This is a genomic window from Kocuria nitroreducens (assembly GCF_042879195.1).
In the GTDB taxonomy this organism is placed as follows: domain Bacteria; phylum Actinomycetota; class Actinomycetes; order Actinomycetales; family Micrococcaceae; genus Kocuria; species Kocuria nitroreducens.
Genome location: NZ_JBHZTC010000011.1, coordinates 1 through 56,402 on the forward strand (window position 1 = coordinate 1; position 56,402 = coordinate 56,402).

The window sequence follows — 56,402 nt, forward strand, 5'->3', positions numbered from 1 at the left end:
GTCCTCCCCGGAGAACGGTCAGGCCCAGCCTCCTCCGCCGCCTGATCGTACTGGCCCTGCTCGGGGACGATGCCCCCGGATCGATCACTCATGAGTCTGTCCTCATCGTTGTTCTGGTGGTTGGCGTGCGGGCTGGACGTTGGTCTCGCGCAACGGGGTGGGCGGCTCCTCGGTGCGGAGCCTGCGGTGGAGTTCCCGGCCCTGGAGCCGGGAGGCGGCGTGCATCCCGCCGGCGGTTCGCACGCCGGCGGCGAAGGGTTCGCGGTGCGGCCGGTCGGCACGGTGTCCGGGGCCGGCCGCCCCGCCATGCAGCGGTGGCCTCAGACGGTCCTGTGGGGCTCCCACGCGGTCGAGCATCACGGAGGCGCACCACACCGCGCCCATGCCGCCCCGTGGACGAGGGCGGTGCAACTGGTGTAGGTCATGATCTACATCACAGCCTATCGGCCCCCATAGTGTCCAAGTCCGAAAACGCGTCCCTCCGATAGGGCGTTCTTATCAACAGGGTGCGCAGGGAGCTGAGCCGTCGGGGTCGGCCGCTGCCACGGCCAGGAAGGCCTGAGCGGCCGGGCTGATCGGGCCGCGGCGGTGCATCAGGTCCACGGTCAGCGCCTCGGGCACGTCCAGGTCCCGCACCGTCAGGCCTGAGGCCTCGGCCGCGGCCCGGAACCCCTCGGCCACCACCGCGATCCCCGCCCCGGCCAGCACCAGCGGCAGCAGGGCCTCGCGGCTCTCGATCTCCACCACCACCCTGCTGCCCTCGGCGGCGGCCAGCACCAGATCGGCCGCCCGGCGCACGCCTGTCCCGGGCTGACCCACGATCAGCCGTGCCCCGGCCAGCTCCTCCGGCCGCAGCGGGTTCGACCCGGCCGGCATGGCAGCGGGGTCACGGGCGACGCAGAGGTAGTGCTGGACCTCCACCGGTTGGACGGTCAGCTCGGCCGGAGGTGCCGCGTTCGCAGGGCGGGCCATCAGGCCCAGCTCCGCCTCGCCGACCCGCAGAGCGGACACGACGTCGTCGCGGTGGGCCGCCGCCTTGACCACGATCTGTACGCCGGGGTAGCGCTGCAGGAAGCGGCCCACGAGTGGGGCCAGCGGACTGGCCGCTTGTGAAGGGGTGGAGCTGATGACCAGTCGACCGCTGTGCAAGCCCTCGACGGCGTCCACCATCGACCGGGCCAGCTCCACCCCGTGCATCACTTCCCGTGCGGCGGGAATGAGTGCCTCGCCTGCCGCGGTGAGCATCAGGGAGCGCCCGGTCCGATGGAACAGGGTCGCCCCCAGATCCTGCTCCAGGCCCCGGAGGGCCTGGGAGATCGAGGGCTGAGCCACGAACAGAGCCTCCGCCGCCCGGTGCACCCCGCCTTTGTCCACCACGGCCAGGAAGTAGCGCAGCTGGCGCAGGTTCATCCCGTCCCCTCCCGCAGCAGACGACTCTCGGCACAGGGCTTCGAGGCGCCGGCTGATGTGGACCAGCCGGCCCGACCGGTGGAAGGACGACGGCATCCTTGGCGCCCCGATCGATCGCCTGCCCGTATCGAAAGGATAGACAACGGGCCGCGCACGCGGCACGAGCCACTTCTGCATGGTGCATCTGTCCCCCTCGCACAGGCGCAGCCCCGGCACGGTGGTGATCCGTGCCGAGGCCGCGCCGGGTTCGTGCTGGGGTGGGTCAGCTGTTCTCGTAGCCGCTGATGGCCTCGACCTTCGCCGCCGAGGCGCTGGTGGGGTCGAAGGCGTAGCCGATCCACTCCTTGGCCAGGCGCCGGGCCAGCTCCAGGCCGATCACCCGCTGGCCCATGCACAGCACCTGGGCGTTGTTGGAGAGGACCGAGCGCTCCACCGAGTAGGAGTCGTGGGCGGTCACCGCCCGGATGCCCGGGACCTTGTTCGCCGAGATCGCCACCCCCAGTCCCGTGCCGCAGATCAGCAGCGCCCGGTCGGCCTCCCCGGCGGCGACCTTCCGGGCCGCCTCGACCGCCACGTGCGGGTAGGCGATGTTCTCGGTGGGGTCGACCCCGACGTCGACCACGCTCTCGACGCGCTCGTCGGCCTCCAGGTCCTGGCGCAGGGCCTCCTTGTAGTCGAATCCGGCGTCGTCGCCGCCGATCACGATCCGCAGCTTCTGCTCGCTCATGGGGTGCTCCTTCGTCTCGTCGTGCTCTGTGCTGTCGAACTGTCGAACTGTCGTCATGTCGTCATGTCGTGCTGTCCCGTGTCGTGGTGGGTCGTTCAGCGGGGACGGGTGCTGTGGTCGGCGGCGATCTCCAGCAGCCGCAGGTAGCCCTCCAGCTGCCAGGCGGTGCGGCCGACGAACAGGCCGGCGACGTGGGCGATGCCCAGCAGCTCGGCGGCGTTGTCCAGGTTGACCGATCCACCGTAGAGCAGGCCCTGCACCTGGTGCCCGTAGGCGGCTCCGAGAGCCGTGAACGGTTCCTCCAGTTCCGCGACGGTGGCCGGGCGCCCGTGCTCCCCGATCGCCCAGATCGGCTCGTAGGCGATCAGCACCCGCCCCAGCTGCTCCTCCTCGAGGCCTTCCAGGGCCCGGTGGGCCTGGTCCAGGACGAATCGGGTGGACCCGCCGGCGTCCTTGACCGCCCCCGGTTCCCCGATGCACAGCAGCGGGATCAGCCCGTGGGCCAGGGTCGCGGCGACCTTGGCGCGAACGGTCTCGTCGGTCTCGGCGAAGTGCTCCCGGCGTTCCGAGTGGCCGATCTCCACGATCCGGGCTCCGGCGTCGGCGACCTGGGGCACCGAGACCTCCCCGGTCCAGGCGCCGGCCGGCTCCCAGTGGGCGTTCTGCGCCCCGACCAGCACCCGGGGCTCCTCCGACAGGGCCTGGGCCACCGCGGCGATCGCGGTGGCCGGGGGTATCACGAAGGGCTGCACCTGGTCGAGCTGCCGCCCGGACAGGGCCTCGGCCAGGCCCTGGGCCCAGTCGGTGGCCTCGGCCAGCGTCTTGTTCATCTTCCAGCTCGTGCCGATCCACACCGTCATGGCCGCGGCTCCTGCGGCCCGTCCTGGTGCGGAGCCTGGGCGAAGTGCTCGCCCAGGGCGTCCATCAGGACCGAGAAGGACAGTGCCCCGGGGTCCGGGGTGCCCAGGCTCTTGTCCCCGAGCACCTTCGAGCGCCCGCGGCGGGCGGTGATCTCCGCGGTGGCCTCGGCGGCGTCCCGGGCCACCGCGGCGGCCTTCTGCACCGCCTGAGCCAGGTCGGAGGAGGCCTCGAACTCCTGGACCAGCGCCGCCCGGAACGGCAACGCCGCGTCGACCATGGTCTTGTCCCCCGGCTGGGCCCCGCCGAGGCGCACGACCGCATCGATCCCGGCCACCAGGGCGGCCACCGCCTCGTCGGCCCCGGCCCCGCCGGCGTCGTCGAAGACCGACCCGGCCGCGGTCAGTCCCGCCCCCCACAGCGCCCCGGAGGTGCCGCCGGCCTCCTCGGCCCAGGCGTCCCCGGCCCGGAGCAGGACCGTGCGTGCCCCGGCCCCGGCCGCGGCGGCAGCGCGGGCGGCCGCCACCGCGCCGCGGGTCCCGTAGGCCATGCCCTGGCCGTGGTCCCCGTCCCCGGCGATGGCGTCCAGCCTCCCGAACTGCTCCTCGTGCTCGGCCGCCGTGGAGCGCAGCACCTCCAGTGCCGCCACGATCCGCCCTGCCACCTCCTGCGAGGCGGGCGCGGCCTGCGGCACGTCCTCCTGCCCCGGGGCGTGCACCCCGGTCCGGGCCGGACGGTCGGCCGTGTCCGGCGCGCCGCGGCGGAAGGCCGGTGTGTCGGCCGGGGCCAGCCAGAGACGCTCCAGCTCCTCGTCCAGGAACACCACGGTCAGCGACAGCCCCGCCATGTCCAGGCTGGTGACGTGCTCGCCGACCTCCGGGGCCACCACGGTCAGCCCCTTCTCGGCCAGCCGGTCGGACACCCGGCCGTAGAGCACGAACAGCTCCTCGTACTTGACCGTGCCCAGCCCGTTGACCAGCACCGCCACCCGGCCCTGGTAGCCGCCCTGTTCCCGCGCCGGCTCCTCCTCCAGCACGCCCTCGACCAGCAGGTCGGCGATCTCGGCGGCCGTGCCCATCGGCACTTCCCGCACCCCCGGCTCCCCGTGGATGCCGAGCCCGATCGCCATCTCGCCGGGCGGCACATGGAACAGCGCCTCCCCGGCCCCCGGCAGGGTGCAGCCCTCGAAGGCCACGCCGAAGGACCGCGTCGCGTCGTTGGCCTTCCACGCCACCCGCTCGGCCTCGTCCAGGTCGGCCCCGGCCTCGATCGCCGCCCCGGCGATCTTGAACACCACCAGGTCCCCGGCGATGCCCCGCCTCTCCCGGTGGGCCTCGGCCGGGCCGGAGGCGATGTCGTCGGAGACCCGCACGATGCGCACGTCCACGCCCTCGGCGCGCAGCTTCTCTGCGGCCTGCCCGAAGTGCAGCACGTCCCCGGCGTAGTTGCCGAAGCCCAGGATCACGCCTCCGCCGTTCTCGGCCGAGCGCGCCACGGAGTACACCTGTGAAGCCGAGGGTGAGGAGAAGACGTTGCCGCACGGCGCGCCGTGGCCCATCCCCGGGCCCACCCACCCGGCGAAGGCCGGGTAGTGGCCCGAGCCACCGCCGATCACCAGTGCGGGCTGGCCCGCCGGAGTCTCCGATGCACGGACCACCCCGCCGTGGGCCAGGACCACGTGCTCGGGATGGGCGGCCACGTATCCCCGCAGCGCCTCGGAGGCGAACTCCGTGGGATCGTTCACAAGAAAAGTCATCGTTCCAGCCTCGGTCCTGTTCTGTGCCGAGTGCGGGCCGGCGGTGCTGTGAGGCGCGTCGTCGGCCCGCACTCGAGGTGTGTGATGTCGCCACGGGATGGCGGTGGAGGGGAGGGCACCGGCCTTTCGCCGATCCACCCTCCTCGGGCGTCAGGACACGAGGAACCACAGCCCGCAGATGAGCAGGAACGCCGTCCAGCCGAGAATGGTGCACAGCACGGTCCAGGTCCGCAGGCCGTCGGCCACGGACAGGCCCAGGAAGCGGGAGTAGATCCAGAACCCGGAGTCGTTGATGTGCGACAGGGCGACGGACCCGCAGGCGATGGCCAGGACGATCAGCACGATCTGCAGGGAGGAGTAGTCGCCCTCGGTCACCGTGGCCTGCAGGAGGCCGGCGGCGGCCAGGGTGGCGACGGTGCCCGAGCCCTGGGCGACCTTGAAGACGGTCGCCAGCAGGAACGCCAGCAGCAGGACCGGCACCCCCAGGCCGATGAGGCTGTTGGAGACACTCTCACCGATGCCGCTCTCCGTGAGCACCCGGGCGAAGACGCCGCCGGCCCCGGTCACGAACACCACGATCGCTGCGGGGGCGAGGGCGGAGTCCATGACACCGCCCAGCTCCTGACGTCCCCATCCGTGACGCACCCCCAGGAAGTACATGGCCAGGAGCACAGCGACCAGCAGAGCGAACGACGGCTGACCGATCAGGGCGATGGTGTTGGCCACCGGGGTCTCCGGCTCCAGGACGATGGCTCCGACAGTGCCGACGGAGATCATCAGGATCGGCACGAGGATCATGGTGACGACGGCGACCGCGCCGGGCTTGGTGACGGTTCCGGTCTTCACGCCCACCGCTCCACCCGACCCGTCCGGCTCGTCGACGACGTCGGCCGCACCGGCCTGATCGAAGTTCCGCTGCACCATCGGGGCGATGGGGAAGTCCCGCCGGGAGGTGATGACCTTGCTCACGAAATAGGCCAGCACTCCGATCGGTACGGAGATGAGCAGGCCGACGATCGTGACCAGCCCGATGTCGGCACCGAGCAACGTGCTGCTGCCGGTGACGCCGGGGTGCGGCGGAACGAAGTTGTGGATGAACACCATCAGACCCGCGACGGGCACGCCGACGTAGACCGGGGACCGGTGTCCGGCCGCCTTGGCGAAGCTGAACAGGATCGGCACCAGGATGATGAACGCCACGTCGAAGAAGATCGGGACCGCGATGACGGCCGAGGCCAGCAACAGGGCCGGGCCCACCCGTTCCTTGCCCATCTTCGCGGTGAACCGCTCGGCCAGGATCTCCGCGCCCCCGGATTTTTCGACGATGGCCCCGAGCATCGCGCCGAGACCGACCAGCAGGGCGACGTTGCCGAGGGTTCCGCCCATGCCCGCCACGACGAGGGGCATGACTTCCTGGGACGGGATGCCGGTTGCCAGGGCCGTGACCACGGCCACCAGCAGCAGGGCGATGAAGGCCGGCATCTTGAGCTTCATCACGAGGAACAGGAGCAGGGCGATCGCGATGACCGCGACGCTGACCAGGTAGAACGTGCTCATGGGAACTTCTCTTTCCGTGCGCCGTCGAGCGACAAGGCTCTGGGTCAAGGGGTGAGCGGCCGGTTAGGGTGGTGGCCGGGCAGCGTGGCTGTCCCGCGAAGGCCGCTTCTCACCGGCGGGTCAGCCCTGCCCCCGATCGTGGGGAGGCCTCCGTCCGCCGGTGTGGGCGATCAGCGCTTGATGGCGTCGATCTTGAGCATCTTGGTGATGGTGTCGTCCAGGACGGCGTCGTCGAAGACGCGCTTCCAGTCGTCCTTGATGATCAGCTCGCGGCCGTACCCCATCGCGATGTGGCAGGCTTCCGAGAACGGGTTGTCGCCACGCAGGGCGTTGGCCAGCGCCACCTGGATGTGCCCGTAGAACAGTGCCTCGGCGGCGGGGCGGGGAACTCCGACGGTGTCGACGGTCTCTTCGAGCGCTTCCTTGAGCAGTCCGCCGATCATGCAGGCGATGGTCTCCACCAGGGTGGGTTCCAGCACCGCCAGCTGCTTGACGGTCACCCAGTGCACGTCGATGACGGGTGCGTACATGGTCCGGATGACGACCTCGGCCCGGGCCTTGACGTCCTCGTTGTCGGACTCGACGGCGGCCACGGCGTGCTGGGGCGCCGCGATGCCGCCGAAGGTGTCGGCGTACTCCTCCTTGGTGGTGCGCTCCAGGAAGATCGACGGGTGCGCCGGGTGCGCGCACACGTACTCGATGCCCTCGCGCTGATGCAGCAGGCCGGCGTAGGCGGCGGCAGGGTCCAGCGTCATCACGACGGCCCCTTCCCTCATCAGGGGCACCACCTGCTCGCTCACCGCGCCCAGCACGGTGTCGGGCACCGCCAGCACCACGACGTCGGCGCCCGTGACGGCGTCCTCGGTGGGAGTCACCTCCAGCCCGAGCGCACGCACCCGCTCCTGACCCACCGGAGAAGCCTCGGCGTAGAGCACCTGCGCGGACGTTGTCCTGAAGTTGTTGGAGACGCGCTGGCCCATCTTGCCGCCGGCGCCGATCACTGCGATGGTCAGATCGTTGATGTTCATGCTGTTCTGCTCCTCAGATAGTCCAGGCTGTGCTGCGTCCATTGCTGCTCGAGACGGATCGTCTCCGAGAGGTCGTTCGTCCAGGGAAGCCAGTGCTCGACCACCTGGTTGATGCCCCGTTCCTCGGGGCGGATCTGCTCGACCATGTCGTCGTAGTCGAGGAGGCCTTCGCCCAGGGGTGCCCCGGCGTAGGTGAATCCCACCCAGCCGTCCCGGCGGCTGAAGGCGAAGTCCTTGACGTGGAGGTTCTTGACGTAGGGCGCCGTGCGGGCGATGACGTCGCGGGGCGACTCCAGAGCCGCCACGCAGTTGCCCGGATCGAGGACGATCCCGAGCGAGGGGTGCCCGACGGACTCGATCAGCTCGACGAGGGAGGCTGTGGGCACCTGCTCGTAGGTCTCCAGTGCCAGGGTCACGCCTCGTCGCTCGAACTCCGGCAGCACCGCCGTCAAGAGCTCTGGCGCTTCCGAGAGCGACGGATCGCCGGGGTCTCGCTGCACCATGGAACGCACCAGACGTGATCCCAGCCGCTCGGCGACGTCGAGATAGCGCAGCAGATGGTCCGGTCGAATGCCACGGGTGCCGACTTCCAGGGTCAGGTCCAGGTCGGCAGCAACCCGCCGGGTACGAGCGAGCGCATCCGGGCTCATGCCGTCGAGCGGTGGGTAGTCGCAGATCTGGTAGAGGTCAGCACCCACGGAACGGGTGTCCTCCAGCATCTGCTCCAGGCCCATGGGCTGCGGATTGCGCGTCGACCAGCGCCAGAAGTAGGCGTAGGTGCTCAGGCCGATCACAGGGCCACTCCTTGCGGGTTCCCGGCGGGGGAGGGTTGCCCGGAGAAGAGTGCCGCGCTGGAAGCTCTGGGGCGTGCGATCGGTGAGGTGCTCGACGAGCGAGCGCCCGTTCGGATGTGGACCACGTCGTCCATGTCGACTCTTCCTGGTGTTCCGGGTGTTCCTGGCGAGCGATGAGGTGTGCCCCGAGGGGCGCACGCGGCTCCCGGTCTGACGGCCGCGGAGGGTTGTTGAGCATCATACGTTGCCCAGATCACACCTATCAACCGGTTGACCAATTTTGACGACTAAACTGAGGTCCATGCCGGCCTACCCCACGGATCCCACCGATGAGCTGAGTGGGAAGCTCTCCATGATCCCCGCCAACACGCCCGCGGGCGCGGTGGCCTCACAGCTCCTGGCCTACTTCACGAGTGGCGACCTGGCGCCCGGGACGCGTCTGCCCCCGGAGCGGCAGCTGGCCCAGTTGCTGGGCACCGGCCGGTCAGCGGTCCGTGAAGCCCTGGCCGCCCTGGAGATTCTCGGCGTCGTGCACGTCCGTCCCGGTTCGGGCACCTATCTGCGAGCAAGTGCGTCGGAGCTGCTTCCGCAAACACTCAGCTGGGGGTTGATGCTGGGGGAGCAGAGAGTCGAGGACCTCCTGCAGATCAGAGCAGCCCTGGAGGTGCTGGCGGCTGAGATCGCCGCCACACGCGCAGCGCCGGACAACCTGGCGGCTCTTCGGGGGCACCTCGCGCAGATGGAGGAGCACCAGGACGACTACGCCGACTTCGTCGAAGCGGACATGCTCTTCCACCAGGAGATGGCAGCAGCATCCGGGAACCAGACGCTCAGTGGCGTGCTGCAGAGTGTGCGAGCACTCCTCCGGATCTGGGTGGACCGCAGCATCAGCGCAGAAGGAGAAGCACGCGACGCCGTAGCAGAGCACAAGCGGGTGCTCGAGGCCTTGACTGCCCATGACCCTGCCGCGGCTCACGCTGCCATGACGTCGCACATGCATACCGCCAACCAGCGCATCGTGGACCAGGAGGAGCTCCCGGGCCCCCGCAGCGGTCAGTTCCCCTTCTCCGACGTGTCCGCCACATAGACAGGGGCTCCACCGGCCGGCTCCGGACGTGACGCCGATCGCCGGAGGCGCTCGGCCAGAGCCGCCCGAGCCGTCCCGGGGGTCAGGTGGTCGCGGGCCCTCGGCACCCCGGCGGCGCGCTCCGTGGTCCCGTGCGCATCCAGCGCGTCGTCTCGCTGACCCCTCTGGTGATCGGCCTCCTGCCGTGTCGTGCTCCGGGACCCCGGCATCTCGGCCGGGGTCTCGACTAGCGTGGGTGGTCACGGGCACCGTCCGCACGAGGAGGAGCGCGATGTCGAGCAAGCTGACCGTCGTCACCGGCGGCGGCCGGGGTATCGGGGCCGCGATCAGCCGCCGTCTCGCCGCGGAGGGCCACGACGTGGTCATCACCTACCGGCAGGATCAGGACGCCGCCGAGAGGATCGCCGACGACGTGCGGCGCAGAGGCCGGCGCGCCCTGACCGCGGCGGTCGAGACGACCGACCCGCGCTCGGTCGCCGGGCTCTTCGACCGGGTCGCCTCGTTCGGGGTGCTGACGGGGCTGGTGAACAACGCCGGGGCGGCCGCGGCAGTGGGTCCGCTGGACACCAACGACCTCGAGTCGATCCGCCGGGATCTGGACGTGAACCTCTTCGGGGTCATCGCCTGCACCCAGCTCGCCATCGGCCGGCTCAGGAGCCACGGTGGCGGGGCCGTCGTCAACATCTCCTCCGTCGCCGCGTCACTGGGCGGGCCCGGCACGTACGTGCACTACGCGGCGGCAAAGGCCGGCGTGGAGGCCTTCACCGTGGGCCTGGCCAAAGAACTGGCCGCCGAGAACATCCGCGTCAACGCGGTCGCCCCGGGAACGGTGTGGACGGACTTCCACGCTGATCCGGACCGGCCGGCCAAGGTCGCCGCGACGATCCCGATGGGCCGGGCCGGGCGGCCCGAGGAGATCTCCGGCGCGGTGGCCTGGCTGCTCTCCGACGACGCCTCCTACACCACCGGGACCACGATCAAGGTCGCCGGAGGGCTGTGACGCCCCCGTGACCGGTGCGGCCGCACAGCCGAGTCCTCCCCGGCGGGGCCCCGGACGGAACGCGTGTCCGTGCGGACACGGCAGCCGTCGATCCTGCTGCCCCCTGAGGACAGGGTCCTGAGCCGGACCGGGCCACCGTCGGTAGGCCCGCTCCCTGACCGCCGACGACCACTGACTCCGGCTGAGATCTTCCACCTAGGCTGGGGCGGGTGACAGCACTGACCGTCGCCGCGTGGGCGGAGCGCCACCAGGTGGCCGTGTACCTGGCCGCCATCGCGGCCGCGGTCCTCGTGGGCTGGACGGTGCCCGGTGCCCCCGCGCTCGTCCCGGCCATCACCCCGGTCCTGGGGCTGCTGCTGTTCGCCACGTTCCTGGCCGTCCCGTTCTCCTCGCTGGGCCGGGCCTTCGCCGACCTCCGGTTCCTGGCGGCGCTGCTGGTCGTCAACTTCGTGGTCGTCCCGGTCGTGGTCCTCGGCCTGTCCCGGACGGTCGCCGGGCACGAGGCCCTGCTGCTGGGGGTGCTGCTCGTGCTGCTGGCCCCCTGTGTGGACTACGTCATCGTCTTCACCGGACTCGCCGGGGGAGCCGCCGACCGGCTGCTGGCGGCCGCCCCGCTCCTGATGCTCGCGCAGATCCTGCTCCTGCCGGTCTACCTGCTGCTCCTCGCCGGACCGGCGGCGGTCGCCCTGGTGGAGCCCGGCCCCTTCGCGGAGGCGTTCGTGCTCCTGATCCTGCTGCCCCTGGCCGCGGCGGCGGTCGTGCAGCGGGCGGCGTCCCGCTCCGCCGCGGCCCAGCGGCTGGAGTCCGCGGCGACCGCGGCCATGGTGCCGCTGATGGCACTCACCCTGTTCTCCGTGATCGCCTCGCAGGTGCGCGGGGTGGGGGAGCAGCTGGCCGACCTCGCGGCGGTCGTGCCGCTCTACGCCGGCTTCCTGGCGCTCATGGTCCCGATCGGGGTCCTGGCCGCCCGCCTCGCCCACCTGGACGTGCCCGTCTCCCGCGCCCTGGTGTTCGGCGGGGTCACCCGCAACTCCCTCGTGGTGCTCCCGCTGGCACTGGCGCTGCCGGAGCGGCTCGCGCTCACGCCCTTCGTCGTCGTCACCCAGACCCTGGTCGAGCTGGTGGGGATGGTGGTCCTGGTGAGGCTGGTCCCCGCGCTGGTGCGGGACCGCGATCCACGACTCGGTGGGGACGTCGCCCCGCCCGATCGAAGGGCACCCCGCCCCTGACGCAGCGCCTCCCTTCCGCCGCACGGGCCTTCCGCTTGTGGGCTCCGCGTCATGGGGGCGTCGCCGTGCTCGCGGGATCCGCCACCGCCGGGATCCTGGGGCCGGCCACCCTGCTCGTCCCCCACGGCATCCTCAGCCGCGGGATCCCGCCCGTGCCCGTTCTTCGGGGCGCCCCTCGTGCGACGCGCCCTGGGTTCATAGACTGGCCCTCCGCTCTGCGGACCGGGCAGTTCAGTCGTCGGCTCGGTCGTCGAGCAGTTCAGCAGTCGCACAGTCCAGATGTCGAACGCAGAAGGGACCACCCCATGACCGACCAGAACGACGGCACCGCCAAGGTGCGCGAGCTCATCAAGGACACCCGCATCGCCATGCTCACCCACGCGGACGAGCACGGGAACCTGATCTCCAAGCCGATGGCCACGCAGGACGTGGACTTCGACGGCACCGTCTACTTCATCGCCGAGCGCACCTCGGACCAGGTCCAGGACCTGCAGCAGCGGCCCGCCGTGAACGTCGCCTACGCCGGGGACGGCGCCTGGGTCTCGGTGACCGGGACGGCGCTCGTGCTCAACGACGAGGCGAAGCTCAAGGAGCTGTGGGACAGCTTCACCGGCTCCTGGCTCGAGGGCGGGCCCGAGAACCCGAACAACGTCCTCATCGAGATCACCGGCCGCTCCGCCGAGTACTGGGACACCCCCGGCGGCGGCAAGGTCACGCAGGTGGCCAACCTCGTGAAGGCCAAGGTCACCGGCGACACGATCAAGGGCGACAAGGGCGTCGTCGAGCTCTGACGCCTGTCCGGGGCCGTCCGGTCCGCCCGGAGCGGGCGGCACCGGACCCGGGCGTGTCCCGGGGTGCGTTGGTAGAATCCGGGCATGAACACTGCACTGGTCCGCCCCCGCAACGGCAAGCTCATCGCCGGCGTCTGCGCGGCCCTGTCGGCCCGCTTCGGACTGCCGAAGTTCCTTCTGCGCCTGGGCTTCGTCATCTTCGGTCTGGCGGGCGTGGGGGAGCTGGTCTACATCGCCCTGTGGATCATCATCCCGAAGGAAGCCTGAGCCCCGCCCCGACGCCTCCCGCCCCGACGCCTCCGGCGCCGCGCAGGAGCCGGTGATCGGCCGCAGCGCCGTGAGCGCCTCGCGCAGCCGGCGCGACCCCCGTTCGCCCAGGTGCGTGCTCCACTCTGCCTCGATCCGGGTCCGTCTGCCCGAGAGATCGGCACGAACTCCGCACCCCGGTCCGCGATCCGCACCAGCCGGGCCCGGGAGTCGCGGGGATCGACCGCGCGTTCCACGCAGCCCGCGCTCCTGTCCGTGCTCCGGCACCCGGGCGGCCTCAACCGCACTATCCGCGAGTCCGCCCGTGACCGCGCTCGCAACCCCGTGGACCGCCCGGTGGCGGCAATCCGCTTGAGGGTGGTGCTCCTGGCGGCCCGACGTGGGCGTGACGAGCCTCGAGGCGCTCATGGACGTCCTGGTGCAGGGCCAGGACGTCGCCGTCCCGCTGGGCTTCGGACTCGAGATGCCGCCGGAGGCCACCGCCGCGGCCGCGGAGTGAGGTGCAGCAGGGACACCGGGTGGCCCCGTTCTGCGGTGGCCACCGCCGGAGCGCCTGCCTCCTTGCGCTAAACGGCCGGTCGTTCGTCACGGGGATCGCGTCCCGCGGTGGAGGCACGAACAACCAGTTCGGGTTCTGTGATCAGCTGTTGCGGCTCGAATCCCGGGCCTGCGGAAGCCTCGGTCAGCAACAGCTCCATCGCCGCCCGGCCGAGCGCGGCGGCGTTCTGCCGTACGGAGCTCAGCGGCACGGCTGCCGAGGCGGCGAAGTCGATGTCGTCGTAACCGATGAGGGCGATGTCCCCCGGAACCCGAGAGGAGCCGCGGAACAGCAACCCCTGCATCATGCCCAGCGCCAGCAGGTCGTTCGCGGCGAAGATCGCATCAGGACGTTCCTCCGCGGGCAGCCGAAGGATGGCGTCGGCGGCCTCGCGTCCGGCGGCGGTGGTCATGGCGCCGGTCTCGAGCACGTCCGGCACGGGACGACCGGCATCTCGCAGCGCCGCTCGAGCCCCGTCGAGGCGGTCGCGGACCTGACGCAGGCTGAGTGGTCCCCCTGCGAACATGATCCTCCGCCGGCCGAGGGACACGAGGTGCGCCGCGGCCAGGCGCCCGCCTTCGACGTCGTCGACGGACACCGACGAGAAGTCCTCCCGGTAGGTCTGCCGGTCGACGAGCACCGTCGGGATGCCGCGGCTCCTGAGTCTGCTCAGTCGCGCCGACACGTCTCCCACAGGCGAGATGAGCACACCGCGCACGCGCTGCTCTTCGAAGAGATCCAGGTAGTCCGCCTCCCGCTGGGCGTCCTCCCCGCTGTTGCCGACCAGCACGCTGATGTTCTTCGAGGCGGCGTGATCCTCCGCGCCCCGGGCCAGTTCGGTGAAGAACGGATTGGAGGCGTTGAGCACGATCAAGCCCACACTGCGGCTCAGGCCGGCCCGCAACTGGCTGGCTGCCGCGTTGCGGACGAAGCCCAGCTTCTCGATCGCGGTCTGCACACGCTCCCGCGTGGCCGGCGTCACGCGATCCGGGTGGTTGAGGACGTTGGAGACCGTCCCGACCGAGACGCCGGCCAGCTGGGCGACATCCTTGACGCCGACGTTCATCACCATGTCCTCCCTGCCCTCCACCTGTAGCCGGCCTCGGCCGCACTGCCCTTTTTGAAACGGGTCAACACAGAGCGCCATCCTATCGACCAGTGATTGACACCACATTACACCGTGTCTGTGATCTAGTTCACACATCTATTGAAACGATTTATAGAATGGCTCCCCGGCCTCGTCAGCAAAGGTGTGACAACCATGGAAGCAACAGCCCACGGCCAGGACGGTCCCGTCCTGGTCCTGCGCGGGGCGCTGAAGACGTTCGGTCCCGTCGTGGCTCTCGAGGACGGCAGCGTCGAACTCCGGTCCGGCGAGATCCACGCCCTGTGCGGTGAGAACGGTGCCGGGAAGTCCACGCTGGTGAAGATCCTGGCCGGCGTGCACGCCCCGGACGCCGGTGAGTTCACGGTCGGCGGGGAGTCCGTCTCGTTCCGGAGCGTCAGCGACAGCAAGGCTGCCGGTATCTCCGTCATCTACCAGGAGCCCACCCTGTTCCCCGATCTGTCGGTCGCGGAGAACATCTACATCGGCCGCCAGCCCAAGAACCGGCTCGGCCTTGTCGACTACGCCCGCATGCGCCGGGACGCGGCCGGGCTCTTCGACCGTCTCGGCGTGCGTCTGGATCCGGCTCGCACCGCCGAGGGCCTGTCCATCGCCGACCAGCAGATCATCGAGATCGCCAAGGCGATCTCCCTGGACGCGCAGGTCCTGGTGATGGACGAGCCCACGGCGGCCCTGTCCGGCAACGAGGTCGACCGCCTGTTCTCGGTCGCGCGCGCCCTGCGGGAGGCCGGTGCGGCGATCCTGTTCATCTCCCACCGCTTCGACGAGATCTTCGCGCTCTCCGACCGCATCACCGTCATGCGGGACGGCCGCTACATCGCCACCCACCGGACCGAGCGCACCAGCATCGAGGAAATCGTCCGGGACATGGTGGGCCGTGACATCGACGCCCTCTATCCCAAGCTCGACGCCGAGATCGGCGAGCCCGTGCTCACGGTCCAGGGGCTCGTCCGCCGCGGGGTGTTCACGGACATCGACTTCGAGGTCCGTGCCGGGGAGATCGTCGCCCTCGCCGGCCTGGTCGGTTCCGGGCGCACCGAGGTCGCCCGGGCCGTGTTCGGCATCGACGACTACGACGAGGGCGACGTGCATGTCGACGGCCGCCCCCTGAAGGCCGGCGACCCGAAGGCGGCCATCACCGCGGGCATCGGTTTCGTGCCGGAGGACCGGCGCAAGCAGGGCCTCGTCATGGATCTGTCGGTCGGCCGCAACGCGACCCTGACCTTGCGGGAGAAGTTCACGCGGATGGGGCTGATCAACGGTCGGGCGGAGTCCGCCGCGGCCCGGGAGTGGACCCAGAAGCTGCACGTGAAGACGGCTTCCCTGCACCAGCCGGTCGGCACCCTCTCCGGAGGCAACCAGCAGAAGGTGGTGCTGGCGAAGTGGCTGGCCACCGGACCGAAGCTGCTGATCATCGACGAGCCCACCAGGGGCATCGACGTCGGGACCAAGAGCGAGGTCCACCGCCTGATCTCGGAGCTCGCCACGGAGGGCATGGCCATCCTCATGATCTCTTCCGAGCTTCCCGAGGTCCTGGGCATGGCCGACCGCGTGCTGGTCATGCACGAGGGACGCATCGCGGCCGCCCTGGCCCGGTCCGAGGCCACTCCCGAAACCGTCATGCACGCCGCCACCGGAGCCACGGAGGACCACTCGTGAGCACACTCATGGACCAGCGACCGGATACGCCTCCCGCGCCGCGCGTCACCCACGGCGAGGGGGGCCGGTTCTCCCGGTTCCTGAGGCACCGGGAGCTGCCGGTCATCGTGGCACTCGTCGCCCTGGTGGCCTACACGAGCATCAACAACCCGGCGTTCCTGTCGCCGCAGGGCACGAAGGACCTGATGCTCAACGCCACCATCATGATCATCCTCGCCGCCGGGCAGGCCATGGTGATCATCACCCGCAACGTCGACCTCTCGGTCGGTTCCATGCTCGGCCTGGTGGCCTTCGGCACCGGAGCCCTGTTCTCGGCCATGCCCGAGGCGCCGATCGTGCTCGTGTTCCTGGCCGGGATCCTCTTCGGTGCGGTGCTCGGGGCCGTGAACGGCGCTCTGGTCACCCTGGCCAAGGTCCCCGCCCTGGTGATCACCCTCGGCACGCTGTACGTGTTCCGCGGTCTCAACAACGCCTGGGCCGGCGGCACCCAGTACTTCGCCGGGGACCGCCCCGCCGAGTTCGGCGCCCTGTCCGTCGACACCGTCCTGGGGATTCCCATCATCACCGTGCTCGCTCTCCTCGTGATCGTCGCCGTCGCGATCTTCATGGGCGGCACCCGGCCCGGACGGGATTTCTACGCCATCGGCTCGGACCCGGGCGCCGCCAAGCTGTTCGGGATCCCGGTCGAGCGACGGGTCTTCACGGTGTTCATCGCCAACGGCGCGCTGGCCGGCCTCGCCGGGGTCCTCTACGCCAGCCGGTTCAACGCCGTCGGGGCGACCACGGGGACCGGCCTGGAACTGGACGTGATCGCGGCGGCCGTGGTGGGCGGCGTGGCCATCTTCGGCGGCAGCGGCACCATTCTCGGCGCCGCCATCGGCGCCATGCTGCTCAACACCATCACGTCATCTCTGACCGCCCTGCAGGTGGACAAGTTCTGGCAGCAGGCCATCGTCGGCGTCCTCATCCTGACCGCCATCCTCATCGACCGCCTGGCCGGCCTGCGCCGGGCGAAGCACCTGCGTGAGAAGGAAGGACGACATGTCTGACACCGCCACCACCCCCACCGCCGAGCGCACCCCGCGGGCCACCGAGGAAGCATCCGGCGCCGGGCCGCGCTGGTGGACCGGGCGGGACGCCGTCATGATCTACCTGCTCGTGGCCTTCCTGCTCTTCGCCGGTCTCAGCATCCCGCGGTTCGCCTCACCGGTGACCCTCGGGTTCCTGCTGCTCGACGTCGTGCCCGTTCTGCTGATCGCCATGACGATGACTCTGATCATCGTGACCGGGGAGATCGACCTCTCGGTCGCCTCCATCGCAGGGATGACCAGTGCCGTGCTGGGTGTGCTGTGGGCCGGGGGCATGGGCATCGGGGCGGCCATCGCCCTGGCGATGCTGTGCGGGCTGGCCGCGGGGGCCCTCAACGGAGTGCTCATCGCCTATCTGGGGCTGCCCTCGCTGGCCGTGACCATCGGCACCCTCGCCCTCTACCGCGGTCTGGCCCTGGTCATCATCGGTGACAACGCCGTGGCGGACTTCCCGGTGGAGGTCACCTCGCTGGCCACCGCCCGGCTGGGGGCCACCGGCATCCCGCTCATCATGATCCCCGTCGTCGCCCTGGTCGTGGTGGTGGGTCTGGTGCTCCACAAGACTCCGTTCGGCCGCGGCCTCTACGCCATGGGTTACAGCACGGATGCCGCCCGGTTCGTCGGCATCAACGTCGAGCGCTCCAAGCTGCTGCTCTACCTGGCCAGTGGCCTGGTCTCCGCGGCCGCCGGGGTGTTCTGGACCTTCCGCTACACCAGCGCCCGCTCCGACAACGCCTCCGGACTGGAACTCATGGTCATCGCGGCCGTCCTGCTCGGCGGGGTCTCCATCTTCGGCGGCAAGGGAACCGTGCCCGGCGTCGTGGCCGGCGTGCTGCTGATCGGGTCCCTGAACTACGCCCTGCGCCTGGACCGGGTCTCGGAGGTCGTCCTCATCACCGTGACCGGGCTGCTCCTCATCGCCTCGGTCGTCGCCCCGAGCGTCGGCGCGGCCATCGGCCGGTGGCGGCACTCCCGCGGACTGCAGAAGCAACTGGCCCGGCCGACCGCCTCCTGACCACCGTATTCACCCACTCATCCCGCCGGATCCTGCCCCGGCACAGAAAGGACACCACCATGTTCACCACACGAGTTCGAGCCCGACGCACCACCGGCCTGATGGCCCTCGCGACCGCAGGAGCCCTGAGCCTTTCCGCCTGCGGCGGATCCGAGGGCGGCGGCGAAGGCGGCGGGGAGGCCGTCTCCGACGCCGCGATCACCTTCATCCCCAAGCAGCTGAACAACCCCTACACCGATGTCGTGCTCAATGGGGGCGAGGAAGCCGCCGCGGAGGCGGGCTTCGCCGAGGCCAACATCGTCGGTCCGCTGGACGCCAGCGCCTCCAGCCAGGTCACCTTCATCAACGCCGAGAGCCAGGCCGGCACCGACGCCATCGCCATCGCAGCCAACGACCCCGACGCCGTCTGCGGCGCCCTGGGCCAGGCCAGCGAGGCCGGTGCCAAGATCGTGGCCTTCGACTCCGACACCAACCCGGACTGCCGGGACCTGTTCGTCAACCAGGTCAACGCCAAGGATGCCGCACTCGTCCAGCTCGAGATGATCTCCGAGCAGATCGGCGGCGAGGGCAAGATCGCCATCCTCTCCGCGACCGCCAACGCCACCAACCAGAACGAGTGGATCCGGTACATGGAGGAGGAACTCGCCTCCAACCCCGAGTACGAGAACATCGAACTCGTCGCCAAGGTCTACGGCGACGACGAGGACAACAAGTCCTTCCAGGAGGCGCAGGGACTCCTCCAGGCCCACCCGGACCTCGACGGCATCATCTCCCCCACCACGGTCGGCATCGCCGCGACGGCCCGCTACCTCTCCACCTCGGAGCACAAGGGCGATGTGGCCCTGACCGGCCTCGGCCTGCCGAACGAGATGCGGTCCTTCGTCAAGGACGGCACCGTCACCGAGTTCGCCCTGTGGGACCCCGCCCAGCTCGGCGCCGTGACCGCCCAGGCCGCCAAGGCCCTCGTCGAGGGCACCATCACCGGTGAGGCCGGGGAGACCTTCACGGCCGGTGAGCTCGGTGAGCGCACGGTCGAGGAGGGCGGCGTCGTGGTCGTCGGCCCGCCCACCAGGTTCAACGCGGAGAACATCGACGACTACGACTTCTAGGCCCGGGCGCTCCGGGGCAGGGACCCCTTCCCTGCCCCGGAGCCCTGATCCACCAGCCCCTCGACGCCGACCGGCGGCATCCGCCGGACCAGGAGGTCACGATGTCCGTACCCGCCAACCGCTCGGTCACCACCGCCAAGGCCGAGCTCGACGCCCCCGGCTCCGGGCTGGCGCCCCTCGGCGTGCGCCGCAGGACCCGGATCGGCCTGGTCTCGGGCGGACTCGGCGCCTACTGGCCCCAGTTCCCCGCCCTGCTGCCCCAGCTCGAGAACTCCACGGCCTTCGTGACCCGGCGTTTCCAGGAGCAGGCCGCCGAGGTTGTCGATGCCGGGTTCGTCTCCGACGAGCGTGAGTCGGCCGTCGCTGCGGAGACGTTGCGCGCCGCCGACTGCGACCTGATCGTCATGTTCCTGACCACCTACCTGACCAGCTCCATGGTCCTGCCCATCGCCCAGCGCTCCTCCACCCCGGTGCTCGTGATCGACCTGCAGCCCACGGAGGCGATGGACCACGCGAGCTTCGACACCGGGCAGTGGCTCGCCTACTGCGGTGCGTGCCCCGTGCCCGAGGTCGCCAACGCCTTCCGGCGGGCCGGCATCCCCTTCCGCTCCGTCTCCGGGCACCTGCGGCAGGAGTCGGCCTGGGCCCGGATCGACCGGTGGGTGGCCGCCGCCGGAATCAGGGGACGGCTGCGGAGCGCCCGCCACGGACTGATGGGCCACCTCTACCCGGGCATGCTTGACGTCTCCACCGATCTCACCGCCGTCTGGGCGACGTTCGGGTCCCACGTCGAGGTCCTGGAGTTCGACGACCTGCGGGAACGCGTCGCCGAGGTCGACCCGGAACAGACCCGCGAGCGGGTCGAGCTGGCCCGCCAGGTGTTCACCCTCGACGATTCGGTCGACGAGAACGACCTTGCCTGGGCGGCCCAGGTCTCCGTGGGCCTGGACCGGCTCGTGCAGGACTTCGACCTCGACTCGCTGGCGTACTACCACCGTGGGCTGGCCGGAGAGCTCCACGAACGGCTGGGAGCGGGCATGATCCTGGGCGCCTCGCTGCTCACCGCACGCGGAGTTCCCGCAGCGGGGGAGTACGAGCTGCGCACCTCGATCGCCATGCTGGCCGCCGAGACCATCGGTGCGGGAGGCTCCTTCACCGAGATCCAGGCACTGAACTTCCGCGACGACGTCGTGGAGATGGGCCACGACGGGCCGGCCCACCTCGGCGTCTCCGCCCGGCACCCGCTGCTGCGCGGTCTGGGGGTCTACCACGGCAAACGCGGGTGGGGCGTGTCCGTGGAGTTCGACGTCCGGCGCGGGCCCGTCACCGCGTTCGGCATCGGGCTGGACCGTGACGGCTCCCACGCGTTCATCACCTCGGAGGGCGCGGTCGTGGACGGACCGCTGCTGCAGATCGGCAACACCACCTCCCGGGTGGACTTCGGTGGTGACCCCGGACTCTGGGTCGACGCGTGGAGCCGGACCGGCATCGGCCACCACTGGGCGCTGTGCATCGGTCACCGCGCCGCCGACTTCGGGGCCGCCGCCTCCCTGCTCGGCCTCGAGCACCGCCACGTCACCCTCTGATCGCGCCGCGCCCCGTCCCCACCACCGAACAGGAGCCCCCCATGGAACGCGTCTGCTTCAAACTCCAGGTCAAGCTGGAGCACCTCGCGGAGTACACCCGCCGCCACGCCCAGGTGTGGCCGGAGATGCTCCGTGCGCTGAAGGACACCGGGTGGCACAACTACTCGCTCTTCCTCGGGGAGGACGGACTGCTGATCGGCTACCTGGAGACCGAGGACCTTGCCGCCGCCCGGGCCGGCATGGAGGCCACGGAGGTCAACGCCCGGTGGCAGGCAGAGATGGCCCCGCTCTTCGAGGACCTCGACGTCCCGCCCGACCAGGGATTCCTCCGGCTGGCCGAGATCTTCCACCTCGAGGACCAGCTCGCCGCCCCGCCCGCAGTACAGGCCCGCACCGACGACCCGCACACAGGAGACTTCTCATGACCACCACGCTTCCCACCTCCGTCCAGGACCGGCTGGCCCATCAGGCCGTCGAGGTCCCCTCGTGGGCCTTCGGCAACTCGGGCACCCGGTTCAAGGTCTTCGGCACGCCGGGCACACCGCGCACACCCGAGGAAAAGATCGCCGACGCGGCCGTGGTGCACCGCCTGACCGGCCTGGCGCCGAAGGTGGCGCTGCACATCCCGTGGGACAGGGTCGACGACTTCGGCGCCCTCCGCCGCCACGCCGAGGACCTCGGCGTGGCCATCGGGACGATCAACTCCAACACCTTCCAGGACGACATCTACAAGTTCGGCTCGCTCACCCACGTGGACCCGTCCGTGCGCAGCACGGCGATCGAGCACCACCTGGAGTGCCTCGAGGTCATGGACGCCACCGGGTCGAAGGACCTGAAGATCTGGCTCGCCGACGGCACCAACTACCCCGGCCAGGGAGACATCCGGGGCCGCCAGGACCGGCTCGCCGAGTCGCTGCAGACGATCTACGACCGGCTCGGCGAGGACCAGCGCATGGTGCTGGAGTACAAGTTCTTCGAACCGGCGTTCTACCACACCGACGTACCGGACTGGGGTACCAGCTACGTGCACTGCGCCGCGCTCGGCCCCAAGGCCACCGTCTGCCTCGACACCGGACACCACGCCCCGGGCACCAACATCGAGTTCATCGTCGCCCAGCTGCTGCGGCTCGGGAAGCTCGGCTCCTTCGACTTCAACTCCCGGTTCTACGCCGACGACGACCTCATCGTCGGCGCGGCGGACCCGTTCCAGCTCTTCCGCATCATGGTCGAGGTGGTCCGCGGAGGAGGACTCGACCCCGAGACCGGTGTGGTGTTCATGCTCGACCAGTGCCACAACGTGGAGGAGAAGATCCCCGGCCAGATCCGTTCCGTCCTCAACGTCCAGGAGATGACCGCCCGCGCGCTGCTGCTGGACCGCGCGGCACTGACAGCGGCCCAGGACGCCGGGGATGTGCTCGGCGCCCACCAGATCATGATGGACGCCTTCTACACCGACGTCCGGCCCGCCCTGGCCACCTGGCGGGAGTCTTGCGGCCTGCCCGCCGACCCGATGGACGCCTACGCGACCTCCGGCTACGGGGAGTCCATCGCCGCCGACCGCGTCGGCGGCGCCCCGGCCGGCTGGGGCGCCTGAGCCGCCTGTCGCACCACTCCCTGACGCACACCCACCGAACACGAGGAATTCCGCCATGACCCACTCCGATGTCGACACCACGCACTCCGTCGTCGCCGACCTCATCGCCCGCTCCCACCGACTCGGCGCGGACCCGAAGAACACCAACTACGCCGGCGGGAACACCTCCGCCAAGGGCGTCGCGGCCGACCCCGTCACGGGCGAGGGCGTGGAGCTGCTGTGGGTCAAGGGCTCCGGCGGAGACCTCGGCACCCTGACCGAGAAGGGCCTGGCCGCGCTGCGGCTGGACCGGCTGAGGGCCCTCGCGGACGTCTACCCCGGTGTCGAGCGGGAGGACGAGATGGTGGCGGCCTTCGACTACTGCCTGCACGGTAAGGGCGGGGCGGCCCCGTCGATCGACACAGCCATGCACGGCCTGGTCGACGCCGCGCACGTGGACCACCTGCACCCCGACTCCGGCATCGCGGTGGCCACCGCCGCCGACGGGGAGCGGCTCACCGGCGAGGTCTTCGGCGGGAAGGTCGTGTGGGTGCCCTGGCGCCGCCCCGGCTTCCAGCTGGGTCTGGACATCTCGGCGATCAAGGACGCGAACCCGCAGGCGATCGGCTGCGTCCTCGGCGGGCACGGCATCACCGCTTGGGGCGAGAGCAGCGAGGAGTCCGAGCAGAATTCACTGTGGATCATCCGCACCGCCGAGCAGTACATCGACCAGCACAGCCGGTCCGATCCCTTCGGCCCGGTCCTGGACGGCTATCAGCCCCTGCCGGAGGAGCAGCGCCGGGCCAAGGCCGCTGCCCTGGCGCCCGTGATCCGCGGGCTCGCCTCGCACGACCGCCCGCAGGTGGGCCACTGGACCGACGACGCCCGGGTGCTGGAGTTCCTCGCCGCGGCCGAGCACCCGCGCCTGGCCGCACTCGGCACCTCCTGCCCGGACCACTTCCTGCGCACCAAGGTCAAGCCCCTGGTCCTGGACCTGCCCGCCGATGCCTCGGTCGAGGACTCGGTCGCCCGGCTGAAGGAGCTGCACGAGGCCTACCGCGCCGACTACCAGGCCTACTACGACCGCCACGCCGGCCCGGATTCGCCCGCGATCCGCGGGGCGGACCCGGCGATCGTGCTGGTCCCCGGTGTCGGAATGTTTTCCTTCGGCAAGGACAAGCAGACCGCCCGGGTCGCCGGGGAGTTCTACCTCAACGCCGTCAACGTCATGCGCGGGGCGGAGGGCGTCTCCACCTACGCGCCGATCGACGAGGCCGAGAAGTTCCGCATCGAGTACTGGGCCCTGGAGGAGGCCAAGCTCCAGCGCCTGCCCGCGCCCAAGCCGCTGGCCACCCGCATCGCCCTGGTGACCGGTGCGGCCTCAGGCATCGGCAAGGCCATCGCCACCCGCCTGGCCGCCGAGGGCGCCTGCGTGGTCATCGCCGACCTGGACGCGGACAAGGCCCAGGCGGCGGCCGCGGAGCTCGGCGGGACCGACGTGGCCGTCGGGGTCGCCGTCGACGTCTCGGACGAGGCCGCCGTGCAGGCTGCGATCGCCGACGCCGTCCTCGCCTTCGGCGGGCTGGACCTGGTCGTCAACAACGCCGGCCTGTCGCTGTCGAAGCCCCTGCTGGAGACCACGGAGGCCGACTGGGACCTTCAGCACGACGTCATGGCCAAGGGCTCCTTCCTGGTCTCCAAAAACGCGGCCCGGGTGCTCATCGCCCAGGAGCTGGGTGGGGACATCGTCTACATCTCCTCGAAGAACGCGATCTTCGCCGGACCCAACAACATCGCCTACTCCGCCACCAAGGCCGACCAGGCGCACCAGGTCCGGCTGCTGGCCGCCGAGCTGGGCGAGCACGGCATCAAGGTCAACGGCATCAACCCCGACGGCGTGGTGCGCGGCTCCGGGATCTTCGCCGGCGGCTGGGGCGCCAAGCGCGCGGCCGTCTACGGCGTGCCCGAGGAGGAACTGGGCGCGTACTACGCCCAGCGCACCCTGCTCAAGCGCGAGGTCCTGCCCGAGAACGTCGCCAACGCGGTGTTCGCCCTGTGCACCGCCGACTTCTCCCACACCACCGGACTGCACGTGCCCGTCGACGCCGGCGTGTCCGCCGCCTTTCTCCGGTGAGCCCGGTGAGCCCGGTGAGCACCACCGCGGCGGTCGCCGCCGTCGACCTGGGGGCCACCAGCGGTCGCGTGATCCTCGGCGGCCTGGTGGACGGGCGGCTCCGCCTGCGCCACGCGGCCCGCTTCCCCAACCAGCCCGTGCGCCTGCACGACGGGGACCGAGCCGGGCTGCACTGGAACATCACCGAGCTCCACCGGTGCCTGACCGCGGGACTGGCCCAGGCCCTGCAGGGCGAGGACGACGTCGTCTCCATCGGCGTCGACTCCTGGGCGGTGGACTACGCCCTGCTGCGGGACGGCCGGATGCTCGGGGTGCCCTACCACTACCGGGACGAGCGCACCAACGCCGGGGTGGCAGCCGTGCACGGGCAGGTGGGCCCGGAGGAGCTCTACGCCCGCAACGGCCTGCAGCACCTGCCGTTCAACACGGTCTTCCAGCTCGCCGCCGACCGGGCCGCCGGGGACCTGGACGTGGCCGACCGGGCCCTGCTGATCCCCGACCTGATCGCCTACTGGCTCACCGGGCACCAGGTCGCCGAGACCACCAACGCCTCCACCACCGGACTGCTCGACGCCCGCACCCGGCAGTGGGACACCGCCCTGATGGAGGAACTGGGCATTCCTGCGGGCCTCCTCGCTCCCGTGGTGCTGCCCGGCACCAGGATCGGGGCCCTGCTGCCGGGTGTCGCGGCCGAGCTCGGCGCCGCATCGGACCTGCCGGTCACCGCGGTCGGCTCCCATGACACCGCGTCGGCGGTGGTCGCCGTGCCGACGAGGGAGGACAGCGCCGCCTTCATCTCCTCCGGCACGTGGTCGCTGGTGGGCGTGGAGCTGGACTCGCCCGTGCTCACACCCGAGAGCCGGGCGGCGAACTTTACCAACGAGGGCGGGGTGGACGGCCGGGTGCGCTACCTGAAGAACGTGTCCGGGCTGTGGCTGCTCACCGAGTCCATGCGCACCTGGGAGGGACCCGGGGGCACCGACGCCCAGCGCAGCAGCGACCTCGCGGTCCTGCTCGCCGAGGCCGCCGCCGTGGCCCGGTCCGTGCCCGTCTTCGACGCCACCGACGACCGCTTCACCGCCCCGGGGGACATGCCCGCCCGCATCACCGCCTGGTGCCGGGAGCACGACGTCGAGCCCCCGCGCACCCGCGCCGAGGTGGTGCGCTCCATCCTGGAGTCGCTGGCCGTGGCCTACGCCACCACGATCGAGCAGGCCGAACGGCTCTCCGGCCGGACCATCCGCACGGTGCACATCGTGGGCGGCGGGTCGCAGAACGCCCTGCTGTGCCAGCTCACCGCCGACCGCACCGGCTGCACCGTCCACGCCGGACCCGTGGAGGCCACCGCCATCGGCAACGTCCTGGTCCAGCTGCGGGCCGCCGGCATCGTCTCCGGCACCCTGGAGTCCCTGCGGGACCTCGTGGCCCGGAGCTTCGAGCCCGTCCGCTACGTCCCGCGGGCGCTCAGCCCCACCCGCGGGACGTAGCGGACCGGACGGTCCCCACCGTCTACATCTCCTCCTTCGGGGACATCACCACGAAGACCTCCCGGTCGGGTCCGGCGACGACCGCCATCCGTCCGTACTCGAAGTCGAAGGGCTCCTGGTCGACCGACCCCCCGGCCTCGCGCACGCGCTGCACGGCGGCGTCGACGTCCTCGACCTGGAACGCGACCGACCAGCCGGGCTGGGCGTCACCGGCCTTGGGGTCGAGACCGCCGATCCCGCCGGCCGGCATCTGTCCGCCGGGAACGGTGAACAGGGCGTAGGACATCGTGTCGTCGCCGATGTCCTGGTACGTGTAGCCGAAGACCGCGGCGTAGAAGCCCTGGGCGACCGCGGGATCGGCCGTCATGAGGTCGCACCAGGTCACCGCGCCGGGCTCCCCGTACGCGCCGAAGCCGGTGTGCTCGTGGGCCTGCCACATGCCGAAGTCCGCCCCGGTGCGGTCGACCCACATCCCCATGGAACCGAAGGGCCCGACCTCCATGGGCTCGTGCACCGGGGTGGCCCCGGCCTCGACCGCCCGGGCGGCGTGGGCGGAGATGTCCTCGGTGGCCAGGTAGACCGACCACACGTGCGCGGCGTTCTCCAGGCCCTCCATGGTGGGGGAGAGCCCGGCGACGGTCCGCCCGTCGAGCAGGGCGTTGCAGTAGCCGCCGTACTCGGGCTGGGAGTCGCTGAAGGTCCAGCCAAGCACGTCGCGGTAGAAGGCCTGGGTGCGGTCCAGGTCGGAGGCCATCAGGTCCACCCAGCAGGGGGAGCCGGCCGGCCAGGGTTCGGTGTGCGTGGTCATGACGAGGGTCCTTCCGGGAAGCGGGTGCAACGGTGCCGCCGGCGGTCTGCTGCGAGGTCCGGAACCCGGACACGGCGCGCTGTGAGCTCCGACACGTTCCAGGCTAGGGCTTCGCTCGGACGCGCTAACCCCCCGCTCAGCCGCCCGAACGCCCCAGACGCTCCTCGTGGTGGAGGTGGCCGGGGACCGTGCCGCTCAGCACGGTCTCCGCGAGCGCCTCGCCGAGCGCGGGGGCCTGCTTGAACAGGTTGTGCCCGGCCAGGGCGGTGAGCCCGTCCTCGGACCAGATCCCCACGCCGTCGTCGCCCCACGGCAGCCGGGTGACCCAGCAGTGCACGTGGTCGACCGGGCGCGGGTCCAGTCCGGGCAGGGCGCGCCGCACGTAGGCCACGGTCCGGTCGGCCAGGGCGGCGAGTGCGGCGGGATCGGCGAGGCCGCCGTCCGCGTGAGCGGGTGTGTCCCCGCTGAGCCCCACGGAGAAGTGGTGGCCGTCCGGATACGGCGCCGCGTACACGCCCGTCTCCCCGAAGGCCCCGCTGCCGTCCTGGAGGGTCGGGAGGCCGCGGCCGGACGCCGCACCGCCACGGGCCCCGCCGTCGGTCGGCGCGAAGGTGAGACGGACGTGCGCGCCGACCTCCACGGGCAGGTCGAGCCCGGCGCCGCGGGCCAGCGGGGCGGTGCCGCGGCCGGCGCACAGCACCACGTGGTCGTAGGTCTCGCAGGTGGTCCCGGTGCGCACCTCCACCGACCGGGCGTCCGTGCGCCGCACCGAGAGCACGTGCTCGCGCAGCAGGGACTCCTGGAGCCGGTGCGCCAGCGCCGCGACGGCGGCGAGAGTGCGGATGGCGCCGCCGTGGACGTCGAGCATCGCGGGGCCGGCCCAGCCGGCGAGCAGCGGCAGCCGGTCGTGCAGCTCTTCGGGCGAGAGGCGCCGCACAGGGACGTCGGTGTACGGCTCGAGGGTGCGGAGCTTGTCCTCGACGCCGACCCCGATCGCCACGGCGCCGTCGGGGGAGACCAGCTCGACGCCGAACTCCTGCTCCCACTCCCGCCACAGGGCCCGGCTGCGGGCGACGAGCGCCACCAGCCGGGGGTCCTCGTGGGCGTGCCGGAAGATCCGGCCCTGCCCGGCGGACTGCCCGCCGCCCGGCGGCCCGGACTCGTAGAGCGTGACGTCGGCGCCGCGCGCTCGCAGGGCGTGCGCAGCGGCGAGGCCCACGATGCCCGCGCCGACCACGGCCGTGCGGGTCACCGGTGTGCTCCGGGGGCGCTCGTCATGCCGTCCGAGGACTCCAGGCGTCCGGGAGCTCGGTCACCGGGCGCTCAGCCGTCCTGCTCGGGGTCGGTGCTCTCGCCGAGGATGTCGTCGAAGGCCTCCCGCACGGCCTGCCGGGTGGCCAGGCGCACGCTCGCGGCGCCCTGCTTGTCCGCGGTGTCGGCGTCGGCGATGTTCCTGCGCTCCTCGCGCTCCTGCTCCAGGGCGTGGTCGCGGGCAGAGCGGATGCGGTCCATGATCTCGTTGGCTTCCATGGAACCATCCCATCACGGACGTCCGACATTGAACAGGGGGCTGATCATCGCCCCGGCGGCACGGGGTCCCCCGTGGTGTCCGCCGTGAGCTCGGGCGTGCCCCCGCCCACCATGACCACGGCGCTTGCGGCCACCACCAGGGCCATGCCCACGAGCTGCAGGCCGGCGAGCGCCTGGCCGAGCACCAGCAGTCCCGCGAGCGCCGCGACGGCGGGCTCCAGGCTCAGCAGGATCCCGAAGACCTTGGGCGGGATGGCCCGCAGCGCCAGCAGCTCGAGGGAGTAGGGGACCACGGAGGAGAGCATCGCGATCCCCACCCCGGCGCCCAGCACGCCCCACGTCAGGGCGGGGGTGTGCGCGGTGAGGACGCCCACGGGGGTGACCAGGGCGGCGGCCACCACCAGGGCCACGGCGAGGCCGTCCAGCTGGTCGAAGTGCCGGCCCGCGGACCGGCTGCCCAGGATGTACGCGGCCCAGCCCGCACCGGCCAGTGCCGCCCACGCGATGCCGGTGAGGTCGAGCTCCGCCCACGGCACGGTGAGCGCCTGGGAGATGAGCACGATCCCGCACAGCGCCGCAGCCACGGCGAGGACGTCCCGGGGGCGGCGTGAGAGCACCGCCGAGAGGGTGAGCGGGCCCAGGAACTCGATGGTCACGGCCACGCCCAGCGGCAGGGTGGCCAGCGACTGGTAGAACGCGAAGTTCATGCCGGCCAGGGCCGCGCCGAAGAACAGTCCGGAGCGCCACGCCTCCCGGCTGCGGCCGCGCAGCCGCGGCCGGATGACGGCGAACATGATCGCCGCGCTGAAGATCAGCCGCATGGTCACGGTGGCGGACGCCCCGATGAGGGGCACCAGAACGCCGGCGAGGGCGCTGCCGAACTGGACGGAGACGACGGCGGCCAGCACGTAGAGGGTCGGGCGCAGTCCTGGGCCGCGGGCGGGAGCGAGGGTGGTCACCCGTTCAGGGTAGAGCTCCGACGCGGCTCCTCCGTCATCGCCGGTCGGCGAGGGAGGGTGCGCCGTGCACGGGATCGCGGTCGAGCACCCGCAGCTCCCCGAGCCCGCGGGTCGCGGCGGCCTCCTGCAGCCGGTGCCGCAGCAGCGGCTGGTGCCGTGCCAGGCCGCCGCCCACCACCACCGGGCCGGTCAGTTCCAGCCGCCGGGACACGGTGGCGGCGAGGTCGGCCAGCGCGCCGGCCGCGCGGTCCACCAGCTGCAGGGCGTCGTCGTCGTGCGCCGCGGCCTCGAAGGCGACCCGGGAGAGCCCGGCCCAGAACCCGCGGTCCGTGCGGCCGTGGAACCGCTCGATGAGCGCACCGGGCTCGGTGAGCCCGCAGTGAGCCAGCACGGACCGGTCCAGGGCGTCGGATCCCAGCCCGTCGTCGAGCCGGGCGAGGGCGCGGCGCACGAGCTCGCGGCCCAGCCAGTAGCCGCTGCCCTCGTCGCCCAGCAGGTGCCCCCAGCCGCCGGCGCGGGCCTCCCGGCCGTCCGGGGCAGCGCCCCAGGCGGCGGAGCCGGTGCCGGCGATGACCGCGATGCCGGTGCTGCATCCGCCGGCGGCCAGGACCAGCCGGGTGTCGTGCACGACGACGATCCGCGCCGCACCCGTGTGGGGGGCGATGAGCGCGCGCAGCGCCTCGGCGTCCGCGGGTGTGTCGACGCCGCCCGCTCCCGCCACGACCACGTCCGCGGCGGCGGCGCCCAGTTCGCCGAGGACGCCCGCCAGAGCGCGGGAGGCCTCTCCGGGACTGACGTTCTGCACGTTCGCGCTGCCGCCGACCGCCTCCTGCACCGGGTGGCCGCCCTCGGCCCGCAGGCCGTGGGTCGTGGTGCCGCCGATGTCCAGGCCGATGAGGATGCTCATGGTCCCATCCTGCCGTGCGCGGCCGGACGGGCCCAGGGCACGACGACGCCCGACCGGGTGCCGGTGCGAACCGGCCCGATCGGGCGTCGTGGACCGTGTCCGGTCAGGCCGCGAGGGCCAGGGGTGCGGGGCGCAGGCGGCAGCCCTCGAAGGTGAACAGCCGGCGGACGCCGGTGCCGGCCTCGAGGATCCACAGCACCCCCAGGGGGTGCGAGACCTGCCCCACGGTGCCGACGCAGCTCTCGTAGAACTCGTCCCAGATCTCCAGCCGGTCGCCGGGCTGGATCTGGCTCAGGTCGGTCATCCACTTCTCAGCAGCGGTCATGACGCCACCTCCCATCTTGATTTTCGTCTGTGTGTCCTTCCATGGTGCACTGTCCGGGCGACCTGTGCGGTCACCCGGATTTGACAAACGGCCCGGGCGTCTTGACCTTGGTCACACCCTCCTCCGGTCGGCAACCTGCACGGGTTGTCCGGGGGGCGTTGCGGGGGGCGTTCTGTGACGGCCGTCCCGGCGGAGCGCGTGAAAAACAACACGTCGCGAATTCCGCGTCCCAGGTCGTCATCCGTGTCACCGGCGTCCGCCGGCGCCCTCGCGGTGACGGGGCCCACGCGTGGACCTCCCGGCCCGGCGCCGCTGGGGTCGAAGACGGGAGCGGTCCTGCGGCTGCGCTCCGCGCTGGCGCGGCTGCACCCCGACACCCGGCTGGGTGCCCTCCTCCAGCGGGCGCCCGGCCGGGACGTCCGCGGCGCCGTCGTGGTGGCCACCCGTCAGCTGGGCCCCCCGCGCTGGTCGCGATGGTCACCATCGCCCGCACCACGTCCCACGGGGGGATGACCGACGAACTGGCCTGCACCTCGGCCGGCGCCGGCGCCGCCTGGACGCTCGTGGCCCGGCCGTCGGGGCGTTCGGGACCTTCGTCACCGGATCGGCGACCGCCTCCGTCGTGCTCTTCACGGAGCTCCAGGCCACCACCGCCGAGGCGGTGGGGCGCCCCGGAGCCGCCCCGAAGGGCTCAGCCGGTGGGTTCCTGCGGGTCGTCCGGGCCGGTCTGCTCCCGCAGGTGCCGGTCGAAGAACGCCACGATCCGGCGCCGGGCGTCCTGGGTGGCCGGATCGTCGTAGGCGGTGCGGCTGAACCGGCCGAGCACCCGCAGCATCGGGGAGAGGTCCTCGGGGTCGTGGTCGTTCATGAAGCCGTGGCCCACGCCGGGGTAGATCCTGATGTCGTGCTCCACCCCGGTCTCCGTGAGGATGCCCTCCAGGCGGCGGCCGGCGTCGGCGCCCAGGGGCGTGGTGTCCGCCCCGCCGTAGCTGCCCACGATCGGGCAGACGCTCGGAAGCCACTGCTCGGCGCCCTCGGGGCACCCGCCGTAGTTCGTGCTCGCGGCCGAGAACCCGTGCCCGGCGGCGAGCGCGAGCGCGTAGCCGCCGCCCATGCAGAAGCCGATGACCCCGATCCGGCCGGTGCAGTCTGGGCGCGCCGCGAGCCAGGACCGGGCCGCCTCGACGTCGTCGAACGTGCGCCCCCGGCGGGCCCCGACGTCCTTCATGAGCGTGCGCAGGCAGCGGAGCCGGCTGCCCCGGTGGAAGAGGTCCGGGGCCACGGCGAGGAACCCCTCGCCCGCGAGCCAGTCCGCCTGGTGGCGCAGGTCCTGGCTCATCCCGGTGACGTCGTGCACGAGCACCACACCGGGCCAGGGCCCCGGGCCGTCGGGCACCGCCACGTGGGCGGGCATCTGCCCGTGGTCCGTGGCGACGGCGTCGCTCATGACCGGTCAGGCCTGCCGGGCGTGCACGGCGTCGGCCGAACCGGACGCCACGAGCCGGCGGCGGTAGGCCATGCCGCCGACCAGGGCCACCACGAACAGCACCGACATGCCGATGAACAGGGGCCACGGGCCGAACTGATAGATCAGCGGCACCGAGGCCGCGGTGATCAGCCCGCCGCCGAAGAACGGTTCGAAGAACAGCTGCTTGTACCCGAAGGCCTCCATCGCCGGGCTCTCGTCGTGCGGGTCCGCGATGCGCATGAGGATGAGGCCCGTGGCGGTCACGCCCATGGACTGGCCGAAGTCCGCGATGCCGCGCTCGAGCCAGTAGTCGGGGATGATCTTGGGCACGAAGAGGACCAGGAAGCCGGTGCAGAAGACGATGCCGGCCACGGACATGACCAGGAAGACTTCCCAGTTCGCGGCGATCGCGGTGAGGGACAGGGTCGCGATCGCGGCGAGGATCAGGAAGTCGAGGGCGAGGCCCTGGATGCGCAGCATCATCTGGTGGTCCAGCAGGTGGCCGATGCCCCGCCAGTCCATGACCAGCTGCACCACCACGCCGCCCAGCATGGCGAGCGGGAAGAGGGGCACGAACGCGAGCAGCTCCACGGTGTCCGCCCACAGGGCCTGCTCGATCCACTGCAGGGCCGTGAGCAGGAGGTAGCCGATGAGGATGGCGATGCCCACCACCGCCACGTGCAGGGTGAGCGGTTCGATCGAGGCCGGCCGCGAGGTCATCATGGCCGCAGGGATGTTCTCGTCCCGGCGGTAGAGGCCCTTCTGCTCCTCGACGGACTGCTCCACGTTGCCCTTGATCACCTTGGTCCGCCCGGTGCGCACGCCCCAGTTGATGACGGCGATCCCGATGACGATGCCACCCACCAGGCCGATCGTGGCCATGCCCAGGGCCAGGTCCGCGCCGTCCTCGAAGCCGAGCTCCTCCAGCACGGGGCGCATCCCGGCCGCGGTGCCGTGGCCCCCCTCGAAGCCGATCTCGATGAGGGCACCGGCCATGGGGGAGATCCCGAACAGGGGACCGAGAATCGCGATGACCAGCAGCAGCCCGATGACGTACTGGCCGGAGCCCAGGGCGAGGCCCACCGACAGCTGCGGGCCGGCGAGCCGGACGACGCGCCGGGGACCGGGGATGGTCGCCCCGAGGAAGAGCGTCGCGAAGACCACGCTGATGAGCAGGCTGGGGAGTGTGGCCCAGACCTCGAGGATCTCGGGGGTGAAGACGCCCCCGTCCGCGAGCCAGCCGACGCCGGCCGCCTCTCCGAGCCGGCCCAGGACCTGGGGGCCGACCAGCAGGGCGAGGAAGCCCGCGATGATGGAGCTGGGCAGGAAGATCTTCTGGATCCACCGCACCCGGACGCGCAACCACTTCCCCACGAGGAACAGCGCTGCCAGCAGGATCAGGGCGAAACCGACGTGGTTCGGGCTCATGGCGGGCTCCTGGGTCGAGGCTCGTGCGGTCGTGCCAGTCTATGCAGGAGTGGCCGGCGGCACACCGGGGACCGCCGGGACGGGCGCCCACCCCGGTACCCTGGCAGGCGTCCCCTCTCCGCGCGCTCTCTTCCGCCGGCTCTCTCCCACCCGCCTTCTCCCAATCGCCCTCTTCCACCGCCCAGGAGCACCTGTGACGCCCTCGTCGCCCCCGGACCGTCCCTCGACACCGCCCACCACCACGACCACCGCCACGACGACCGCCGGCGGGGAGGTCCGCCGCAGCATCCCGGGCAATTTGGTGCGCGGCGCGCTCATCGGCGTGGTCGAGACCGTCCCCGGGGTCAGCGGCGGCACCGTGGCCCTCGTGGTCGGCATCTACGACGAGCTCATCAACTCCGCCGGGCACGTGGTGTCCGCCGGCAAGCGGGCGCTGCTCGGGCCCCACCGCGCCGCCGGGGTGCGGCACCACCTGGGCCGGGTGCACTGGCGGATCGTGGTGCCCGTGGTGATCGGCATGGTCGCGGCCCTGCTCACCGTGGCCGGCCCCATGAGCCACCTCGTCGAGAACCACCCGGTCACCATGCGGGCGCTGTTCTTCGGCATGGTCCTGGCCTCCATCGGGGTGCCCCTGCGCCTGGCGGGCGGGGCGCTGCGGATCCGGGACGCGGCCGTGGTGGCGCTCGCGGCGGCGGTCGCGTTCGTGCTCGTGTCCATCCCGCCCACCACGGTGGCGCCCGCGCCGGTGCTCATCGTGCTCGCGGCCATGGTCGCGGTGTCCGCGCTGCTGCTGCCCGGGCTCTCGGGCTCCTTCCTGCTCCTGACGATCGGCCTCTACCAGCCGACGCTGCGGGCCGTCGACGAGCTCGACCTCGGCTACCTCTCCCTGTTCTTCCTCGGCGCCGCCCTCGGCATGGTGGTCATCGTCAAGGGTCTCCAGTGGCTCCTCGACCACCACCACCGCGTCACCATGCTGGCGCTCACCGGGCTCATGCTCGGCGCCCTGCGCACCCTCTGGCCCTGGCAGCTCGAGGACCGCACGCTGCTCTCCCCCGAGGGGGACTGGTGGGTCCAGCTGCTCGTGGCCGCCGCCGGCTGTGTCGTCGTCCTCGCCCTGCTGGCCGTCGACACCCGCACCCGGGCGCGGACCGGGCACGGCTCCCAGGAGGAGCTCGCCGGCGTCGAGTCCGGCGACGAGGCCGCGGACGGCGCCCGGTAGACGGTCCCCGGCCGGCCGCGACAGACTGGAAGGAGACACCCCGTCCGCGGATCCCCCGGAGGAGGCCGGCAGCGCACATGGAGCACCTCACGCACTTCTCCCAGGAGTTCCTGAAGGCCCTGCGGAGTCTGCTGCCCATCGTGGTAGTGGTCGTGGTGTTCCAGCTGGCCGTGTTCCGGGAAGTCCCGGACCAGCCCCTGCAGCTCGTCGCCGGGCTGCTGGTCGTGGGCGTCGGCATCGCCCTGTTCCTGCACGGCCTCGACCTCAGCGTGTTCCCGGTCGGCAAGAACCTGGCCAACCAGTTCGCCCGCCGCGGCGCCCTGGGGCTGCTGCTCCCGTTCGGCTTCGCCATCGGCTTCGCCGCCGTGGTCGCCGAGCCCGCGCTGATCGCCGTGGCCGAGCAGGCCGAGTTCGTGAGCGAGGGACGGATCAGCGCCCTGACGCTGCGCCTCGTCATCGCCGTGTCCGTGGGCGCGGTGCTCGTCCTCGGGGTCCTGCGCATCCTCCGGGGCTGGGCGGTGCAGAAGCTGCTGATCCCCGGCTACGCGCTCGTGCTCGTCGCCACCTACGTCGCCCCTCCAGAGATCGTGGGCCTCGCCTACGACTCCGGAGGCGTCACCACGAACATCGTGACCGTGCCCCTCATCGCCGCCATCGGCATCGGTCTGGCCAACTCGATCCGGGGCCGCAGCGCGCTCGCGGACGGCTTCGGCCTCGTGGCCCTGTGCGTCATGGTGCCCATGATCGGCGTGCAGCTGTACGGCATCTGGGTCTACACCTTCGGCGACGCCGCGGCCGTCAGCCCCGCCGAGTCCGGGAGCGCCCCGGTGCACTGGGCCCTGGAGCACGTCCTGGGGCTCGCAGAGATGCTCCGGGACGTCCTGCCCATGGTGCTCGTGGTCCTGTTCTTCCAGTACGTCGCGCTGCGGCGCAGCCTGTCCCACCCGCTGCGCGTCGCCGTGGGCTTCATGATGGTCCTCGTGGGACTCTACGCGTTCGTCGTCGGGCTCAAGATGGGGCTGTTCCCCATCGGGACGATCATGGCGGAGCAGCTGATCGAACGCGGAGCGCCCGCCCTCATCCTGCTCTTCGCCCTGCTCATCGGGTTCGCCACGACCATGGCCGAACCGGCCCTCGTGGCCATCGGCGAGCAGGCCGAGGCGGCCTCGCCGGGCAGGATCAGCGGTTCCGCCATCCGGCTCGTCGTGGCTGTCGGCGTGGCGGTCGGCATCACCCTGGGCGTGTACCGCATCCTCGTGGGAGCACCGCTGCACTACGTGATCATGGCGGCCTACGCCGTCGTCATCGTCCTGGTCCTGCTCGCGCCGAAGTACATCGTGGCCCTCGCCTTCGACCTCGGGGGCGTCACCACCTCGGAGGTCACCGTTCCCCTCGTCACCGCCCTCGGCATCGGGCTCGCCGGCGCGATCGAGGGCCGGGACGTGCTGATCGACGGCTTCGGCCTGATCGCCTTCGCCTCCATCTTCCCGATCGTCTCGGTGCTCGGGTACGCCATGATCCTGGAGAGGATCCCCCGCCTGCAGAAGGAGCCGACATGAAGTTCACCGCCGTGGTCGTGATCGCCCCCGACGAGCTCGAGGACACCTGCATCGAGCAGGCCCAGCGCGCCGGGGCCACGGGCGTGACCATCCTCCCGGGCAAGGGCATCGGGGGTGAGACCAAGCGGACGTTCTTCGGCCTGATGTTCGAGGGCTCCCAGACCGTGCTCCTGATGGTCGTGGGCACGCACCTGGCCACCCCCATCCTCAAGGTGATGCACGACATCCTGATCGACGACGACGGCGGCTCCCGCGGCATCGCCTTCAGCGTCCCCATCGACCACCTCACCGGCATCGACATGCAGCAGGTCGCCCGGTTCGAGGAGCACATGCGCCGCGAGGGCGCCTGACCCGACCCGTCCGAGCCCCGTTCGAGACCTCCAGGAGGATCGCTGTGCTGACCGTCAAGGACGTCATGGTGCGTGACGTCATCACCATCTCCCCCTACAGCACCCTGCGGGAAGCGCTGTCGGCCATGAGCAGCCACCGGATCAAGAGCCTGGTGGTGGAACCGCAGCACCCCCACGACGGCTACGGGCTGCTCAGCTACAGCGAGCTGCTGCAGGCCATCGTGGCGGAGGAGGGGGACGTGGACCTCCTCAACGTCTACGACGCCGCGGTCAAGCCGGTGGTCACCGTCGGCGAGGACCTGTCCGTGAACCAGGCCGCGGCGCTGATGACCCGCTTCCGCCTCAACCGCCTGGTGGTGGTCCAGGGCAACGAGCTCATCGGGCTGCTCGCGATGAACGACATCCTGGCGCGGATGATCAGCGACCTCGCCTGACCGGCTGCCCCCGGTGGGGCGGCCGGCGGGTCGGGGCGGCCCCGGGTCATCCCGCGGGCGGGCGCCACGCCTCGCCCGCGTCGAGCGCGGCCAGCAGGTGCGGACCGGCGGCCTCCTCGACGACCTCCCGGGGTCCGACGACGACGAGCAGCGACCTCGCGCGCGACATGCCCACGTAGACCATGTGCTGCGCCCGCGTCATGTCCTGGAACCCGTTCACCGCCAGGACCACGGCCGAGCGCTCGAGGCCCTTGAAGCCCAGGACGTGCCCGTAGAACACGTCCTCCTCCGCGAAGTGCCCGTCCCAATAGGCCCCGAAGCCCTCCGTGTCCACGATCTCCCGCTGCACCGGATGACGCCTGCCGGTGGTCAGCAGGGCGATCCGGCCCGGGTCCCACCCCTCGTCCTGGAGGGCCACCACGGCGTCGTCGGCGATCTCCAGGACCGCCCCGGGCTCGACGTCGACGAAGCGCACCGCCGGTCCCTCCTCGTTCCGGCACCGCTGGGGTTCCCACGCGAGCGGGGCGAAGGCCCGTGCGATGGTGGAGGTGTTGCGCAGGTTGTCGTCCAGCGGGAACGGGTTGAGGTCGATCGGGGCGTGCCCGTCCCGGTCGAAGATGCGCTGGTGCTCGTCGGTGAAGACGAACAGCACGCCCTGGCCGGGGTCCTTGAGGCACTGGACGAGCGCCTCCCACCACGGCTCCCCGAAGTCCTGGGCCTCGTCCACGACGATTGCGTCGAACCGGCCCTCGTCCGGACGGTCGGCGGCCAGCTCCCGCAGCCGCTGGGGGAGCCGGTGCTCCCAGTAGTCGGGATCGTCGTCCTCGCCGGGCTCCGCGCCCCACTCGACGGGCAGCCGGTGGAACAGCCCGATGTACGCCGGGCGCTCCTCCTCCGGCCACGCCCGGGACATCAGCTCGAAGTACCGCGCGAGCCCCCGGGAGTAGCACACGAGCGCCGTGCGGTGCCCGTCGCGGGTCAGCCGGCGGGCCTTGAGCATGGCCAGGTGGGTCTTGCCGGACCCGGCGCCTCCGGTGATCTGCGCGCGGTGCTGCCGGCGCAGCACGGACAGGATGCGCTCCTGCTCCCGGGTGAGCTGGTTGCCGGAGTCCTCGAGCTCCCGGGCGAGGTCCTGCACGTTGCGCAGGGACAGGTGGGTGCGGCGCAGGTTCTTGACGACCAGCTCCACGGTGGTCGCGTCCGGTGGGCGGTAGGCCTGCGTGCTGCGGCGCAGCACCTGGTTCAGCCGTCCGGCGATGCCGTCCAGGTCGGTGCAGTCGAACAGCCGGTCCCGCGGGGCGTCGGGGACGTCCCAGTCCTGCGGCAGGCGGGTGTAGGGCAGGGCCGCGAAGAACGTGGTCTGTCCGCTCCCGCGGGACAGCCGCGGTGCGAGGTAGTCCAGGAGGGCGTGCATCCCGGACCGGGCCTGCTCCAGCGGTGACCGCTTCAGCCGGTGCGCCCCACCCCGGCCGGACTGGTGCCACTGTCCGTCCCGGACCGAGATCTCCCCGCCCTTCACCTCGATCACCGCGTTGCCCACGCCGGGCCACAGCACGAGGAGGTCCAGCTCCGCCTCGACCTCGTCCCCGGTGACGCGCTGCCCCGAGATCAGCACCGCGTCCTCCGGGAGCTGCGCCCGCAGAGCCTCCCAGACACACTGCTCCGCCCCGAAGCCGGGCGGGAACTCCGGGGACTCCGGGAAGGTCTGCGGCATGGCCTCAGGCTACCCACGATGTGCCATCGCAAGCGGGACGTGGAGCGCCGACGCGCGACGAGGCGCGATCCGCGGTCCGCACGCGCCGGCGGGTCGCCCAGTGCCGTTCCGAGCGGCGCCTGCCGACAGGAGGCGGCTCCTCGCCCGGGACAGGACGGGGCAGGGCGGGCACAGCGGAGGGCCCCGGTGTCGACTGCGACACCGGGGCCCTCCGTGTGGTTCGACGGCTGAACCGTGCTGCTACATTCCGTCCTTGAAGTTCTTGCCCGCGTCCTTGACGTTCTCGCCGGCCTGCTTGGCGCCGCCGGACATCTTGTCCGCTTGGCCCTCGGCCTGGAGGTCGCGGTTGTCGGTGGCGTCGCCGACCTTTTCCTTCGCGGTGCCGCCCGCCTTCTCCGCGGCGTTGCTGATCTTGTCTCCGAGTCCCATGGGCTCTCCCTCCGGTCGGTGAACAGGTGCTACCAGCCTAGACCCCTCAGCATGCTGAGAGAACAGGCGGAGCGTGCCGTGACCGTCCATTCCCCCCAGGGCGAACAGTGCGTGCTCAGCGTTCCGGGACGTCGAGCCCGGCCGCGGTCAGGCGTTCCCGCAGCCAGACCGGGATCTTGCGGTCCATCCTCCGGTAGTGCCCGAGGTGTCTCCGCCAGTCCTCCGCGGCGACCGGGTGCGGGGCGTGCGCCGGGAGCACGGGGTCGTCGTCGTAGTTCAGCACGAGCTCCACGCCGGGGCGCTGCCAGCGCCGCTCGGCCACGGTGACGATCAGCGTGGCGGAGAGCCAGGACCCGTCGACGAGATCGGCGTAGTCCTCCTGGAGGGCCCGGGCCAGCCGCCGCGGGGCGTTGCGCAGGCCACCGACGTCCACGGGGCCGCGGGTCGTGCGGTCACCGCGGACCTCCCGCACCTGCAGGCGCAGGTCCCGGCCCACGCTCAGGACGTCCAGCACGAGCGCGTCCCATCCCGGCTCGGCCCCGTGGGCGCGGACGAGCCACCGGGCCAGCCGGTCGATGGTCCTGCGCTGCCGGGGGCTCTGGAGTCTGTCGGTCCGCACGGCCACACGCTAGCAAGCGCCGGGGCGGGCCGCTCGGGCTCCTCCTCGGCAGGGAGGCGCCACGGGCCGAGGGCTCACTGGTAGGAGACGAACCAGGGCTGCGGCTCGATCGCGGACGTCTCCTCCGGCGTGAAGGTGGGTGTGTCCTCGTCGTAGAAGTTCTTCCACGCCATCCGCATCCCCTCCGGCAGTCCCTGCTGCAGCCGCTCCCACGTCCCCATCTTCAGCTCCGGGGTGCCGTGGCCGTCGGCGTGCAGGACCAGCGCGAGCTCCGGGCGGGAGGCGTCCACGAGATGGCGGTTCGTGATCATCGACTCCGCGAACTGGTGCAGGAGCACCACCTTCTGCGGCAGGTCGTTCTCCCGGGTCAGGTCGGCCAGCCACGCCGTGGTCGCGTTGATCTCCGCGGCGTCCACCGAGCCGATCTGCGCCATGTGCATCTGGCCGGGGGCGAGCCGCCACTCCGGGTCCAGGGCCAGCCCGACGTTGGGCAGGCGCAGCAGCTCCTCGTACTGCTGAGCCTGGCTCAGGAAGTCCTGGTGGCCCGGCTGGAGGTCGAGCACCACGTAGACGTCGTCCTCCACCGCGGCCTCGACGTAGGGTCGCAGGTCCTCCACGGTCGACTCCCGCGAGTAGTCCCCGTCCTCGCCGGGCTCCGCGGACGCTGTGGTCGCGATGATCTCGAACGCAGGGACCACCGGCACATCGCTGAAGGGCTCGTACTGGGCGGCGAGCTCCTTGGCGCGGGTGACCGACTCCTGCGGGCCCTGTTCGCCGAGCACCCCGAGGCCGGGCGTTCCCGGGTGGCCGTAGAGCGCCACCATCCGGCGGTCGGGGAACACCTCGGTGCCCCCGCCGACCAGCTCGGCGGGCGCCTCGGGCGTGGGGGTCGGGGACGGGGTGGGTGACGAGGACGGGGTGGCCGACGACGACGCGCTCGTCGCCGGTGTCGCCGCAGAACCGGGACTGGAGCCCTGGGTGCAGCCGGTCAGGAGGAGCGCGGCGCACAGGGCCGGGGCGAGGAGGGGGAACAACGGCGAGCGGGTCATGGTCCGTCCTGGGGCCGGGAGCAGGGGGGTGTGTCCAGCCTACGCACCGGCCGGTGCGCCCGGCCGGAACGAGGCCGGGAACGCGGCCGGACGCGGCGCCGGGTGCGTCATGGAGGGACTCGGACGGTCCGGGGAGCGGTGCGCCGGACCGCCTGCCGGGCCTCAGCCGGTGCCGGGCCCGCCGGGCTCGCCCAGCTCCTCGAGCAGCCGCAGGCCGCGCTCGGCCCAGGCGATCTCCTGGTCGGCGCGGGCCACCTGGCCCTCGTAGGCGAAGATCTTGAACCGGGTGATCCGCTCCCACTGGTCCTCGGGGTTGGCCGCCAGCCGGCGGGCGAGCGTGGGGTTCGTGCGGTCCTGGAGCGCCCTGATCTGCTGGAGGGCCTGCGCGCGCTGGTCCCGGTAGTGCTCGATGTGGGCGCGCAGCTGCGCTGCGGCGGCCCCGGGGGAGGCCCACTCGAAATAGGCGGCCCGGAGGTGGGCGGGGTCCCGCTCCCGGACGTAGCCGAGCGGCTGGTCCTGCCACTGCCGCAGGGCGCGCTCGCCCTCGGGCGTGATCGAGTACTCCGTCTTGGTGGCCCCGCGCGAGCCCCAGGGGACGGGCCGGCTCGTGAGCAGCCCCTCCGCGTGCATCTTGCGCAGCTCCGGATAGATCTGCGAGTCCGGCGCGTGCCAGACGTGGCCCACGGAGGTGCTGAACTGCTTGACCACGTCGTAGCCCGTCAGCGGCCCCGAGGAGAGCAGTGCCAGCAGGGCCGAGCGGAGGCTCACGGGCGGTTCCTTCCGTCGAAGCAGGGATCGTCCTGCTGAGCCTAGCCGGGAGGCGGCTCGGTGACCCTTGTCACTCACTATGGAGATAGGTATTGTATGTCCTGCGCCACCGACTGTCTGTCGACACCGTGGGTGGAGCGTGCTCTCCCCGGACCGCCCAGCAGAGGACCGCACCATGACCGTCTCCGCCACGAGGACCACCAGCACCGCCAAGCTCCTGTCCCACCCGCTCAACGCCTGGTACGCCGCCGGGTGGGACCACGAGATCACCGGCAAGGGCATCCTCTCCCGCACCGTCGCCGGCCGTCCGCTGGCTCTGTACCGCACCGGGGACGGCCGCCCCGTGGCCCTGGCGGACGCCTGCTGGCACCGGCTCGCCCCCCCTGTCCCAGGGCAAGCTCGTGGGCCGCGACGAGATCCAGTGCCCGTACCACGGCCTGCGCTACAACGCCGCGGGGCGGTGCACCTCGATGCCCGCCCAGGAGACGCTGAACCCCTCCGCCACCGTGCCGTCCTATCCGGTGCTGGAGCGCCACCGCTACGTGTGGGTCTGGCTCGGCGACCCCACGCAGGCGGACCCCGCCCTGCTGCCCGACATGCACCAGATGGACTGCACGGAGTGGGCCGGCGACGGCGAGACCATCCACGCGCCCTGCAACTACCAGCTGGTCCTCGACAACCTCATGGACCTCACGCACGAGGAGTTCGTGCACTCCTCGTCCATCGGCCAGGAGGAGCTGTCCGAGTCCGAGTTCGAGACCACCCACGACGAGCACTCCGTCACCGTGAGCCGCTGGATGCGCAACATCGACGCCCCGCCCTTCTGGCTCAAGAACATGCGGGACAGGTTCCCGGGCTTCGAGGGCAAGGTGGATCGCTGGCAGATCATCCACTACACCTTCCCCTCCACCATCTGCATCGACGTCGGCGTCGCCGAGGCCGGCACCGGGGCGCCCGAGGGGGACCGCTCCCGCGGGGTCAACGGCTACGTGATGAACACGATCACCCCGGAGACGGACCGCTCCTGCCACTACTTCTGGGCCTTCATGCGCAACTACCGCTTGGAGAGCCAGCTCATCACCACGCAGCTGCGCAACGGGGTGCACGGGGTGTTCGGTGAGGACGAGGCCATGCTGCAGGCCCAGCAGGCGGCCATCGACGCCAACCCCGAGCACGAGTTCTACAACCTCAACATCGACATGGGCGGGATGTGGGTGCGCCGGCTCCTCGAGCGGGCCCTCGAGGCGGAGGGCCGCCTCGCCGCCGCCCCGACCGCCCCCGCCGGGGCCTGAGGAGCGACCGTGGCCGATTCCCAGCACGAGGTCTGGCAGAACGCCGCAGTCGTCGCCGTCGAGGACGTCGCCGCCGGCATCCGGCGCGTCGTCCTGCGCCCCGACCGACCCCGCCCGGTGCGCCCGGGCGAGCACGTGGACGTCCGTGTCCTCGTCCACGGTGAGCAGCAGGTGCGCTCCTACTCCGTGGTCGACGCCGCCGCCGACGGCGCCCAGCTGGCCCTCAGCGTCTTCCGCACCCCCACCTCCCGCGGCGGCTCCGTGTTCATGCACGGACTCGAGCCCGGGCAGGTCCTCGAGATCACCCAGCCGCTGCAGAACTTCCCGCTGCGCGTCGGGGCGCCCTCCTACGTCCTGCTGGCCGGCGGCATCGGGATCACGGCGATCGCCGGAACGGCCGCGCTGCTGCGCCGGCTCGGTGCGGACTACCGCCTCGTCTACGTCGCCCGCTCCCGCGCCGCGATGGCCTACCTGGAGGACCTGACCGCCCTGCACGGGGACCGGCTCGAGGCGCACGTCGACGACGAGGGCGACTCGCTCGACGTCCCGGCCCTCGTGGCCGGCGTGCCGGAGAGCGCCGAGCTCTACATGTGCGGCCCCATCCGGCTCATGGACGCGGTGCGCCGCGCGTGGGCCGAGCGGGAGCTGGACCCCACCAACCTGCGCTACGAGACCTTCGGCAACAGCGGCTGGTTCGAGGCCGAGCCGTTCGTGGTCCGCGTCCCGCGGCTGGGGGCCGAGACCGTCGTCGGCCCCGACGAGTCCCTGCTCGAGGCCCTCGAGCGGGAGGGCCTCGACATGATGTCCGACTGCCGGAAGGGCGAGTGCGGGCTCTGCCAGGTCAAGGTCCTCGGCCTGGCCGGGCGGATCGACCACCGCGACGTGTTCTACTCGGACCGGCAGAAGCAGGCCGGCACGTCCATGTGCTGCTGCGTCTCGCGGGTGGTCTCCGCCGCGCCGGAGACCGTTCCCGGCGGGCGCCCGGCCGCCGTCCTCACGATCGACGTTCCCTGAGAGGCAGCCCCGTGGACATCCGGCACCAGATCGACGCATCCAGGATGTCGTCGTACCAGTGGCTCATCATCGCGGTGACCACGTTCCTCAACGCCCTCGACGGCTACGACGTCCTCGCCATGGCGTTCACGGCCACGTCCGTGACCGAGGAGTTCGGGCTCTCCGGCTCCCAGCTGGGCTGGCTGCTCAGCGCCGGGCTCATCGGCATGGCCGCGGGCTCCCTCGTCCTCGGGCCCTTCGCGGACCGGTACGGCCGGCGGAAGATCCTCGTCCTGGCCCTCGCCGTCAACGCCCTCGGCCTGTTCCTGTCCACCACGGCCGGGTCCGTGCTCGAGCTGGGGCTGTGGCGGGTCGTCACCGGTCTCGGCGTGGGCGGCATCCTCGCCTCCGCCACCGTGATCACCAGCGAGTTCGCCAGCGCCCGCCGCCGTGGCATGGCCGTCAGCATCTTCACCGCGGGCTACGGTGTGGGCGCCACCCTCGGCGGCATGGGGGCCACCCAGCTGATCCCCGCCTTCGGCTGGCGCTCCGTGTTCCTCACCGGTGGCCTGCTCACCCTCGTGGCGATCGCGCTCGTGCTGGCCGTGCTGCCCGAGTCCGTCGACTACCTCCGCACCCGGCGGCCGGCGGGCGCCGTGCAGAAGCTCGACCGCATCGCCCGGCGTCTCCGCCTCGAGGGCGAGGTCGAGCTCGGCCCGGTCCCGGCCGGCGCCGGCACGCAGCGGAGCAGCGTCGGCACGCTGCTCAGCGGCCGCTACCGCACCGCGACCCTCCTGCTGTGGGCGGCCTTCTTCGTCATCATGTTCGGCTTCTACTTCGCCAACTCCTGGACGCCCCGGCTCCTCGTGGAGACCGGGATGACCGAGCAGCAGGGCATCATCGGCGGGCTCATGCTCACGATGGGCGGCACCTTCGGGTCCCTGCTCTACGGGGCGCTGACCACCAAGTGGGACGAGCGGCTGACCCTGATGGCCTTCACGGTGCTCTCCGCCGTGACCCTCGTGCTGTTCATCACCACCACGTCGGTGCCCCTCCTGGCGTTCTCGAGCGGCGTGGTGGTCGGCATGCTCATCAACGGCTGCATCGCCGGCCTGTACACCGTGGCGCCCATGACCTACGAACCCGGCATCCGCACCACCGGCGTGGGCTGGGGCATCGGGGTCGGACGGGCCGGAGCGATCCTGGCCCCGATCGCGGTCGGCGCGCTGCTGGACACCGGCTGGACCCCCACGCAGCTCTACCTCGGCGTGGCAGCGGTCGTCGCCCTCGCCGCCCTGGCCCTCATCCGGCTGCGACCCTACGAGGAGGCGGCCGGTCCGGCCGGCGCGCGACCCGGGCGGCGGCACACCCCGTCCTCCTCGGCCGGCTGACGGGGACCACGGTCAGTACCCCGCGAGGTCCGTGCAGTCCTCCTCGTGGGGCAGGAGCGGACGGAGGGCGACCGACCAGCGCCTGTCGTCCTCGGACACCCACGGTGTCTGCGCGTCGGCCGCCCCCGCGGCGTCCAGGACGGCCCGGGCCTGCTCGCCGGTGGCGAGCACGCAGCTCAGCCCCAGGCGCGGCTCGAGCGGCTCCCCGGGCAGCGGCGGCCCCGGCCACGGCACCGGGCGGGGCTCGGGGTCGTTCCCCGGGTCCCGCCACTCGGTGACCACGCCGGCGACCGCCTCCGGGACGTAGATCTCCTGCTCGCCGACGGCGTCGTCGGGCAGCACCGAGGCGGGGTCGCCCAGCACCTCGACCAGTGCCTGCAGCTCGGCCCGTGCGGCCAGCTGGTCGGCGGTCAGGCCGCTGTCCGGGCCGGGCGGCACCCCGTCGTCGTCGTCCGGGCCGCCGCCCGGCCCGGCCGGCGTCTCGGCGCCCAGGGCGTACACCTCCCGCACGTAGGTCTCCTCCGGCGTCCGCACGGTGAAACGGGTCGAGGGCAGGTCGGCCACCGGCGGCCGGCCGAGGTCCGTGGTCTCGCCGGCCCCCGCCCGGAGCGCGCGCTCCACCAGCACCGGCACGGCGTCCTCGTCGACGTGCTGCACCTGCAGGACGGGAAGCGCAGGGGGCGGGAAGACCTGGATCTGCGGCGCCTGGGTGATGACCCGGCCGTCGGCGTGGACGCTGACCAGCGGCAGCCGGGAGGCCAGCAGCTCCGGGGGAGGAAGCCTCCGGTGTGGGCCACCTCGATCACCGGTTCGGCCGCCGGTTCCTCCGCGGGGACCGGCGGCGCGCTCGGGGACGCCGCCGCCCCCGGGGACGCGGGGGCGGCCCCGGCGGGATCCCGCGGCGCGCACGCGGTGGCCAGGAGCAGGGCGCTCAGCACGAGCGCGGTCCGTGCGGCGCGGGACATCGCGGCCTCACCAGCCCCGGCTGCCGGGAGCGCCCTTGAACGGGCCGACCACCCGCGAGGTGATCCAGCCCCCGTAGAACCCGCCCTCCTGCGGGAGCACCTGCTCCCCGGCGACGAGGCACCGGTCCATCGGCCCGGGCATCAGGGCCACGTGCCCGCGCAGGGACTCGAAGCCCGGCGCGGGGGAGGGATAGGTCCAGGCCGCCCGGCAGACGGTGCGGTCCCCGCCCCGGACGTCGAAGTACGCCGCCGCGCCCTTCCACTCGCACCACGAGCTCCCCTCGCACGGGAGCAGGCTGCCCTCCGCGAAGGCCTCGCGGGGCAGGTAGTAGGTCGGCGGGTGGCTGGTCTCGAGCACCCGCAGCGCGGCCGCGGTGGAGGCGATGCGCTCGCCGCCCAGCCACACCTCCACGGGCTCCGGGGTGGGCTCGGCCCGGGGCGGACGCGGATAGTCCCACACGGACTCCTGGCCGGGCCCCGGGGTGCGGGGCCGAGGTCTGCTCATCTGCGCTCCGTCCGGACGTCCGCCCGTCCGCGCCGGTCGGTCGGCGAGGCCACGGGACGTCACAATGTGGTGCGTGCTGCATCACTATGCTAAGGCGCATGACGGGGTCGTGGAAATGTTTGCCCCGGAAATAACCTGGTTCGCAGGTGCTCATCTCAGGTCTTCTCATCGGCGCCGCCCTCGGATTCGTCCTCCAGCGCGGCCGTTTCTGCGTCACCGGCGCGTTCCGCGACGTCTGGATCGCCAAGAACACGTGGTGGCTGTCCGCCTTCTTCGTGGCCATCGCCGTGCAGGCGGTCGGCATCTGGGTGCTGAACGCTCTCGGCGTGATCACCCTCGAGGCCTCGGCCTTCCCCTGGCTGGCGACGATCATCGGCGGCTTCGTCTTCGGCTTCGGCATCGTCCTCGCCGGCGGCTGCGCCACCGGCACCTACTACCGCGCCTCCGAGGGCCTCGTCGGCTCCTGGTTCGCGCTGATCTTCTACGCGCTCTTCGCGGCCATCTCCAAGTACGGCCCGCTGGCCGGCGCCACCGAGGCCGTGCGCGGCGTCACGGTCGGGTCCCAGGGCTCGATCCACGAGACCCTCGGCGTCTCCCCGTGGGTGCTCGTGCTCGCCCTGGTCGGCGTCGCCGGCGTGTGGGCCCATCATCACCTCACCAAGCCGCGGATGAAGGTCGCCACGCTCCCCCGGAAAGAACGGGACTCGGCCACCTGCTGTTCGAGAAGGCATGGAACCCGTTCGCGACCGCCGTGGTGATCGGCATCATCGCCATCATCGCCTGGCCCGCCAGCTGGGCCGCCGGCCGCGAGTCCGGCCTCGGCATCACCACCCCGTCCGCCAACATCGCGAGCTACCTGACCACGGGCGACGTCGAGCTCGTCGACTGGGGCGTGTTCCTGGTCCTCGGCATCCTCATCGGCTCGTTCATCGCGGCCAAGGGCTCGGACGAGTTCAAGCTCCGCGTCCCGGACGCGCAGACGATCGTCCGCTCCATCGGCGGCGGCGCCTTCATGGGCGTCGGCGCGGCGTGGGCCGGGGGCTGCACCATCGGCAACGCCCTGGTCGCCACCGCCGCGTTCGAGTGGCAGGGCTGGGTCAGCTTCGCCGTCATGATCCTCGGCACCGGCGCGGCCGCCAAGCTCTTCATCGCCCCCCGCAAGAAGTCCGCCGCCCCGGGCCGCGTCCCGGCCGGCGTCTGATCCCCACCGACCCCCAGTTCCAGGAGGCACCACTCATGGCACAGCACGTCCTCGAGACCGACGGTCTCGTCTGCCCGTTCCCCGTGGTCGAGGCGAAGGCCGCGATAGCCGAGATGCCTGCCGGCGACGAGCTCGTCATCAACTTCGACTGCACGCAGGGCACCGAGGTCATCCCGCGCTGGGCGGCCGAGAACGGCTACCCCGTGACGGAGTTCAGCAAGCGCGGTGCGGCCGAGTGGTCGATCACCGTGCAGAAGGCCTGATCACTGGGCAGCACCCACGCAGCGGCGGACCCCCGCGGCCGAGCATCCTCGGCCGCGGGGGTCCGCCGTCGTCGGTGATCCCGGTCACGCGCGACCCTACTAAAATGAACTGCAATCATTTAGAGTGGAAGGCACCGCGTTCTCGTCCGCAGAGAGGAACCACCATGAGCCCCGTCCTGCAGAACTACGTCGACGGCGCCTTCGTCGACGCCCACGGCACCGGCCGCATCGACGTCGTCGACCCCACCACCGGCACGACGGTCGCCGTCTCCCCGGTCTCGGACCGCACGGACGTGGACCGCGCCTTCGCCGCCGCCAAGAAGGCCTTCAGGGCCTGGAGGCGCACCACGCCGAGCGAGCGCCAGCTCCTGCTGCTCCGGCTCGCGGACGCGCTAGAGGCGCACAGTTCCGAGCTCGTCGACGCCCAGCACCGCAACACCGGCCAGCCCCGCCAGATGATCGCCGACGAGGAGGTCGCCGCCGGTGCCGACAACCTGCGCTTCTTCGCCGGGGCCGCCCGCACCCTCGAGGGCAAGGCCGCGGCGGAGTACATGAGCGAGCACACCTCCTACGTGCGGCGTGAGCCGGTGGGCGTCGTCGCCCAGGTCACGCCCTGGAACTACCCGCTGCTCATGGCGATCTGGAAGCTCGGCCCCGCGCTGGCCGCGGGCAACACCGTGGTCCTCAAGCCCTCCGACACCACCCCCGAGTCCACCCTGGTGCTGGCGCGGCTCATCGACGGGATCCTTCCCGCCGGAGTGGTCAACGTCCTCCTGGGGGACGGCTCCACGGGCGCGCTCATGACCGCCCACCGCACCCCCTCGATGGTCTCCATCACCGGCTCCGTGCGCGCCGGCCGCGCCGTGGCCCTGGCCGCCGCGCAGAACCTCACGCGCGGCCACCTGGAGCTCGGCGGCAAGGCCCCCGCGGTCGTCTTCGCGGACGCCGACCTGCCCGCCGCCGCGAAGGCGCTCGTGGAGTTCGGCACCTTCAACGCCGGCCAGGACTGCACCGCGGTGACTCGGGTCCTGGTCCAGGACAGCGCCCACGACGAGTTCGTGCGCCTGCTGGCCGCGGCCGCGCGGGACGTCGTGACCGGCGACCCGGACGAGTCCAAGAACTTCTACGGCCCGCTCAACAACGCCCGGCACTTCGAGGACGTCTGTCGCAAGCTCGCCGAGCTTCCCGAGCACGCGTCCGTGGTCGCCGGGGGGAAGCCGGTGGAGGGGGCCCCCGGCTACTTCTTCGAGCCCACCGTGGTGTCCGGTGTCCGCCAGGACGACGCCCTCGTCCAGGAGGAGACCTTCGGCCCGGTGCTCACCGTGCAGCCCTTCGCCACGGAGGGGGAGGCGCTCGAGCTCGCCAACGATGTCGACTACGCCCTGGCCTCGAGCGTGTGGACCACCGACCACGGCACGGCCATGCGGGTCTCCCGCGAGCTCGAGTTCGGCTGCGTGTGGGTCAACACGCATGTCATGCTGATCTCCGAGATGCCGCACGGCGGGTTCAAGAACTCCGGCTACGGCAAGGACCTCTCCCTCTACTCGGTGGAGGAGTACACGCAGGTGAAACACGTCATGCACGCCCTGGACGCCTGAGCCGGCGCGGCCGGGGGCCCGGTCCCTCCGGCCCGCGGTCCCGTCCGGTGGCGCCGTCCGGTCCGGTGGGTCAGTCCGGGGCGGCGGCGCGTTCCTGAGCAAGCGCCAGGCGCAGCCGGAAGCCGTCCAGCATGGCGGTGAGGGCCACCTCGAAGGCTTCGTCCGCCGCGGCGGTGGCGTCCGCCGGTCGTGCCTGCACGGCGTCGGCGAACACCGGGGCGAGGTCGGACCGCTCCCCGGGGTCAAATATGTCGGCGGGCGCTGTGGCGTCGTACGCGGCGCCGAAGACGAGCGACTCGACCGAGACGATCACGTCCACGATGCTGGCGCGCTCCCAGCCCGCGTCCGCGAGCCCCGAGGCCACGGCCTCGTACATCTGCAGGGTGTGCGGCGAGTCGGCGACGGGCTGGACGGCCATGATCGGGATCATGGCGGTGTGCCGGGCGTAGCAGTCCCGGTAGGACCGTGCCCAGCTCTCGAGGGCCCGGTCCCAGGGGAGGGCGCCGAAGGCGGAGCAGTCGATGCCCTGGTTGATCGCGTCCTGGACCCGGATCAGCACCTCGCGCTTCGAGGGCGTGTGGTTGTACAGGGCCGAGGTGGAGACCTTCAGCTCCCGCGCCAGCTCGGTCATCGTCAGGTGACGGTAGCCCCGGGTGGCCACGATCTTGATCGCCGCCTTCGTGATCCCCTCCTCGGAGAGCACCGGCTGGCGCGGGCGACCGCGACGCCGAGGGGCGGGGCCGGCGGGAGCCATGAGCAGATCCTCCTGCGGTCGGGGCATGTGACGCTCCTTGTGAGTCTAGGGGCAACGAGTCGGTGACGGCTCTTGACGAGCACGGGTCCGAGGCCGCTTAATGAATCCAGTTCATTTTAGGGTGAAGGAGAACACAGTGACCGATCAACGCACTCTGGGCAGCAGGACCGCACTCGAGCGCGACGTCGTCGTCGTCGGGGCCGGTCCCGCCGGACTCATGGCGGCCCGCAGCCTCGCCGCCGCCGGGAAGTCCGTGGCAGTCCTCGAGGCCCGCGACCGCGTGGGCGGGCGGACCTGGTCGAAGATCGTGGACGGCGCGTTCCTGGAGATCGGCGGGCAGTGGATCTCCCCGGACCAGACCGAGCTGCTGGCGCTGGTCGACGAGCTCGGCCTGGAGATCTTCCAGCGCTACCGCGAGGGCGAGTCCGTCTACCTGGCCCCGGACGGATCCCGCCACACCTACACCGGATCGATGTTCCCTGCCGGGGAGGCCACGACCGCCGAGATGGAGAAGCTCGTCGCGCTCCTGGACGGGCTCGTGGCCGAGATCGGCCCCACCGAACCCTGGGCGCACCCTGCGGCCCGGGAGCTGGACACGATCTCCTTCCACCACTGGCTGCGGCAGCACTCCGACGACGAGGCCGCCTGCAACAACATCGGGATCTTCGTGGCCGGCGGGATGCTCACCAAGCCCGCGCACGCGTTCTCCGCGCTGCAGGCCGTGCTCATGGCGGCCTCGGCCGGGTCCTTCTCGAACCTCGTGGACGAGGACTTCATCCTCGACCGGCGCGTGGTCGGCGGCATGCAGTCCGTCTCCGAGGCCATGGCGGCCCAGCTCGGCGAGGACGTCGTCTTCCTGGACGCCCCGGTGCGCACGATCCGCTGGGCCGGTGACGGCGAGACCTACGCCGAGCACGTCCCGGGCACCCCGGTGACCGTCTGGTCCGACCGGCTCACCGTGCGGGCCCAGGACGTGGTCGTGGCCGTCCCGCCCAACCTCTACTCCCGGATCTCCTTCGAGCCGCCCCTGCCGCGGCTGCAGCACCAGATGCACCAGCACCAGTCGCTGGGTCTCGTGATCAAGGTGCACGCCGTCTACGAGACGCCCTTCTGGCGGGCCAAGGGCCTCTCCGGGACCGGCTTCGGCGCCCACGAGCTGTCCCAGGAGGTCTACGACAACACCAACCACGGGGACCCCCGCGGCACCCTGGTCGGTTTCGTCTCGGACGAGCGGGCCGACGAGCTCTTCGGCCGGACCGCCGAGGAGCGTCGGCGGCTGATCCTCGAGTCCCTCTCCCACTACCTGGGGGAGGAGGCCCTGCACCCGGTGGTCTACTACGAGTCCGACTTCGGCTCCGAGGAGTGGACCCGCGGCGCCTACGCCGCCAGCTACGACCTCGGCGGGCTGCACCGCTACGGCGCCCACCAGCGCACCCCCGTGGGCCCGATCCGCTGGGCCTGCTCCGACCTCGCCGCCGAGGGCTACCAGCACGTCGACGGGGCCCTGCGCCAGGGCCGGCTCGCCGCCGCCGAGGTGCTCGGCGCCGGGACCTCGCCCGCCGCGGCGATGCAGGGAGCCGGGCGGTGAACGGCGGCCTTCCGGCGCGCTGCGTCGTCGGCTACAACGGGGACCGGCCCAGCAGGGACGCCCTCCGGCTCGCGGCGGCGATGGCCCGGACCTCCGGGGCCGAGCTGGAGATCGTGCTGGTGCTGCGGGCGGACAGCCCCCACCAGCAGGTCTACCCGCCGGTCGGGGACATCGGCCCGGTCGTGCGGCAGCAGGCCCGCACCTGGCTGGAGGACGCGGAGCGGCTCGTGCCGGAGGGCGTCGTCGCCCGCACGCACCTGCGGGAGGACGACTCCGCGGCCGCGGGTCTCGCCCGGACCGCCGGCGAGCTCGGCGCGCAGCTGATCGTGGTGGGCGCCGGCACCGGCGCCGGCCGCTTCTCGGCGGGGCCCGTGGTCGACGCCCTGCTGCACAGCTCGCCCGTCCCCGTGGCGCTCGCCCCGCGCCGGTATCCCGGGGACGTCCCGCTCACCCGGCTGTCCGTCGCCGTGGGCACCCGCCCCGGGGCGCACCAGGTCATCCGGGAGGCCGTCCGGGCGGTCGAGCACTCCGAGCTCGAGCTCGAGCTCGAGCTCATCTCCTTCCTCGAGGGCGGGGCCGCGGACCCGGGCACGGCCGAGCAGGTCCGCCGGCGCGTCGAGGAGCACCTCGGGGCCGCGGCCGACGAGGCCGGCCGCACCCGGCCCGTGACCGTGCGGGTCGCCTCGGGGCGGACCCTCAAGAAGGCCGCGCAGGACGTCGACTGGGCTCCCGGCGGACTCCTGCTCATCGGCTCGTCCCGCCTGGCCCAGGGGCGGCAGATCTTCCTGGGCACCACCGCAGCACGGCTGCTCAAGCACATCCCGGTGCCGATGGTCGTCGTGCCGCGGCCCGCCCCGGACGCCGATCAGGCCCAGACCGAGAAGGAGGCCGCGTCATGAGCACCGGCACCGCACCGCTCGTCGACCAGCAGGGCACGCGCCACGAGAAAGGACTCAGCAAGGGTTCGGTGGGGCTGCTCGGTTCCGTGGTCATCGGCGTGTCCACCATCGCGCCCGCCTACACGCTTTCCGGGGCCCTCGGGCCCACCGCCGCCGCAGTGGGGACCCACCTTCCGGCGATCCTGCTGGTCGGCTTCGTCCCCATGCTGCTCGTGGCCATGGGGTACCGGCAGCTCAACCGGGCCATGCCGGACTCCGGCACCACCTTCACCTGGGTCTCGAAGGCCTTCGGCCCGTGGATCGGCTGGATGGGCAGCTGGGGTCTGCTCGCCGCGACCATTTTGGTGCTCTCCAACCTCGCCGGCATCGCCGTGGACTTCTTCTACCTGGCCCTCGCCCAGATCACCGGCAACGACGCCATCGCGGAGCTGACCCGCAACGTGCCCGTCAACGTGGCCACCTGCCTGGCGTTCGTGGCGCTCGCGGCGTGGATCTCCTACCGCGGCATGGAGGCCACCAAGGTGGTGCAGTACGTCCTCGTGGTCTTCCAGCTGGTCGTGCTGCTGTGGTTCGCCGCCGCGGCCTTCGGCCACGTGGGCGGCGGCACCGCGTTCGAGGGCCTGGCCGTGCGCTCCGAGTGGTTCAACCCCTTCGGTGTGGACTCCTTCTCCGCGTTCGCCGCGGGAGTGTCCCTGTCCGTGTTCATCTACTGGGGCTGGGACGTGGTGCTGACGCTCAACGAGGAGAGCAAGGAGTCCGCCAATGGGCCCGGGCGCTCGGCCATCGCGACCATCCTCGTCATCGTCGCCCTCTACATGACCGTCTCGCTCGCCGTGCTGTCCTACTCCGGGGTGGGCGGGGCCGAGCTCGGTCTGGGCAACGAGGAGATCCAGGAGAACGTCTTCGCGGCGCTCGCCGGTCCGGTCATGGGGCCGTTCGCGATCCTCATGTCCCTCGCGGTGCTGTCCTCCTCCGCCGCGTCGCTGCAGTCCACGATGATCTCCCCGGCGCGCACCATGCTCGCCATGGGCCACTACGGCGCGCTGCCGGCGAAGTACGCTCGGATCACCTCGCGCTTCCAGTCGCCGGGCTACGCCACGATCGCGGCCGCCGTCATCGCCTCGGTGTTCTACGCCGTGATGCGTGTGATCTCCGAGAACGTCCTGTGGGACACCATCACCACCCTGGGGATGATGGTCTGCTTCTACTACGGCGTCACGGCCCTGGCCTGCGTCTGGTACTTCCGCCGCGAGGCCTTCCGCGGCGTGACGGGCTTTCTGACGAAGTTCCTGGCGCCGCTGCTCGGCGGGATCCTGCTGCTGGTCTTCTTCGTCCAGACGTCCTACGACTCCATGGACCCGGAGTACGGCTCCGGGTCGGCGATCGGCGGGATGGGCCTCGTGTTCGTGCTCGGCGTGGGCATGCTCCTGCTCGGCATCGTCGTCATGCTCGTCCAGTACCGGCGCAATCCCTCCTTCTTCCGGGAGCGCTTCGAGACGACCGAGCTGCCGGTCCTCGACTGAGCCGGCCGGCCGGCGGTCAGGGCCGGACGGGGAGAACGGGCCGGCGGCCCGGGGGTGACCCCGGGCCGCCGGCCCCGTCGCAGACGCCGGGGCCGGTCACCGCCTCGGCGGATCCTCGGTAGATTCGACAGGGCCCGCCCTGTCCGAGGAGTTCCCATGGCCCGTCCCCGTTCACCGCTCCTGTCGGTCGACGCCATCGTCACCGCCGCGCTCGCCCTCGTCGACGAGACGGGGGACTTCAGCTTCCCCAAGGTCGCCGGTCGTCTGGGGGTGAGCCAGTCGGCGCTGTACAACCACATCGACAACCGGGAGCACATCGTCGAGCTCATGCGCGGCCGGGTGTTCGCAGCCCCGGCGCCGGTGGACCTCGAGAACCTGCCGTGGGAGGACGCCCTGCGGGCGCTCGTACGGACCTACCGCGACTGCATGGTCGCCCACCCCCGCCTGGTCCCCCACCTCATCACCCAGACCGTGCAGGACCCCGGGGTGATCGGGATCTACGAGGACATGGCTGTGGTCCTGGAGCGCGCCGGGCTCGTGCGGGAGGCGATCGTCCCGGCCATCTCCGCGATCGACTACCTGGCCCTGGGCTCCGCCCTGGATCTGACGGCCCCCGAGGTCGTCTGGGCGCCGCCGGAGGGCCGGTTCCCGACGCTGAGCCGCGCCATCGACGGGCTCGGACCCGTCGAGGAGCGCGCGGAGGCGGCCTTCGCCTTCGGTCTGGAGGTGCTCATCGCGGGAGTGCGCGCGCAGACGACGCACAAAATTTACTGAAAGCCTTTCATCAAACTCTTGTGGTGCACGGACGTCCGCCCCATACTAATGAAAGGCTTTCATTTTATGTGATGGCACCCACATCCGGATCACGAGGGGAAGACCATGTCTGAGAACAGTTCTGCGCCCGAGGGGTCCGGCCGCGTGCCGCTGTCGACGACCCGTGCCGTGTCCGTCTTCGGCATCAGCGTGGTGGGGTTCATGACCGCCAACCTCGTCCCGGTGATGATCGTGGCCCTCACCGGAGACCTCCGCCTCTCCGCCACCGCAGCGGGAACGCTCATGACGGTGTCCCTGCTGGCCTGTGCCGTCTCCTGCCTGGCCACCTCCCGCTGGACCGCTCGGACCGGGCGCTACGTCGTGGCCCGCGCCGGACTGGCGCTGACCGCCCTGGGCTTCGGCGCCGCGGCGTTCGTCCCCACCGTGCCGGTGGTCGTCACCGGGGTCGTGCTCGGTGGTCTGGGCGCCGGCGGGGCCGTGTCGGCCGGAGGGGCGGCGCTGGGTGCCCTGCGCCATCCCGACCGCGCGTCCGGGATCAACGGCTTCGTCAATCGAGGCGTCGTGTCGGTGGTCCTGTTCGCGATCCCCGTGCTGGGTGCGGGCATGGGCAGCGCCTTCGGCCTGCTCGCCGGACTGGCTCTGGCCGCCCTGTTCACGACGGGGTGGTTGCCCGGGCGGCCGGCCCCGGCCGCCCCGTCAGCCGCCGACGCTGCCTCCGCTCAGGCCGGGAAGCCCTCGAGCACGACGACGACCGCAGGCATCGGTCTGCTGGTCTGCTTCGCCCTCTGGGCACTGAGCGAGGACTCCCTGTGGGCCGTCGCCGCCACGATGGGCGCCGACCAGGCTCGCCTCGACGAAACCGGAATGGGGCTGGTGCTCGGCCTCTCCACCCTGGGCGGACTGCTCGCCACCGCCGCAGTGGGCGTCCTCGGACCCCGACTGGGGCGGACCGTGCCGCTGGCCGTGGTGCTGGTGACCGGCGGAGTGCTCAAGCTGCTCGCCGGGACCGTGACGGACCCGGGGTGGTACATGGCGGTCGTGATCGCCTGGAACACCATCTATGCGGCTGCCTTCGTCTACATCGTCGCCGCCGCCGCCGCCCTCGACGCCTCCGGCAAGTGGTCGGCGCCCTTGCTGGGGATCTACCTCGTCGGCTCCGCCTTCGCCCCCGTCTTCGGCACGTCCGTCTCGGCGGCCGCCGGGTACACGAGCCTGGGCGTGGTGCTGGCCGGGATGACGTTCGCCCTGCTGGTCCCCTTCCTCGTCATCTC

51 protein-coding genes and 2 pseudogenes (1 of these 53 running past the window's edge) are annotated in these 56,402 nt (G+C 71.8%); 29 read left to right on the plus strand and 24 right to left on the minus strand.

The window, feature by feature from the left end; genetic code table 11:
* Positions 1-498: 498 nt before the first annotated feature.
* The 7 genes from ACFYE1_RS08990 to ACFYE1_RS09020 form a co-directional block, all read right to left on the minus strand.
* On the minus strand, positions 499-1,410 hold the full coding sequence (locus ACFYE1_RS08990) for a LysR family transcriptional regulator (RefSeq protein WP_387741986.1): 912 nt from the start codon (positions 1,408-1,410) through the stop codon (positions 499-501).
* 262 nt (positions 1,411-1,672) lie between these two features.
* Positions 1,673-2,137, minus strand: a complete 465-nt coding sequence (locus ACFYE1_RS08995; protein WP_387741988.1) for a ribose-5-phosphate isomerase — start codon at positions 2,135-2,137, stop codon at positions 1,673-1,675.
* A 95-nt stretch (positions 2,138-2,232) separates the two neighbouring features.
* Complete coding sequence (locus tag ACFYE1_RS09000; RefSeq protein WP_387741990.1) at positions 2,233-2,997, minus strand: triose-phosphate isomerase; 765 nt, start codon at positions 2,995-2,997, stop codon at positions 2,233-2,235.
* The gene (locus tag ACFYE1_RS09005; protein ID WP_387741992.1) at positions 2,994-4,751 is read right to left on the minus strand and encodes a dihydroxyacetone kinase family protein; all 1,758 of its coding nucleotides are present in this window, start codon (positions 4,749-4,751) and stop codon (positions 2,994-2,996) included. Before ACFYE1_RS09005 ends, ACFYE1_RS09000 begins: the two co-directional genes overlap by 4 nt.
* Before the next feature lie 150 nt (positions 4,752-4,901).
* Positions 4,902-6,308 carry a GntT/GntP/DsdX family permease gene (locus tag ACFYE1_RS09010; protein WP_387741994.1) on the minus strand — a complete coding sequence of 469 codons (1,407 nt, stop codon included), beginning with the start codon at positions 6,306-6,308 and terminating at the stop codon, positions 4,902-4,904.
* Between the two features lie 170 nt (positions 6,309-6,478).
* On the minus strand, positions 6,479-7,336 hold the full coding sequence (locus tag ACFYE1_RS09015; protein WP_387741995.1) for a phosphogluconate dehydrogenase C-terminal domain-containing protein: 858 nt from the start codon (positions 7,334-7,336) through the stop codon (positions 6,479-6,481).
* On the minus strand, positions 7,333-8,130 hold the full coding sequence (locus ACFYE1_RS09020) for a sugar phosphate isomerase/epimerase family protein (protein ID WP_387741996.1): 798 nt from the start codon (positions 8,128-8,130) through the stop codon (positions 7,333-7,335). The genes ACFYE1_RS09015 and ACFYE1_RS09020 overlap by 4 nt, the downstream gene beginning before the upstream one ends.
* A gap of 352 nt (positions 8,131-8,482) precedes the next feature.
* On the opposite strand from ACFYE1_RS09020, the gene ACFYE1_RS09025 reads away from it, so the two are divergent.
* The 5 genes from ACFYE1_RS09025 to ACFYE1_RS09045 all read left to right on the plus strand — a co-directional run bounded on the left by ACFYE1_RS09025 (position 8,483) and on the right by ACFYE1_RS09045 (position 12,504).
* Positions 8,483-9,217: a FadR/GntR family transcriptional regulator gene (locus tag ACFYE1_RS09025; protein ID WP_387741998.1), complete on the plus strand. Its 735-nt coding sequence runs from the start codon at positions 8,483-8,485 to the stop codon at positions 9,215-9,217.
* Between the two features lie 271 nt (positions 9,218-9,488).
* Positions 9,489-10,217 carry an SDR family NAD(P)-dependent oxidoreductase gene (locus ACFYE1_RS09030; protein ID WP_387741999.1) on the plus strand — a complete coding sequence of 243 codons (729 nt, stop codon included), beginning with the start codon at positions 9,489-9,491 and terminating at the stop codon, positions 10,215-10,217.
* A gap of 209 nt (positions 10,218-10,426) precedes the next feature.
* Positions 10,427-11,446 (plus strand): bile acid:sodium symporter, encoded by a 1,020-nt coding sequence (locus ACFYE1_RS09035; protein WP_387742001.1) that lies wholly within the window; start codon positions 10,427-10,429, stop codon positions 11,444-11,446.
* A 305-nt stretch (positions 11,447-11,751) separates the two neighbouring features.
* Entirely contained in the window at positions 11,752-12,237 is a 486-nt protein-coding gene (locus ACFYE1_RS09040) for a pyridoxamine 5'-phosphate oxidase family protein (protein WP_387742003.1), read from the plus strand.
* Positions 12,238-12,321: 84 nt separating this feature from the next.
* Positions 12,322-12,504, plus strand: coding sequence for a PspC domain-containing protein (locus tag ACFYE1_RS09045; RefSeq protein WP_387742004.1), 183 nt, complete (start codon positions 12,322-12,324; stop codon positions 12,502-12,504).
* Positions 12,505-13,070: 566 nt separating this feature from the next.
* Here the strand turns inward: ACFYE1_RS09045 and ACFYE1_RS09050 are convergent.
* Positions 13,071-14,114 carry a LacI family DNA-binding transcriptional regulator gene (locus ACFYE1_RS09050; protein ID WP_387742006.1) on the minus strand — a complete coding sequence of 348 codons (1,044 nt, stop codon included), beginning with the start codon at positions 14,112-14,114 and terminating at the stop codon, positions 13,071-13,073.
* A 189-nt stretch (positions 14,115-14,303) separates the two neighbouring features.
* Here ACFYE1_RS09050 and ACFYE1_RS09055 point away from each other — a divergent pair, with 189 nt between their 5' ends.
* The 9 genes from ACFYE1_RS09055 (at position 14,304) to ACFYE1_RS09095 (ending at position 25,819) form a co-directional block, all read left to right on the plus strand.
* Complete coding sequence (locus ACFYE1_RS09055; protein ID WP_387742008.1) at positions 14,304-15,827, plus strand: sugar ABC transporter ATP-binding protein; 1,524 nt, start codon at positions 14,304-14,306, stop codon at positions 15,825-15,827.
* Positions 15,824-16,876 carry an ABC transporter permease gene (locus tag ACFYE1_RS09060; protein ID WP_387742010.1) on the plus strand — a complete coding sequence of 351 codons (1,053 nt, stop codon included), beginning with the start codon at positions 15,824-15,826 and terminating at the stop codon, positions 16,874-16,876. The genes ACFYE1_RS09055 and ACFYE1_RS09060 overlap by 4 nt, the downstream gene beginning before the upstream one ends.
* Positions 16,869-17,930 carry an ABC transporter permease gene (locus ACFYE1_RS09065; protein WP_387742012.1) on the plus strand — a complete coding sequence of 354 codons (1,062 nt, stop codon included), beginning with the start codon at positions 16,869-16,871 and terminating at the stop codon, positions 17,928-17,930. Before ACFYE1_RS09060 ends, ACFYE1_RS09065 begins: the two co-directional genes overlap by 8 nt.
* 59 nt (positions 17,931-17,989) lie before the next feature.
* The gene (gene rhaS, locus ACFYE1_RS09070) at positions 17,990-19,039 is read left to right on the plus strand and encodes a rhamnose ABC transporter substrate-binding protein (RefSeq protein ID WP_387742014.1); all 1,050 of its coding nucleotides are present in this window, start codon (positions 17,990-17,992) and stop codon (positions 19,037-19,039) included.
* Between the two features lie 101 nt (positions 19,040-19,140).
* Positions 19,141-20,625, plus strand: coding sequence for an arabinose isomerase (locus tag ACFYE1_RS09075; RefSeq protein ID WP_387742016.1), 1,485 nt, complete (start codon positions 19,141-19,143; stop codon positions 20,623-20,625).
* A 41-nt stretch (positions 20,626-20,666) separates the two neighbouring features.
* Positions 20,667-21,050 (plus strand): L-rhamnose mutarotase, encoded by a 384-nt coding sequence (locus ACFYE1_RS09080; RefSeq protein ID WP_387742018.1) that lies wholly within the window; start codon positions 20,667-20,669, stop codon positions 21,048-21,050.
* Positions 21,047-22,219, plus strand: coding sequence for an L-rhamnose isomerase (gene rhaI, locus ACFYE1_RS09085; protein WP_387742020.1), 1,173 nt, complete (start codon positions 21,047-21,049; stop codon positions 22,217-22,219). Before ACFYE1_RS09080 ends, rhaI begins: the two co-directional genes overlap by 4 nt.
* A 55-nt stretch (positions 22,220-22,274) precedes the next feature.
* Positions 22,275-24,332, plus strand: a complete 2,058-nt coding sequence (locus ACFYE1_RS09090) for a bifunctional aldolase/short-chain dehydrogenase (RefSeq protein ID WP_387742022.1) — start codon at positions 22,275-22,277, stop codon at positions 24,330-24,332.
* A 14-nt stretch (positions 24,333-24,346) separates the two neighbouring features.
* Positions 24,347-25,819 (plus strand): rhamnulokinase, encoded by a 1,473-nt coding sequence (locus ACFYE1_RS09095; protein ID WP_387742024.1) that lies wholly within the window; start codon positions 24,347-24,349, stop codon positions 25,817-25,819.
* 22 nt (positions 25,820-25,841) lie between these two features.
* Here the strand turns inward: ACFYE1_RS09095 and ACFYE1_RS09100 are convergent, their stop codons facing one another.
* The 8 genes from ACFYE1_RS09100 to ACFYE1_RS09135 all read right to left on the minus strand — a co-directional run bounded on the left by ACFYE1_RS09100 (position 25,842) and on the right by ACFYE1_RS09135 (position 33,244).
* Positions 25,842-26,627: a VOC family protein gene (locus tag ACFYE1_RS09100; protein ID WP_387742026.1), complete on the minus strand. Its 786-nt coding sequence runs from the start codon at positions 26,625-26,627 to the stop codon at positions 25,842-25,844.
* Positions 26,628-26,763: 136 nt separating this feature from the next.
* Entirely contained in the window at positions 26,764-27,879 is a 1,116-nt protein-coding gene (locus ACFYE1_RS09105; protein WP_387742028.1) for an NAD(P)/FAD-dependent oxidoreductase, read from the minus strand.
* 71 nt (positions 27,880-27,950) lie between these two features.
* Positions 27,951-28,157 (minus strand): hypothetical protein, encoded by a 207-nt coding sequence (locus tag ACFYE1_RS09110; protein ID WP_387742030.1) that lies wholly within the window; start codon positions 28,155-28,157, stop codon positions 27,951-27,953.
* Positions 28,158-28,201: 44 nt separating this feature from the next.
* Entirely contained in the window at positions 28,202-29,116 is a 915-nt protein-coding gene (locus tag ACFYE1_RS09115) for an EamA family transporter (protein WP_387742032.1), read from the minus strand.
* A gap of 34 nt (positions 29,117-29,150) precedes the next feature.
* Entirely contained in the window at positions 29,151-30,023 is an 873-nt protein-coding gene (locus tag ACFYE1_RS09120; protein WP_387742034.1) for an N-acetylglucosamine kinase, read from the minus strand.
* Positions 30,024-30,126: 103 nt separating this feature from the next.
* Positions 30,127-30,348, minus strand: coding sequence for a hypothetical protein (locus tag ACFYE1_RS09125; protein WP_387742036.1), 222 nt, complete (start codon positions 30,346-30,348; stop codon positions 30,127-30,129).
* Between the two features lie 691 nt (positions 30,349-31,039).
* The gene (locus ACFYE1_RS09130) at positions 31,040-31,795 is read right to left on the minus strand and encodes a dienelactone hydrolase family protein (RefSeq protein ID WP_387742038.1); all 756 of its coding nucleotides are present in this window, start codon (positions 31,793-31,795) and stop codon (positions 31,040-31,042) included.
* Between the two features lie 6 nt (positions 31,796-31,801).
* On the minus strand, positions 31,802-33,244 hold the full coding sequence (locus ACFYE1_RS09135; protein ID WP_387742040.1) for a sodium/glutamate symporter: 1,443 nt from the start codon (positions 33,242-33,244) through the stop codon (positions 31,802-31,804).
* A gap of 193 nt (positions 33,245-33,437) precedes the next feature.
* Between ACFYE1_RS09135 and ACFYE1_RS09140 the strand changes: the two genes are divergently transcribed.
* The 4 genes from ACFYE1_RS09140 (at position 33,438) to ACFYE1_RS09155 (ending at position 36,806) form a co-directional block, all read left to right on the plus strand.
* The gene (locus tag ACFYE1_RS09140; RefSeq protein ID WP_387742042.1) at positions 33,438-34,463 is read left to right on the plus strand and encodes a DUF368 domain-containing protein; all 1,026 of its coding nucleotides are present in this window, start codon (positions 33,438-33,440) and stop codon (positions 34,461-34,463) included.
* Positions 34,464-34,540: 77 nt separating this feature from the next.
* Complete coding sequence (locus ACFYE1_RS09145) at positions 34,541-36,022, plus strand: DUF1538 domain-containing protein (protein ID WP_387742044.1); 1,482 nt, start codon at positions 34,541-34,543, stop codon at positions 36,020-36,022.
* Positions 36,019-36,372: a P-II family nitrogen regulator gene (locus ACFYE1_RS09150; protein ID WP_387742045.1), complete on the plus strand. Its 354-nt coding sequence runs from the start codon at positions 36,019-36,021 to the stop codon at positions 36,370-36,372. Before ACFYE1_RS09145 ends, ACFYE1_RS09150 begins: the two co-directional genes overlap by 4 nt.
* A gap of 44 nt (positions 36,373-36,416) precedes the next feature.
* Entirely contained in the window at positions 36,417-36,806 is a 390-nt protein-coding gene (locus tag ACFYE1_RS09155; protein WP_387742047.1) for a CBS domain-containing protein, read from the plus strand.
* Between the two features lie 46 nt (positions 36,807-36,852).
* Here ACFYE1_RS09155 and ACFYE1_RS09160 read toward each other — a convergent pair whose 3' ends face one another.
* The 5 genes from ACFYE1_RS09160 to ACFYE1_RS09180 all read right to left on the minus strand — a co-directional run bounded on the left by ACFYE1_RS09160 (position 36,853) and on the right by ACFYE1_RS09180 (position 41,385).
* Positions 36,853-38,520 carry an AAA family ATPase gene (locus ACFYE1_RS09160; RefSeq protein ID WP_387742048.1) on the minus strand — a complete coding sequence of 556 codons (1,668 nt, stop codon included), beginning with the start codon at positions 38,518-38,520 and terminating at the stop codon, positions 36,853-36,855.
* A 240-nt stretch (positions 38,521-38,760) separates the two neighbouring features.
* Entirely contained in the window at positions 38,761-38,949 is a 189-nt protein-coding gene (locus tag ACFYE1_RS09165) for a CsbD family protein (protein ID WP_387742050.1), read from the minus strand.
* Positions 38,950-39,064: 115 nt separating this feature from the next.
* The gene (locus ACFYE1_RS09170; protein WP_387742051.1) at positions 39,065-39,568 is read right to left on the minus strand and encodes a hypothetical protein; all 504 of its coding nucleotides are present in this window, start codon (positions 39,566-39,568) and stop codon (positions 39,065-39,067) included.
* A gap of 74 nt (positions 39,569-39,642) precedes the next feature.
* Positions 39,643-40,617, minus strand: coding sequence for a hypothetical protein (locus tag ACFYE1_RS09175; protein ID WP_387742053.1), 975 nt, complete (start codon positions 40,615-40,617; stop codon positions 39,643-39,645).
* Between the two features lie 162 nt (positions 40,618-40,779).
* Positions 40,780-41,385, minus strand: coding sequence for a PadR family transcriptional regulator (locus ACFYE1_RS09180; protein WP_387742055.1), 606 nt, complete (start codon positions 41,383-41,385; stop codon positions 40,780-40,782).
* A gap of 175 nt (positions 41,386-41,560) precedes the next feature.
* Here ACFYE1_RS09180 and ACFYE1_RS09185 point away from each other — a divergent pair.
* The 3 genes and pseudogenes from ACFYE1_RS09185 (at position 41,561) to ACFYE1_RS09195 (ending at position 45,061) form a co-directional block, all read left to right on the plus strand.
* Positions 41,561-42,677: pseudogene (locus ACFYE1_RS09185) on the plus strand (aromatic ring-hydroxylating dioxygenase subunit alpha).
* Between the two features lie 9 nt (positions 42,678-42,686).
* On the plus strand, positions 42,687-43,691 hold the full coding sequence (locus ACFYE1_RS09190; protein ID WP_387742057.1) for a PDR/VanB family oxidoreductase: 1,005 nt from the start codon (positions 42,687-42,689) through the stop codon (positions 43,689-43,691).
* 11 nt (positions 43,692-43,702) lie between these two features.
* Positions 43,703-45,061 carry an MFS transporter gene (locus ACFYE1_RS09195; protein WP_387742059.1) on the plus strand — a complete coding sequence of 453 codons (1,359 nt, stop codon included), beginning with the start codon at positions 43,703-43,705 and terminating at the stop codon, positions 45,059-45,061.
* 12 nt (positions 45,062-45,073) lie between these two features.
* Here the strand turns inward: ACFYE1_RS09195 and ACFYE1_RS09200 are convergent, their stop codons facing one another.
* Together ACFYE1_RS09200 and ACFYE1_RS09205 are read right to left on the minus strand one after the other, a co-directional pair.
* Positions 45,074-45,970, minus strand: coding sequence for a hypothetical protein (locus tag ACFYE1_RS09200; RefSeq protein ID WP_387742061.1), 897 nt, complete (start codon positions 45,968-45,970; stop codon positions 45,074-45,076).
* A 63-nt stretch (positions 45,971-46,033) separates the two neighbouring features.
* On the minus strand, positions 46,034-46,531 hold the full coding sequence (locus tag ACFYE1_RS09205; RefSeq protein ID WP_387742063.1) for a DUF427 domain-containing protein: 498 nt from the start codon (positions 46,529-46,531) through the stop codon (positions 46,034-46,036).
* A 146-nt stretch (positions 46,532-46,677) separates the two neighbouring features.
* Between ACFYE1_RS09205 and ACFYE1_RS09210 the strand changes: the two are divergent.
* The 3 genes and pseudogenes from ACFYE1_RS09210 (at position 46,678) to ACFYE1_RS09220 (ending at position 49,593) form a co-directional block, all read left to right on the plus strand.
* Positions 46,678-47,732, plus strand: a pseudogene (locus tag ACFYE1_RS09210) (YeeE/YedE family protein).
* Positions 47,733-47,767: 35 nt separating this feature from the next.
* Positions 47,768-47,995, plus strand: coding sequence for a sulfurtransferase TusA family protein (locus ACFYE1_RS09215; protein ID WP_387742065.1), 228 nt, complete (start codon positions 47,768-47,770; stop codon positions 47,993-47,995).
* A 164-nt stretch (positions 47,996-48,159) separates the two neighbouring features.
* Positions 48,160-49,593, plus strand: a complete 1,434-nt coding sequence (locus ACFYE1_RS09220; RefSeq protein WP_387742067.1) for an aminobutyraldehyde dehydrogenase — start codon at positions 48,160-48,162, stop codon at positions 49,591-49,593.
* A 70-nt stretch (positions 49,594-49,663) separates the two neighbouring features.
* Here the strand turns inward: ACFYE1_RS09220 and ACFYE1_RS09225 are convergent, their stop codons facing one another.
* A complete protein-coding gene (locus tag ACFYE1_RS09225; protein ID WP_387742068.1) occupies positions 49,664-50,374 on the minus strand; it encodes a TetR/AcrR family transcriptional regulator in 711 nt (236 codons plus the stop codon).
* A 109-nt stretch (positions 50,375-50,483) separates the two neighbouring features.
* On the opposite strand from ACFYE1_RS09225, the gene ACFYE1_RS09230 reads away from it, so the two are divergent.
* The 5 genes from ACFYE1_RS09230 to ACFYE1_RS09250 form a co-directional block, all read left to right on the plus strand.
* A complete protein-coding gene (locus tag ACFYE1_RS09230) occupies positions 50,484-51,935 on the plus strand; it encodes a flavin monoamine oxidase family protein (RefSeq protein WP_387742070.1) in 1,452 nt (483 codons plus the stop codon).
* Positions 51,932-52,834, plus strand: a complete 903-nt coding sequence (locus tag ACFYE1_RS09235; RefSeq protein WP_387742072.1) for a universal stress protein — start codon at positions 51,932-51,934, stop codon at positions 52,832-52,834. Before ACFYE1_RS09230 ends, ACFYE1_RS09235 begins: the two co-directional genes overlap by 4 nt.
* Entirely contained in the window at positions 52,831-54,357 is a 1,527-nt protein-coding gene (locus ACFYE1_RS09240) for an APC family permease (RefSeq protein ID WP_387742074.1), read from the plus strand. Before ACFYE1_RS09235 ends, ACFYE1_RS09240 begins: the two co-directional genes overlap by 4 nt.
* A gap of 156 nt (positions 54,358-54,513) precedes the next feature.
* Complete coding sequence (locus ACFYE1_RS09245) at positions 54,514-55,131, plus strand: TetR/AcrR family transcriptional regulator C-terminal domain-containing protein (RefSeq protein WP_387742075.1); 618 nt, start codon at positions 54,514-54,516, stop codon at positions 55,129-55,131.
* A gap of 105 nt (positions 55,132-55,236) precedes the next feature.
* Positions 55,237-56,402 carry the 5' portion of an MFS transporter gene (locus ACFYE1_RS09250; protein ID WP_387742077.1) on the plus strand. It continues 76 nt past the right edge of the window, so the window shows 1,166 of its 1,242 coding nt (coding positions 1-1,166); it begins with the start codon at positions 55,237-55,239; its stop codon lies beyond the right edge, outside the window.

What these genes read in the sequence shown, in the direction of transcription:
- ACFYE1_RS09015 (WP_387741995.1), bottom strand. Translation starts at nt 7,336, where the DNA reads ATGAACATCAACGATCTGACCATCGCAGTGATCGGCGCCGGCGGCAAG.
- ACFYE1_RS09150 (WP_387742045.1), top strand. Translation starts at nt 36,019, where the DNA reads ATGAAGTTCACCGCCGTGGTCGTGATCGCCCCCGACGAGCTCGAGGAC.
- ACFYE1_RS09205 (WP_387742063.1), bottom strand. Translation starts at nt 46,531, where the DNA reads ATGAGCAGACCTCGGCCCCGCACCCCGGGGCCCGGCCAGGAGTCCGTG.
- ACFYE1_RS09110 (WP_387742030.1), bottom strand. Translation starts at nt 28,157, where the DNA reads ATGGAAGCCAACGAGATCATGGACCGCATCCGCTCTGCCCGCGACCAC.
- ACFYE1_RS09045 (WP_387742004.1), top strand. Translation starts at nt 12,322, where the DNA reads ATGAACACTGCACTGGTCCGCCCCCGCAACGGCAAGCTCATCGCCGGC.
- ACFYE1_RS09245 (WP_387742075.1), top strand. Translation starts at nt 54,514, where the DNA reads ATGGCCCGTCCCCGTTCACCGCTCCTGTCGGTCGACGCCATCGTCACC.
- ACFYE1_RS09160 (WP_387742048.1), bottom strand. Translation starts at nt 38,520, where the DNA reads ATGCCGCAGACCTTCCCGGAGTCCCCGGAGTTCCCGCCCGGCTTCGGG.
- ACFYE1_RS09025 (WP_387741998.1), top strand. Translation starts at nt 8,483, where the DNA reads ATGATCCCCGCCAACACGCCCGCGGGCGCGGTGGCCTCACAGCTCCTG.
- ACFYE1_RS09125 (WP_387742036.1), bottom strand. Translation starts at nt 30,348, where the DNA reads ATGACCGCTGCTGAGAAGTGGATGACCGACCTGAGCCAGATCCAGCCC.
- ACFYE1_RS09050 (WP_387742006.1), bottom strand. Translation starts at nt 14,114, where the DNA reads ATGGTGATGAACGTCGGCGTCAAGGATGTCGCCCAGCTGGCCGGCGTC.
- ACFYE1_RS09120 (WP_387742034.1), bottom strand. Translation starts at nt 30,023, where the DNA reads ATGAGCATCCTCATCGGCCTGGACATCGGCGGCACCACGACCCACGGC.
- ACFYE1_RS09005 (WP_387741992.1), bottom strand. Translation starts at nt 4,751, where the DNA reads ATGACTTTTCTTGTGAACGATCCCACGGAGTTCGCCTCCGAGGCGCTG.
- ACFYE1_RS08990 (WP_387741986.1), bottom strand. Translation starts at nt 1,410, where the DNA reads ATGAACCTGCGCCAGCTGCGCTACTTCCTGGCCGTGGTGGACAAAGGC.
- ACFYE1_RS09135 (WP_387742040.1), bottom strand. Translation starts at nt 33,244, where the DNA reads ATGAGCCCGAACCACGTCGGTTTCGCCCTGATCCTGCTGGCAGCGCTG.
- ACFYE1_RS09225 (WP_387742068.1), bottom strand. Translation starts at nt 50,374, where the DNA reads ATGCCCCGACCGCAGGAGGATCTGCTCATGGCTCCCGCCGGCCCCGCC.
- ACFYE1_RS09165 (WP_387742050.1), bottom strand. Translation starts at nt 38,949, where the DNA reads ATGGGACTCGGAGACAAGATCAGCAACGCCGCGGAGAAGGCGGGCGGC.
- ACFYE1_RS09215 (WP_387742065.1), top strand. Translation starts at nt 47,768, where the DNA reads ATGGCACAGCACGTCCTCGAGACCGACGGTCTCGTCTGCCCGTTCCCC.
- ACFYE1_RS09040 (WP_387742003.1), top strand. Translation starts at nt 11,752, where the DNA reads ATGACCGACCAGAACGACGGCACCGCCAAGGTGCGCGAGCTCATCAAG.
- ACFYE1_RS09075 (WP_387742016.1), top strand. Translation starts at nt 19,141, where the DNA reads ATGTCCGTACCCGCCAACCGCTCGGTCACCACCGCCAAGGCCGAGCTC.
- ACFYE1_RS09090 (WP_387742022.1), top strand. Translation starts at nt 22,275, where the DNA reads ATGACCCACTCCGATGTCGACACCACGCACTCCGTCGTCGCCGACCTC.
- ACFYE1_RS09080 (WP_387742018.1), top strand. Translation starts at nt 20,667, where the DNA reads ATGGAACGCGTCTGCTTCAAACTCCAGGTCAAGCTGGAGCACCTCGCG.
- ACFYE1_RS09145 (WP_387742044.1), top strand. Translation starts at nt 34,541, where the DNA reads ATGGAGCACCTCACGCACTTCTCCCAGGAGTTCCTGAAGGCCCTGCGG.
- rhaS (WP_387742014.1), top strand. Translation starts at nt 17,990, where the DNA reads ATGTTCACCACACGAGTTCGAGCCCGACGCACCACCGGCCTGATGGCC.
- ACFYE1_RS09130 (WP_387742038.1), bottom strand. Translation starts at nt 31,795, where the DNA reads ATGAGCGACGCCGTCGCCACGGACCACGGGCAGATGCCCGCCCACGTG.
- ACFYE1_RS09010 (WP_387741994.1), bottom strand. Translation starts at nt 6,308, where the DNA reads ATGAGCACGTTCTACCTGGTCAGCGTCGCGGTCATCGCGATCGCCCTG.
- ACFYE1_RS09065 (WP_387742012.1), top strand. Translation starts at nt 16,869, where the DNA reads ATGTCTGACACCGCCACCACCCCCACCGCCGAGCGCACCCCGCGGGCC.
- ACFYE1_RS09175 (WP_387742053.1), bottom strand. Translation starts at nt 40,617, where the DNA reads ATGACCCGCTCGCCGTTGTTCCCCCTCCTCGCCCCGGCCCTGTGCGCC.
- rhaI (WP_387742020.1), top strand. Translation starts at nt 21,047, where the DNA reads ATGACCACCACGCTTCCCACCTCCGTCCAGGACCGGCTGGCCCATCAG.
- ACFYE1_RS09240 (WP_387742074.1), top strand. Translation starts at nt 52,831, where the DNA reads ATGAGCACCGGCACCGCACCGCTCGTCGACCAGCAGGGCACGCGCCAC.
- ACFYE1_RS09000 (WP_387741990.1), bottom strand. Translation starts at nt 2,997, where the DNA reads ATGACGGTGTGGATCGGCACGAGCTGGAAGATGAACAAGACGCTGGCC.
- ACFYE1_RS09220 (WP_387742067.1), top strand. Translation starts at nt 48,160, where the DNA reads ATGAGCCCCGTCCTGCAGAACTACGTCGACGGCGCCTTCGTCGACGCC.
- ACFYE1_RS09100 (WP_387742026.1), bottom strand. Translation starts at nt 26,627, where the DNA reads ATGACCACGCACACCGAACCCTGGCCGGCCGGCTCCCCCTGCTGGGTG.
- ACFYE1_RS09030 (WP_387741999.1), top strand. Translation starts at nt 9,489, where the DNA reads ATGTCGAGCAAGCTGACCGTCGTCACCGGCGGCGGCCGGGGTATCGGG.
- ACFYE1_RS08995 (WP_387741988.1), bottom strand. Translation starts at nt 2,137, where the DNA reads ATGAGCGAGCAGAAGCTGCGGATCGTGATCGGCGGCGACGACGCCGGA.
- ACFYE1_RS09055 (WP_387742008.1), top strand. Translation starts at nt 14,304, where the DNA reads ATGGAAGCAACAGCCCACGGCCAGGACGGTCCCGTCCTGGTCCTGCGC.